The organism is Cupriavidus yeoncheonensis, assembly GCF_905397275.1.
Lineage (GTDB): Bacteria > Pseudomonadota > Gammaproteobacteria > Burkholderiales > Burkholderiaceae > Cupriavidus > Cupriavidus yeoncheonensis.
Map to the genome: position 1 here is coordinate 172,319 of NZ_CAJPUY010000011.1, position 56,123 is coordinate 228,441.

50 protein-coding genes (1 of these 50 cut by a window edge) are annotated in these 56,123 nt (G+C 66.8%); 26 read left to right on the forward strand and 24 right to left on the reverse strand.

The window, feature by feature from the left end; translation table 11 throughout:
* Positions 1–543 precede the first annotated feature (543 nt).
* The 7 genes from KHO22_RS16840 (at position 544) to KHO22_RS16870 (ending at position 7,995) form a co-directional block, all read left to right on the forward strand.
* Positions 544–2,070 carry a hypothetical protein gene (locus tag KHO22_RS16840; RefSeq protein WP_211948353.1) on the forward strand — a complete coding sequence of 509 codons (1,527 nt, stop codon included), beginning with the start codon at positions 544–546 and terminating at the stop codon, positions 2,068–2,070.
* Positions 2,071–2,269: 199 nt separating this feature from the next.
* Positions 2,270–2,713, forward strand: coding sequence for a hypothetical protein (locus tag KHO22_RS16845; protein WP_211948292.1), 444 nt, complete (start codon positions 2,270–2,272; stop codon positions 2,711–2,713).
* A 5-nt stretch (positions 2,714–2,718) separates the two neighbouring features.
* A complete protein-coding gene (locus tag KHO22_RS16850) occupies positions 2,719–3,414 on the forward strand; it encodes a C39 family peptidase (RefSeq protein ID WP_420839612.1) in 696 nt (231 codons plus the stop codon).
* A gap of 10 nt (positions 3,415–3,424) precedes the next feature.
* Positions 3,425–4,321, forward strand: coding sequence for a flagellin (locus KHO22_RS16855; protein ID WP_211948294.1), 897 nt, complete (start codon positions 3,425–3,427; stop codon positions 4,319–4,321).
* Positions 4,322–4,399: 78 nt separating this feature from the next.
* The gene (locus KHO22_RS16860; protein ID WP_211948295.1) at positions 4,400–5,881 is read left to right on the forward strand and encodes an acetate kinase; all 1,482 of its coding nucleotides are present in this window, start codon (positions 4,400–4,402) and stop codon (positions 5,879–5,881) included.
* Positions 5,882–6,055: 174 nt separating this feature from the next.
* Complete coding sequence (locus KHO22_RS16865) at positions 6,056–6,568, forward strand: DUF1269 domain-containing protein (protein WP_211948296.1); 513 nt, start codon at positions 6,056–6,058, stop codon at positions 6,566–6,568.
* A 290-nt stretch (positions 6,569–6,858) separates the two neighbouring features.
* On the forward strand, positions 6,859–7,995 hold the full coding sequence (locus KHO22_RS16870) for an ABC transporter substrate-binding protein (RefSeq protein WP_211948297.1): 1,137 nt from the start codon (positions 6,859–6,861) through the stop codon (positions 7,993–7,995).
* Positions 7,996–8,114: 119 nt separating this feature from the next.
* On the opposite strand, the gene KHO22_RS16875 is transcribed toward KHO22_RS16870, so the two are convergent.
* Positions 8,115–9,005: a LysR family transcriptional regulator gene (locus tag KHO22_RS16875; protein ID WP_211948298.1), complete on the reverse strand. Its 891-nt coding sequence runs from the start codon at positions 9,003–9,005 to the stop codon at positions 8,115–8,117.
* A 115-nt stretch (positions 9,006–9,120) separates the two neighbouring features.
* On the opposite strand from KHO22_RS16875, the gene KHO22_RS16880 reads away from it, so the two are divergent.
* The 4 genes from KHO22_RS16880 to KHO22_RS16895 all read left to right on the forward strand — a co-directional run bounded on the left by KHO22_RS16880 (position 9,121) and on the right by KHO22_RS16895 (position 13,097).
* Entirely contained in the window at positions 9,121–10,482 is a 1,362-nt protein-coding gene (locus KHO22_RS16880) for an acyclic terpene utilization AtuA family protein (RefSeq protein ID WP_211948299.1), read from the forward strand.
* Positions 10,483–10,495: 13 nt separating this feature from the next.
* A complete protein-coding gene (locus KHO22_RS16885; RefSeq protein ID WP_211948300.1) occupies positions 10,496–10,840 on the forward strand; it encodes an AtuA-related protein in 345 nt (114 codons plus the stop codon).
* Between the two features lie 54 nt (positions 10,841–10,894).
* The gene (locus KHO22_RS16890) at positions 10,895–11,863 is read left to right on the forward strand and encodes a Bug family tripartite tricarboxylate transporter substrate binding protein (RefSeq protein ID WP_211948301.1); all 969 of its coding nucleotides are present in this window, start codon (positions 10,895–10,897) and stop codon (positions 11,861–11,863) included.
* A gap of 205 nt (positions 11,864–12,068) precedes the next feature.
* Positions 12,069–13,097, forward strand: a complete 1,029-nt coding sequence (locus KHO22_RS16895) for an MBL fold metallo-hydrolase (RefSeq protein WP_211948302.1) — start codon at positions 12,069–12,071, stop codon at positions 13,095–13,097.
* Here KHO22_RS16895 and KHO22_RS16900 read toward each other — a convergent pair.
* Positions 13,094–13,627, reverse strand: a complete 534-nt coding sequence (locus KHO22_RS16900; protein ID WP_230426910.1) for a c-type cytochrome — start codon at positions 13,625–13,627, stop codon at positions 13,094–13,096. The genes KHO22_RS16895 and KHO22_RS16900 overlap by 4 nt on opposite strands.
* Before the next feature lie 103 nt (positions 13,628–13,730).
* Positions 13,731–15,461 carry a pyrroloquinoline quinone-dependent dehydrogenase gene (locus KHO22_RS16905; protein WP_211948304.1) on the reverse strand — a complete coding sequence of 577 codons (1,731 nt, stop codon included), beginning with the start codon at positions 15,459–15,461 and terminating at the stop codon, positions 13,731–13,733.
* A 312-nt stretch (positions 15,462–15,773) separates the two neighbouring features.
* On the opposite strand from KHO22_RS16905, the gene KHO22_RS16910 reads away from it, so the two are divergent.
* The gene (locus tag KHO22_RS16910) at positions 15,774–16,439 is read left to right on the forward strand and encodes an ankyrin repeat domain-containing protein (protein ID WP_211948305.1); all 666 of its coding nucleotides are present in this window, start codon (positions 15,774–15,776) and stop codon (positions 16,437–16,439) included.
* Between the two features lie 27 nt (positions 16,440–16,466).
* Here KHO22_RS16910 and KHO22_RS16915 read toward each other — a convergent pair whose 3' ends face one another.
* Positions 16,467–17,585 carry a YVTN family beta-propeller repeat protein gene (locus KHO22_RS16915; protein WP_230426903.1) on the reverse strand — a complete coding sequence of 373 codons (1,119 nt, stop codon included), beginning with the start codon at positions 17,583–17,585 and terminating at the stop codon, positions 16,467–16,469.
* Positions 17,586–17,635: 50 nt separating this feature from the next.
* On the reverse strand, positions 17,636–19,876 hold the full coding sequence (locus tag KHO22_RS16920) for a TonB-dependent receptor (RefSeq protein ID WP_230426904.1): 2,241 nt from the start codon (positions 19,874–19,876) through the stop codon (positions 17,636–17,638).
* A gap of 294 nt (positions 19,877–20,170) precedes the next feature.
* Here KHO22_RS16920 and KHO22_RS16925 point away from each other — a divergent pair, with 294 nt between their 5' ends.
* Positions 20,171–20,935, forward strand: coding sequence for an NADPH-dependent F420 reductase (locus KHO22_RS16925; RefSeq protein ID WP_211948307.1), 765 nt, complete (start codon positions 20,171–20,173; stop codon positions 20,933–20,935).
* Positions 20,936–20,986: 51 nt separating this feature from the next.
* Here KHO22_RS16925 and KHO22_RS16930 read toward each other — a convergent pair whose 3' ends face one another.
* Entirely contained in the window at positions 20,987–21,376 is a 390-nt protein-coding gene (locus KHO22_RS16930) for a GNAT family N-acetyltransferase (RefSeq protein ID WP_211948308.1), read from the reverse strand.
* A 180-nt stretch (positions 21,377–21,556) separates the two neighbouring features.
* Between KHO22_RS16930 and KHO22_RS16935 the strand changes: the two genes are divergently transcribed.
* Complete coding sequence (locus KHO22_RS16935; protein WP_211948309.1) at positions 21,557–23,047, forward strand: AMP nucleosidase; 1,491 nt, start codon at positions 21,557–21,559, stop codon at positions 23,045–23,047.
* A gap of 94 nt (positions 23,048–23,141) precedes the next feature.
* Here the strand turns inward: KHO22_RS16935 and KHO22_RS16940 are convergent, their stop codons facing one another.
* Complete coding sequence (locus KHO22_RS16940) at positions 23,142–23,792, reverse strand: OmpW/AlkL family protein (protein ID WP_211948310.1); 651 nt, start codon at positions 23,790–23,792, stop codon at positions 23,142–23,144.
* A 706-nt stretch (positions 23,793–24,498) separates the two neighbouring features.
* Between KHO22_RS16940 and KHO22_RS16945 the strand changes: the two genes are divergently transcribed.
* Positions 24,499–25,839 carry a hypothetical protein gene (locus tag KHO22_RS16945; protein WP_211948311.1) on the forward strand — a complete coding sequence of 447 codons (1,341 nt, stop codon included), beginning with the start codon at positions 24,499–24,501 and terminating at the stop codon, positions 25,837–25,839.
* A 399-nt stretch (positions 25,840–26,238) separates the two neighbouring features.
* Here KHO22_RS16945 and KHO22_RS16950 read toward each other — a convergent pair whose 3' ends face one another.
* From KHO22_RS16950 to KHO22_RS16965, 4 genes are all read right to left on the reverse strand, one after another.
* Entirely contained in the window at positions 26,239–26,553 is a 315-nt protein-coding gene (locus tag KHO22_RS16950; protein ID WP_211948312.1) for a DUF6587 family protein, read from the reverse strand.
* Positions 26,554–26,557: 4 nt separating this feature from the next.
* Positions 26,558–28,411, reverse strand: a complete 1,854-nt coding sequence (gene feoB, locus KHO22_RS16955) for a ferrous iron transport protein B (RefSeq protein ID WP_211948313.1) — start codon at positions 28,409–28,411, stop codon at positions 26,558–26,560.
* Between the two features lie 13 nt (positions 28,412–28,424).
* On the reverse strand, positions 28,425–28,739 hold the full coding sequence (locus KHO22_RS16960; RefSeq protein WP_211948355.1) for a FeoA family protein: 315 nt from the start codon (positions 28,737–28,739) through the stop codon (positions 28,425–28,427).
* 437 nt (positions 28,740–29,176) lie between these two features.
* Positions 29,177–30,070: a LysR family transcriptional regulator gene (locus KHO22_RS16965; RefSeq protein ID WP_211948314.1), complete on the reverse strand. Its 894-nt coding sequence runs from the start codon at positions 30,068–30,070 to the stop codon at positions 29,177–29,179.
* Between the two features lie 141 nt (positions 30,071–30,211).
* On the opposite strand from KHO22_RS16965, the gene KHO22_RS16970 reads away from it, so the two are divergent.
* From KHO22_RS16970 to KHO22_RS16980, 3 genes are all read left to right on the forward strand, one after another.
* Positions 30,212–32,008 (forward strand): acyl-CoA dehydrogenase family protein, encoded by a 1,797-nt coding sequence (locus KHO22_RS16970; RefSeq protein WP_211948315.1) that lies wholly within the window; start codon positions 30,212–30,214, stop codon positions 32,006–32,008.
* A 119-nt stretch (positions 32,009–32,127) separates the two neighbouring features.
* Positions 32,128–33,108 (forward strand): Bug family tripartite tricarboxylate transporter substrate binding protein, encoded by a 981-nt coding sequence (locus tag KHO22_RS16975; RefSeq protein ID WP_211948316.1) that lies wholly within the window; start codon positions 32,128–32,130, stop codon positions 33,106–33,108.
* 14 nt (positions 33,109–33,122) lie between these two features.
* On the forward strand, positions 33,123–34,253 hold the full coding sequence (locus KHO22_RS16980) for a CaiB/BaiF CoA transferase family protein (RefSeq protein WP_211948317.1): 1,131 nt from the start codon (positions 33,123–33,125) through the stop codon (positions 34,251–34,253).
* A gap of 73 nt (positions 34,254–34,326) precedes the next feature.
* Here KHO22_RS16980 and KHO22_RS16985 read toward each other — a convergent pair whose 3' ends face one another.
* The 3 genes from KHO22_RS16985 to KHO22_RS16995 are packed head-to-tail and all read right to left on the reverse strand — an operon-like array spanning position 34,327 to position 37,063.
* Positions 34,327–35,307, reverse strand: a complete 981-nt coding sequence (locus tag KHO22_RS16985; RefSeq protein WP_211948318.1) for a Bug family tripartite tricarboxylate transporter substrate binding protein — start codon at positions 35,305–35,307, stop codon at positions 34,327–34,329.
* Positions 35,308–35,357: 50 nt separating this feature from the next.
* A complete protein-coding gene (locus KHO22_RS16990) occupies positions 35,358–36,362 on the reverse strand; it encodes a uroporphyrinogen decarboxylase family protein (RefSeq protein WP_211948319.1) in 1,005 nt (334 codons plus the stop codon).
* Positions 36,363–36,373: 11 nt separating this feature from the next.
* Positions 36,374–37,063, reverse strand: a complete 690-nt coding sequence (locus KHO22_RS16995) for a cysteine dioxygenase family protein (RefSeq protein ID WP_211948320.1) — start codon at positions 37,061–37,063, stop codon at positions 36,374–36,376.
* Between KHO22_RS16995 and KHO22_RS17000 the strand changes: the two genes are divergently transcribed.
* Complete coding sequence (locus tag KHO22_RS17000) at positions 37,046–37,978, forward strand: LysR family transcriptional regulator (protein WP_211948321.1); 933 nt, start codon at positions 37,046–37,048, stop codon at positions 37,976–37,978. The genes KHO22_RS16995 and KHO22_RS17000 overlap by 18 nt on opposite strands.
* Before the next feature lie 140 nt (positions 37,979–38,118).
* Here KHO22_RS17000 and KHO22_RS17005 read toward each other — a convergent pair whose 3' ends face one another.
* The 5 genes from KHO22_RS17005 to KHO22_RS17025 all read right to left on the reverse strand — a co-directional run bounded on the left by KHO22_RS17005 (position 38,119) and on the right by KHO22_RS17025 (position 43,784).
* Positions 38,119–38,856, reverse strand: a complete 738-nt coding sequence (locus KHO22_RS17005; RefSeq protein WP_230426905.1) for an SDR family NAD(P)-dependent oxidoreductase — start codon at positions 38,854–38,856, stop codon at positions 38,119–38,121.
* A 158-nt stretch (positions 38,857–39,014) separates the two neighbouring features.
* Positions 39,015–40,736 carry a lactate permease LctP family transporter gene (locus KHO22_RS17010; protein WP_211948323.1) on the reverse strand — a complete coding sequence of 574 codons (1,722 nt, stop codon included), beginning with the start codon at positions 40,734–40,736 and terminating at the stop codon, positions 39,015–39,017.
* 125 nt (positions 40,737–40,861) lie between these two features.
* Positions 40,862–42,307: a LutB/LldF family L-lactate oxidation iron-sulfur protein gene (locus KHO22_RS17015; RefSeq protein ID WP_211948324.1), complete on the reverse strand. Its 1,446-nt coding sequence runs from the start codon at positions 42,305–42,307 to the stop codon at positions 40,862–40,864.
* On the reverse strand, positions 42,304–43,011 hold the full coding sequence (locus tag KHO22_RS17020) for a LutC/YkgG family protein (RefSeq protein ID WP_211948325.1): 708 nt from the start codon (positions 43,009–43,011) through the stop codon (positions 42,304–42,306). The genes KHO22_RS17015 and KHO22_RS17020 overlap by 4 nt, the downstream gene beginning before the upstream one ends.
* On the reverse strand, positions 43,008–43,784 hold the full coding sequence (locus KHO22_RS17025) for a (Fe-S)-binding protein (RefSeq protein WP_211948326.1): 777 nt from the start codon (positions 43,782–43,784) through the stop codon (positions 43,008–43,010). Before KHO22_RS17025 ends, KHO22_RS17020 begins: the two co-directional genes overlap by 4 nt.
* 199 nt (positions 43,785–43,983) lie before the next feature.
* Here KHO22_RS17025 and KHO22_RS17030 point away from each other — a divergent pair, with 199 nt between their 5' ends.
* On the forward strand, positions 43,984–44,673 hold the full coding sequence (locus KHO22_RS17030) for a FadR/GntR family transcriptional regulator (protein ID WP_211948327.1): 690 nt from the start codon (positions 43,984–43,986) through the stop codon (positions 44,671–44,673).
* A gap of 40 nt (positions 44,674–44,713) precedes the next feature.
* On the opposite strand, the gene KHO22_RS17035 is transcribed toward KHO22_RS17030, so the two are convergent.
* On the reverse strand, positions 44,714–45,748 hold the full coding sequence (locus tag KHO22_RS17035) for an AI-2E family transporter (RefSeq protein WP_211948328.1): 1,035 nt from the start codon (positions 45,746–45,748) through the stop codon (positions 44,714–44,716).
* A gap of 392 nt (positions 45,749–46,140) precedes the next feature.
* On the opposite strand from KHO22_RS17035, the gene KHO22_RS17040 reads away from it, so the two are divergent.
* Complete coding sequence (locus KHO22_RS17040; protein ID WP_211948329.1) at positions 46,141–46,425, forward strand: septal ring lytic transglycosylase RlpA family protein; 285 nt, start codon at positions 46,141–46,143, stop codon at positions 46,423–46,425.
* Between the two features lie 253 nt (positions 46,426–46,678).
* Here the strand turns inward: KHO22_RS17040 and KHO22_RS17045 are convergent, their stop codons facing one another.
* Complete coding sequence (locus tag KHO22_RS17045; RefSeq protein ID WP_211948330.1) at positions 46,679–47,593, reverse strand: LysR substrate-binding domain-containing protein; 915 nt, start codon at positions 47,591–47,593, stop codon at positions 46,679–46,681.
* A 172-nt stretch (positions 47,594–47,765) separates the two neighbouring features.
* Here KHO22_RS17045 and KHO22_RS17050 point away from each other — a divergent pair, with 172 nt between their 5' ends.
* On the forward strand, positions 47,766–48,815 hold the full coding sequence (locus KHO22_RS17050) for a Bug family tripartite tricarboxylate transporter substrate binding protein (RefSeq protein ID WP_230426906.1): 1,050 nt from the start codon (positions 47,766–47,768) through the stop codon (positions 48,813–48,815).
* Between the two features lie 74 nt (positions 48,816–48,889).
* The gene (locus tag KHO22_RS17055; RefSeq protein WP_211948331.1) at positions 48,890–50,335 is read left to right on the forward strand and encodes an amidase family protein; all 1,446 of its coding nucleotides are present in this window, start codon (positions 48,890–48,892) and stop codon (positions 50,333–50,335) included.
* Here the strand turns inward: KHO22_RS17055 and KHO22_RS17060 are convergent.
* On the reverse strand, positions 50,316–51,158 hold the full coding sequence (locus KHO22_RS17060) for a GntR family transcriptional regulator (RefSeq protein ID WP_211948332.1): 843 nt from the start codon (positions 51,156–51,158) through the stop codon (positions 50,316–50,318). The genes KHO22_RS17055 and KHO22_RS17060 overlap by 20 nt on opposite strands.
* Before the next feature lie 327 nt (positions 51,159–51,485).
* Here KHO22_RS17060 and KHO22_RS17065 point away from each other — a divergent pair, with 327 nt between their 5' ends.
* On the forward strand, positions 51,486–51,788 hold the full coding sequence (locus KHO22_RS17065; protein WP_211948333.1) for a hypothetical protein: 303 nt from the start codon (positions 51,486–51,488) through the stop codon (positions 51,786–51,788).
* Between the two features lie 84 nt (positions 51,789–51,872).
* On the opposite strand, the gene KHO22_RS17070 is transcribed toward KHO22_RS17065, so the two are convergent.
* Positions 51,873–52,739 carry a LysR family transcriptional regulator gene (locus tag KHO22_RS17070; protein ID WP_211948334.1) on the reverse strand — a complete coding sequence of 289 codons (867 nt, stop codon included), beginning with the start codon at positions 52,737–52,739 and terminating at the stop codon, positions 51,873–51,875.
* Between the two features lie 187 nt (positions 52,740–52,926).
* Between KHO22_RS17070 and KHO22_RS17075 the strand changes: the two genes are divergently transcribed.
* The gene (locus KHO22_RS17075; RefSeq protein WP_211948335.1) at positions 52,927–53,928 is read left to right on the forward strand and encodes an NAD(P)H-quinone oxidoreductase; all 1,002 of its coding nucleotides are present in this window, start codon (positions 52,927–52,929) and stop codon (positions 53,926–53,928) included.
* A 168-nt stretch (positions 53,929–54,096) separates the two neighbouring features.
* Complete coding sequence (locus KHO22_RS17080) at positions 54,097–54,996, forward strand: GNAT family N-acetyltransferase (protein WP_211948336.1); 900 nt, start codon at positions 54,097–54,099, stop codon at positions 54,994–54,996.
* Positions 54,997–55,004: 8 nt separating this feature from the next.
* Here KHO22_RS17080 and KHO22_RS17085 read toward each other — a convergent pair whose 3' ends face one another.
* Positions 55,005–56,123, reverse strand: partial view of an MFS transporter gene (locus tag KHO22_RS17085; RefSeq protein WP_211948357.1) — the 3' portion only. It continues 180 nt past the right edge of the window; the window shows 1,119 of its 1,299 coding nt (coding positions 181–1,299); its start codon lies beyond the right edge, outside the window — the gene reads right to left on this strand; its stop codon occupies positions 55,005–55,007.

Consider the following 56,123-nt stretch of genomic DNA (forward strand, 5'->3'; position numbering starts at 1 on the left):
CACCTGAGCTCGGCAGGCCCGATTCCGGCTGGGCGCGGGACCCTGCAATGTCTTGCCTGAGCCGCTGCCATCGGGCTTTGCGGCATGCGACCCCAAGGCAATATCCGGGGTGCGCCAGGCCACAGAAAGGACTGCCGGCCTGTGCATCGCCGGGCACCCTGTTTCAGCGCCGATACGCACTCAGGCGCATCGGGCATTCCCGAGGACGGCCGCTAACCCACTGAAAATAATAGGTTTCTGCTCTGGGGCGAAAAACCGCCCAGCAGGCAGGCGGGACTCCGTGTCACATCGGTGTGACATGTCGGTTGCGATGCACTGCGGCGAAGGCGGGGTGAGATCGCCCAGTGCCCCGGAAAGTTCCCCGCAATGTCTGGCAAGCCCTTGTCGCGCAAGGGATTGCAAATTCGAGTGCAGAAGCTGGCACCGATTATGCGCAAGGGGAGTCTGGTTTGGCGCGGTGCCGGACCGAACCTCCAGCCATCGTTCGGGATGAGCGTTGGACGGGGGCTGAGCCGCTGTGTGAAATTCTCCTGGGAGCTTCATATGAACAAGACTTTACTAGCGTCGGCGATTGCCCTGGCCTTCGGCTTTGGCAGCCAAGCAATGGCGAACCCGACAACCAACGCAGGCGATAGTGGCACGAGCAACACGCAGACTGCGACGGCTACGTCGACTCAGGGCGGCGGCGGTGCCCAGGCGAATGAGAATTCACACTCGGTCAATGTCAGTGGCAACACCAGCACCGACACCGATACAAGGACCTCGACCAGGACCTCGACCAAAACCATCACCAAGACGTCGACCAAGACCATCAATCGCGCTGATCAGGACATGAGCGGCTATGGCAATGCGGCCGCCGCGAACGGCAGCGTGGCCACAGCCAATTTCTCCAATTCATTCAACCACAGCAAGGCGCTGGCGATCAGCAAGCTGAACGGGACAGTCTCCAATAACTCCTTCGCTCCGGTAGGTAACTATGCCAGCAACGCTGGCAATACGACTGCCGGTTCCGGTGGTGCCGGCGGCAAGGGCTATGGCGGTACCGGCGAAGGCGGACATGGCGGTAACGGCGGTAACGGCGGCAACGGCGGCAGCGGCGGTTCGGGCGGTAGCGCTACCAATGGCAGCGCCACCAACGGCAGCGCCACCAACTTTGGCGCGCACGCTGGTGATGGTGGCAATGGCGGCAAGGCGTCTGGTTGGGCGGGCGGCGGTGGCGACGCCAAGTCCTATGGCGGCGACGCGCTCAGCGCTGCCGGCAGCAAGGGCGGCGGCGGTGGCGATGCATACGTCAAGGGCGGCGGTGCTCTGAGCGCTTCGCTTGGCGCTGGCGGCCGCGGCGGCAGGGCTGGCTCCGGCGGCGGTGACGCCCTCGGTGCGAGCGGTGCCCTGGGCGGTCTGGCTGGTTCGGCTGGCGGCGCGGGTGGCAACAGCGGTAGAGCCAACGGTGCGGGCAACGACTCCAGTGGCGCAGGCGGCGCAGGCGGCGCAGGTGGCGCAGCGACCGGTACCAACACGGCTGGTGCAGGCACTGGCACGGGCGGCGCGAGCAGCGCGACCGGCGGTGCGGGCGGCGCAGGAACCTCGAGCGCAGGCGCAGCCGGCGGTGCTGGCACTGGTACCGGTGGTGCTGGTGGTGCTGGCGGTGCGGCGACATCGACGGCGTCGGGTGGCGCATCCGGCAGCACTGGCGGCGCAGGCGGGACGCAGGTTAGCGCTGGCGGTGCCGGCGGTGCCGGCGGTGCTGCCACGAACGGCAGCGCATCGAGCTCTGCCAGCAACGGTAGCGCCACGGCCGGCAACGGTGCGGTGGGTGCTACGGGTGGTGCCGGCGGCGCGGGTGGCACCGGCGCTGGTGGTACCGGCGGTACCGGCAACGGTGCGGTCGGCGGAGCCGGCGGTGCTGGTGGCTACATCGCCGTCAGTGCTGGCTCGTTCACCATGTCCAACGTCATGACCAGCGTTGGTCAGACGGCTGCTGGCATCATGATCGCCACGCAGAACAATGGTGCCGGTTCGCTGGTGCAACACAGCGTCAACATGCAGGCTAACCTGAATGTCGGCAAGTGAAGTCTGAGCGGCGCCGTCCGGCCAGTCGCAATCATGGCAGGCCGGATGGCGCCGATGGAAGCTTCACGCGGCCAGGAGCGGCATCCCCGGGGTGTGGTTCGCGCCGGATGATGCCTGTCTCCTGGCATGTCAGCCTGTGAGGATCGCCGCGACCGGGTCGGATGGGGCCTGGTCGCGGCGAGCAACAAGGAGACGCACCATGCGACCGATTCGCACCGCAGTCACCATTCTGGGGACGGCATTCCTGGCTTGGCCCTTCGCGCAAGCCATGGCGGATCCCATGGCGGACCCTGCCTCCGCAGCAGCGCAAGCCAGCGGGGCCAGCGTCATTGGCATTGGAACAGAGGCCGTCGCCAAGACGGACCTGAGCACAGGGGCCCAGCGCAACCCGTTCGGCCCGAAGGTAGTGGCAGTTGCGAGCGACAAGCTCGATGGCGTGCGCGGTGGGGCCGAACTGGTCGTCAACGACATGCGCCTGCACGGCACGGTGGCGGATAACAGCACCGTCAACCCGATATCCGGCAACAATATCGTGTCGGACGGCGCGTTTGCCAATGCAGCGGGCATACCGACTGCAATCCAGAACAGCGGCAACAGCGTGCTGATCCAGAACGCGACCATCATCAACGTCCAGTTCAAGTGATGACGATGTTTCGACGGGTGGTGCAGGGGGTTCTGTCGTTCGCGCTGGCTCTGGGAAGCACGTCGCCCGCGCTCGCGGACCGGGTGGCGATATACGGGCCGGTCGGCGAATACTACAGCGTGCCGGTGACCAGCCTGCGCGAAGCCCGCTTCAAGACCACGGTCCGGCAGCAGTACGATTTCAGTTGCGGCTCAGCCGCCGTGGCGACGCTGCTGACCTTCCAGTACGGCGAATCCGTGAGCGAGGAACTGGCATTTGCCAACATGTTCGTCAATGGCGACCAGGACAAGATCCGGCGAGAGGGCTTTTCCCTGCTGGACATGAAGCGCTTCCTGGAGTCGCGGGGCTATCTGGCCGATGGTTATGAATTGCCCCTGTCCAAGCTGGAGGAAACGCAGATCCCCGCGATCGTGCTGATCTCCGAAGGCGGCTACCACCACTTCGTGGTGGTCAAAGGGGTCAAGGGCAACCGCGTACTGATCGGCGATCCTGCGCGCGGCACGCGCTCCATTTCCCGCGAACATTTCGAGAGCATCTGGGAGAGCCAGTTGCTCTTCGTGATCCATAACCGTACCGAACTGGCACGGTTCAATCTTGCAGCCGACTGGCGCGTCGCGCCAATGGGCCCTTACTGGATGGGAGTCAACCGGGACAGCCTGTTCTTCACCGTCATGCCAAAGCATGGCGCCAGCGATTTCTGAGGAACACATCATGCTCGAGACATCCGCTTCATTTCCTTGCCTGCCCGGCGGCCGATGCGGCCCGGCGGGGCAGGCAACCGTCATGTTGCTGCTCGGGGCCGGCATGGCCTATGCCGGTACCGTGCATGCCAACGAACAAACCCTGCCGGACCCGCTCGATGCAGGCGCGGTTCCGGCGCAGGCGGCGCTCGCCAGCGGCGACGATGCGCAGCCGGCCCCCCCTGTTGCAGCCGCGCGCGGCGACATGACGGGCTGGAAGCCCGTCGCTCAGGAACGGCTCGACGAAATGCGGGGCGGGTTTGATGCAGGCGGACTGCAGGTTTCGTTCGGCATCGAACGCGCCGTGTACATCAACGGTGCCCTGACAGTGGCGACCAGCCTTAATATTCCGGATGTGGGCAGAATCACGACGGAGCAGGCTTCACGCCTGGCCTCGACCCTTGGGCCGTCGATCGTCAGTGCGACCCAGGCGGCTGTCAACAGTTCGGTGGCAGGCGCCGGGGCGGGTGCCGGGGCAGGCGCCGGGGCAGGCGCCGGCAGCTCAGCCAGTGCAACGGGCAGTGCGGGGGCAGCAGGCTCCAGCAGTGCCTCGGCCGCAGGGGCAAGCTCCGTAGCGACCGGCGCAGCCGGAGCTGCCGGCTCGCCGATGACGACGATCGCCACGGCCACGGGCCAGGTCATCACCAACGGGGCCCTGACCATTATCCAGAATGGTCCGGGCAATACTGCGAACGTGGGAGCGCTGGCGGGCTCGGCGGGAACCATAGTCCAGAACTCGTTGAACAACCAGAGCATCCGGAGTGTGATGACAATCGACGCAGGCGTGAATACACTGCAGGCATTCCGGTCACAGCTGGCCAATACGGCGCTGAACAGCGCGCTGATGCGGGCCGCGAGCATGAGGTAGTCGTAGCGAAGGCATAGCGCAGTGCAGGTAGCGGACTCCTGCCTAATCAGTCCGCCGTCCCGGGGGAGGATAGACGTCATGAACAAGCGGTCGATGCAGAGCATCCGGAACGCTGGATGCTCGACGTTGCTATTGGTCGGAGGGCTGGCACAGGCCCAGACCTCGCCGGATGTGGGGCCATCGTCTGCTCCAGGCATCGAAGCCCTGCAACACCAGTTGACCGAGCAACAGGGCCAGCTGGAAGCCATGAAGCGGGCGCTGGCCGAGCAGGACGCTGTGATCAAGGAACTGCGCAGCGTGATCGGCGACGATGTCCTGGCGCGAAAGCGTGGTGGTGCGGGGCCGGGCATCACGGGCGGGGACAATGCGACCAATGCCGCGACCGCCGCGGCAGCTGCCAGCGCCGCGCAGAGTACCCCCAATCCCGTCAATGCGCCGCAGCAGGTTGTGGGCCAGCCGCAGCAGGCTCCCGTGCAGGCCCAGCAGGGGCAGCAACCCCAGCAGGGCCAACCTCAGCAGGGCCAACCTCAGCAGGGTGAGTCGGCGGACTCGCAGGTGGCCGGTGTGGACGAGCCCGTGGGTCGTCCGCCCGAGCGTGATACGCGGCCGCCAGAAATCGCGCCGATCACCGACCAGCCCGGCGTGCTGACCGGCGAAGGGAAGCTGGTAGTGGAGCCAGGTTTCCAGTACGGCTACTCCTCCAACAACCGTGTTGCCCTGGTCGGCTACACGGTAATTCCCGCAATCCTGATCGGCCTTGTCGACGTGCGCGAGGTCAAGACCACCACATACCTTGCTTCCGTCGCGTTGCGCTACGGCATCACCAAGCGACTGGAAATTGAAGCGAAGGTGCCATACGTCCACAGTTCCGGGTCCACGGTCAGTCGTGAGATTTTCACCGGCACGGCGGTCGACAACGTATTCAATTCCAGTGGCAGCGGCCTTGGCGACGTGGAAGCGACGCTGCGCTACCAGCTCAACTACGGCACTGAAAAGATGCCGTACTTCATCGGCTGGCTGCGCTACAAGTCCAACACCGGCAAGGACCCGTTCGAGGTCGTCACCGATTGCGTGACGCGCTGCGTTGGCAACGCGACCGGCACTGGCCTGCCCCTCGGCCTGCCTACCGGTACGGGCTTCCAGGCGATTCAGCCAGGCATCACCTGGCTGTTGCCGACCGACCCGGCCGTGTTCTTCGGCACCTTCAGCTACCTGCACAACTTCGCGCGCGACAATGTCAGCCGCACCGTGCTCAATGGCGACAAGGAGTTCCTGGGCAAGATCGCCCCGGGGGACATCTTCGAGTTCAGCTTCGGCATGGGCCTGGCGCTCAACGAGCATGCCTCGTTCTCGATCGGCTACGACCAGGCCATCATCTGGCCGACCAAGCAGAACGGGCAGACGGTGCCAGGGTCGGTGCGCGTGACGCAGGGCACGCTGCTGGTGGGCTACTCCTATCGCTTCAACAACCGCTACACGCTGAACCTCTCGGTGGGCGCGGGCCTCACGCGCGATACGCCTGACCTGCAGGTCAATGTGCGTCTGCCGATCACATTCTGAAGCGCTGTTCCGGCGTTTGTGGCGCGCGTGACCGACGCGCGCGTCACATCGCCAGGCCACCGGATACGCCGCCTTGCACTCGCTGCATGAACGGCGTACAAAGAAATAACCCCGTCCCGCAGACGGTACTTGCAGCACACGCACAGCCGGGGCGGCCTGAAAAAGGAGAGAGACATGCGCAAACGCATCTTCTGGTTGTTGCCCGATCTGGCCAGTGCCCGACGTACGATGGACGACCTCCTGCTGGCCCGCGTGGAGAACAGCCACATCCACTTCGTGGCGCGCGACGGCGCCGACATGACGGGCCTGCATGAAGCCAATCTGTTCCAGACTTCCGACATCATCCACGCCGCAGAAATGGGGCTGATGGTGGGGGGCGGCGTGGGCCTGTTGGCCGGTGCGGTCGTAGCCATGTTCCCGATCGTCAGCGACACTCCACAGTGGGGGCTGGTCGGCGTGCTGGCCGTGCTCGGCGCGGTGTTCGGTGCCTGGTCCGCGAGCATGATCGGCAGCTCGGCGCCCAACAGCCGCCTGCGCGCGTTCGAGAAGGACATCGAAGCGGGCAAGATCCTGCTGATGGTCGATGTACCGCGCGGCCGTGTCGAGGAAGTCGAAATGCTGCTGCAGCAGGCCCATCCGGAAGCCGCGTTCGCCGGCCTGGATCCGGCCGTGCCGGCATTCCCCTGAGGCACGCCTTTCTGTCCTGAACGCAGGGCGGCACTCCTCTCCCCGCGCGCCCGCGTGGCGCGCCATGATGCGCGTCTGCACGCGCGTCCCCGCATCGCACCCGCGCCGGCAGCCGGCGCCGGTGTGATGCCGCAGCAACACCCTCCCTATCCGCCGTTTGCCCCGACACCCTGCTTCGGGTAATTTGCGAAGCGTGGCATTCGCGCCGTCAGTGTGATTCGCATGGCGGAGCCGTCGGCGACAGCCACGCTACAACAACAGCACGCCACCAAGGCGGAGGGGTCAAGACGATGAAGGCAATATGGTTTGCGTGCGGCATGCTGGCCGCCACGCTGGGTTTCGCCGCGCCTGCGGCATTGGCGGAGCCGGGTGTCAGCAAGGCGGCGATCCGCATCGGACAATCGGCAGGCGTGACCGGGCCGGTGGCGGGTTCCGTCAAGGAACAGATCGAAGGCGCGCAGGTATACCTGCGCGCGGTCAACGCGAACGGCGGTGTCGCGGGACGTCGCATCGAGCTGGTGACGCTGGACGATGGCTTCGACGCGAAGCGCACACCGGACAATGTGCGCAAGCTGTTGCAGGACGAGAAGGTCTTCGCGCTCTTCATGGTGCGCGGCACGCCGCAGAACGAAAGCATCCTGCCGATCATCGCGACGGAGAAGGTGCCGCTGGTGGCGCCGCTGACCGGCGCGATCACGCTGCATCGCCCGGTCAATCGCTACGTCTTCAACGTGCGCGCCAAGTACCAGGATGAAGTCGCGCGTGCGATCAACCACCTGGCGACCTCGGGCATGACGCGCATCGCCATCGTCTACGCCAGCGACGGGTTCGGCAAGGATGTATTCGAGGGCTTCAACATCGCGCTGCAGGCGCGTGGCGTGCAGCCGGCAGCGTCCGCCAGCTTTGCCCGTCCGATGGGCGACATCACGCAGCAGGTGGCGACGGTGAACAAGGCCGATCCGCAGGCGGTGCTGGTGATCGGCTCGGGTTCGGAGGCGGCGCGCGTGATCCGTGATATGCGCAAGGCCGGCAGCCAGGCGCAGTTCGTCACGCTGTCGAACAACGCGGCCGACTCGTTCATCAAGGAACTTGGCCCGGATGCCCGCGGGCTCATCATCACGCAGGTCGTACCGGGCATGAACTCGAGCCAGATGTCACTGGCCAGCGAGTACCGCAGCCTGGCGCGGCAGCAGAACGTGGACCCGACCAACGCCGGCATGGAGGGCTTCATGTCCGCGAAGGTGCTGGTGGAAGGGCTGCGCCGCGCGGGCCCCGACCTGACCCGCGAGCGCCTGGTCGCGGCGCTGGAGAACCTGCGCGACTACGACCTCGGCGGCATTCTCATCAGCTACAGCCCGGCCCGCCACACGGGGTCGTCCTTTGTCGAGATGTCGATCGTCTCGTCGACGGGCAAGCTGATCCGCTGAGTCATCGAAGGCAGGGCGTACCCATTTCTGCGTGGTGCTTTGCCCTGCCTCGCATGCCCCGCTGCATGGGCGCAGCAGCGGGGCAAAAACCCGCAAAGCGTACCCAATTCTGCGTGCGCTCAGGCCCGGCGGCGGTAGTGTTCACGCAGGCAATCGATCATTGCCGCCGCCGCGGCCGAGTCGCCACGCTCGCGCAGCCGCACCAGGCAGATATCCCTGACCAGCGACGGCATCTGCAGCGGCCGGATAGCCAGCCCCTCGCGCAGGAACTGGAACAGCGCCAGCGACGGCACCACGCTGACGCCAAGCCCGGCCTGCACGAGCGCGGCGACCGTGGCCAGGTGTTCCACTTCCATCACGGCGCTGAGCTTCAGCGGATGCAGCGCGGCATCCAGGTGCTGGCGCACGCTGCTGGTCCGCGACAGGTGGATGAATGGCTGGCCCGCCAGCATCTGCGGCGTGATGCGGCGCTTGCGCGCCAGCGCGTGCGTCGCCGGGCAGACCAGGTGGAAAGTGTCGTGCACCAGCGGCTCGACGCTCAGGTCGTCGTCCTGGGCAGGCGCCGGGGCCAGCGCAAAGTCGGCACGCCCGCGCCGGACCATATCGATGCAGCCGTCGGCCAGCTGGTCGAACAGCTCCAGTGCAATGCCCGGGTAGCGCTGCCGGAAAGCCGCCAGCAACGGCGGCAGGTCGCCGCCGGCAATCGACGGCAGCGCCGCGATGCTGACGCGGCCCTTGCGGCGCTCGGCGTGGGCGCGCAGGTCCTCGAACGCGGCTTCGAAATCGGCCAGCAGGCGCCGCGCGGTTTCCTCGAAGCGCAGGCCGTCGGCGCTCAGCTCGACATGCCGCGTGGTGCGTTCGAACAGGCGGCTGCCGGCCTGCTCCTCGAGGGTCTGGACCAGCGCGCTGAACGCCGACTGCGACAGGTGGCACGCACGCGCGGCGCGCGTGAAGTTGCGATGGGTGGCAAGCGCCACGAAGGCGCGCAGGTGCTTGACGGAGAGGTTCATGGCGGTCCCGCCAGATTCATCTGGTAAGTCGCTAGATTAATCCAAATAATCCATTTTTTGGTTGATTGAACCGGCCCTAGAATGACCTGGAACCGAATCAACCGCCCCAGACACCATGACCGCTCCCCTGCTGATCGGCTCCGGCGCCGGCTTCTCCGGCGACCGCACCGATGCCGCCCTGCCCGTCGTGCGCACCCTGATCGCGGCAGGCGGACCCGCCGCGCTGATCTTCGAGACGCTGGCCGAGCGCACGCTGGCGCTGGCGCAGCTGGCCCGGCGCAACGACCCGGCGGCCGGCTACGAGCCCTTGCTCGATGCCTTGCTGACGCCCGTGCTCGCCCTCTGCCTGGCCAATGGCATTCCCATCATCGGCAACTTCGGCGCGGCCAATCCGCGCGGCGCGGCGGCGCGTGTGCGCCAGCTTGCGCGGGAGCTTGGGCTGCCGGCGCCCCGCGTGGCGGTGGTGGAGGGGGATGACCTGTCGCACGATGCAGGCCGCGCGCTGCTGCGCGCCATCGTCGGGCCGGATTTCCCCGAGGCGCGCTTCGTCTGCGCCAATGCGTATATCGGCGCACGCGGCATTGCCGATGCGCTGCAGGCCGGCGCGCAGGTGGTGGTCTGCGGCCGCGTGGCGGATCCCGCGCTGGCGGTGGGACCGGCCATGGCGCACTTCGGCTGGTCCTGGCAGGACTGGGACCGGCTCGCGGCGGCAACCATGGCAGGGCACCTGCTCGAGTGCGGCGCGCAGGTCACCGGCGGCTACTTTGCCGATCCCGGCAGGAAAGACGTGCCGGACGTGCATGCCGTGGGCTTCCCGATCGCGCAGCTTGACCAAGCCGGCGGCATCGAGATCTTCAAGGCCGCGGGTACCGGCGGCTGCGTGGACCTGCGCACGGTCAAGGAGCAGTTGCTGTACGAGGTCCACGACCCGGCGGCGTACCTGACGCCGGACGTGGTGGCGGATATCAGCGCGGTCACGGTCGCGCAACTCGGCCCCGATCGCGTCGCGGTGCGCCATGTGCGCGGCCATGCGCGGCCGGAACAGCTCAAGGCCAACCTGTTCTTTCACGGCGGCTGGATGGCGGAAGGCGAGATTTCCTACGCCGGCCCGAATGCCGCCGCGCGCGCGCGGCTGGCCGCCGATATCGTGCGCCGGCGCATGGCGCTGCTCGGGCATGACGTGCCCATCCGCTTCGACCTGATCGGCGTGCTCAGCGTACTCGCCGACGATGCGGGCCGGATGCTTGCGCAAGCGGGCCCGCACGAAGCGGCCGCCGAGGACGTGCGCCTGCGCGCCGCGCTGGCGCATGAGGACGTCGCGGTCGCGCAGGCCCTGCTGCGCGAGGTCAATGCGCTGTATACGTGCGGCCCGGCGGGCGGCGGCGGCGTGCGCACGGCGCAGCGCGCGCGGCTCAATGCCATGTCCTGCCTGGTCCCGCGCGACGCGGTGGCGCCCGGCCATACCTTCATCGACTGAGCGGAGCCCCGACATGACCGCCACTGCAATGCTCTACCAGTTCGCCCACGGCCGCACCGGCGACAAGGGCAACCGTTCCAACATCAGCGTGATTGCCTACGACGCCCGCGATTTCGGCCACCTGGTCGAACACGTGACCGAGGACGCCGTGCGTACGCTGTTCCGCGACCGCCAGCCGACCGCTGTCACGCGCTATCTCGTGCCGTCGCTGCAGGCCATGAACTTCGTCATCGACGGCGTGCTCGACGGCGGCGTCAATGACGCCCTGAATCTCGACGCGCACGGCAAGGCGCTGTCGTTCCGCGTGCTGCAGTTGCAGATCCCGTTGCCGCCGCGGCTGGCCGCGCCGGGCACCTGAGCAGACGCTTGCCGGCTTCCCTATCCAATAAAGACCCCTTAACAGGAGACATCCATGCCAGGTATCCACAGGATCCTTTCCGCCGCCGTATTCGCCCTGTCCGCGCTGCCCGCGGCACAGGCGCTCGCCGAGTATCCGGACAAGCCGATCCGCTTCGTCGTGCCGTTTGCGGCCGGCAGCGCCACCGACCAGCTGGCGCGCGCGATCGGGCAGGCCGTGACGGTGGACAGCAAGGTCACCGTGGTGGTGGACAACAAGCCCGGCGCCAACGGCTTCATTGCCGCCAGCGATGTCGCCAAGGCCAGTGCCGACGGGTATACGGTCCTCATCACGACCAACACCACGCACGCCGCCAACGAGCACCTGTTCCGCAAGCTGCCCTATGACCCGGTCAAGGACTACACGCCCGTCACGGCGCTGGGCCGCGGTGGCCAGATCATGGTCGTGAACCCGCAACTGCCGGTCAGGACCGTGGGCGAGTTCATCGCGCTGGCGAAGAAGCAGCCAGGCAAGCTCAGCTTCGGCAGCGGCAGTTCGTCGTCGCGCATCGCCGGCGAACTGTTCCAGCAGATGGCGCATGTCGAACTGCTGCATGTGCCTTACAAGAGCAACCCGCTGGCCGTGACCGACCTGCTCGGCAACCAGATCCAGATGATGATCACCGATACCGCCACCGGCCTGCCGCAGGTCAAGAGCGGCAAGCTGCGCGCGCTCGGCGTATCGGGCAAGACCCGCTCGCCGCTGGCGCCGGATGTCCCGACCATCGACGAGGCGGGCGTCAAGGGCTATGAGATGAGCTACTGGTTCGCGGCGTACGCGCCGGCCGGCACGCCGCCCGCGGTGGTCAACAAGCTCAATGCCATGCTGGTGAAGGCCGCGCGCAGCGACACCGCCGCGAGCTTCTACCAGGGCACCGGCACGGAAGTGTTCACGAGCACGCCGGCGGAACTCGCCCGCTTCCAGCAGCAGGAATCGGCCAAATGGGGCCGCATCATCAAGGCCGCGAATATACAGCCTGAATAAGGGGAGCGCGAATTTCACCTGCAACGGGGCCATCGGCCCCGTTTGACTTACGCAGAAGTAGGTACGCTTTTGCATGGGGGCTAACCGCTAGCCCTTGTCGCGCCTTAAGATACGCATTCGGCTGGCTGCATCGGCAAAATCTCCGCGACGGCCCGGCCATGCCAGCCGCCTGCGTCCGGAACGCGAATCAAAACAGGAACGTGACATGAAGCTGCCGAATGCCTTGAGGACCCGTCGATTTGCCGGTTCCCTCGTTGCCGGCGTGGCCCTCGCTGGCTCGGCTTTGCCGCCGGCCATGCCCGCCGCGCATGCCGCGCCGCCCGCGCAGGTCAGGACGCAGGCGCCGGGCTACTACCGCATGATGGTGGGACAGTTCGAGGTGACGGCACTCTACGACGGCTACATCGACCTGGACCCGAAGCTCTTCAAGTACACCAGTGCGCGCGAAGTGCAGCGCCTGCTGGCACGCAGTTTCGTGAGCTCGACGCCCGGCATGCAGACCGCAGTCAATGCGTATGTGGTGAATACCGGCAGCCATCTCGTGCTGGTCGATGCCGGCGCTGCGGGCTGCTTCGGGCCGACGCTGGGCCAGATCGCCACCAACCTGCGCGCGGCCGGCTACGAGCCGGCGCAGGTCGACACCGTGCTCCTTACGCACCTGCACGGGGACCATGCCTGCGGTCTCGTTTCCGGCGGGCAGGCGGTGTTTCCCAATGCCACGGTATACGTCGACAATGCCGACGCCAACTACTGGCTGAGCGATGCCAATGCCGCCGCGGCCGGCAAGGACAGCCAGGCATTGTTCGGCATGGCGCGCGATGCCGTGGCGCCATACCAGGCCGCCAAGCGCTTCCGTACCTTTGACGCGGTCACGGGGACGGAGCCGGTGCCGGGCGTGCGCACGGTCGCTGCCCACGGCCACACGCCGGGGCATACCGGCTACCTGTTCACCTCGGGCAAGGAAAGCCTGCTGCTGTGGGGCGACATCGTCCACAACCATGCGGTGCAGTTCCGCCGGCCATCGGTGTCGATCGAGTTCGATGTCGACAGCCATGCCGCGGCGATCACGCGCGGCCGGATCCTGGCCGATGCGGCAAAGGGCAGGTTGTGGGTCGGCGGCGCGCACCTGCCGTTCCCGGGCATTGGCCACGTGCGCCGGGACACGGTCGGCTATGAGTGGGTGCCGGTGGAGTTTGGCCCGATCCGCGAGGACAAGCTCGCACCGCAACGCTAATTCAGGTTCGTGATGTAACTGGCAAGGTTGCGGATATCGTCATCGCTCAGGTTGCGCGAGACGCTGGTCATGTTGCCCGCGTCATTGGTGCGCCGCCTGGCGCGGAAGTCTTCGAGCTGCTTCACGATATAGGCGTAGTGCTGTCCCGCCACGCGCGGGATCTCGTTCTGGCCCGAGAACCCGCCAAGGTGGCACATGGTGCATAGCACCTCCGCGGCCTTCTTGCGCCCCGCTTCGACGCGCGCGGCGTCGACCTTGTAAGTGGAAGGCAGCGGTTTCTGCGCGGCGAAATAGTCGGCCAGGTCGAGCATGTCCTCGCGCGAGAGTGGCGCGGCCATTGGCGACATGTCGGAGTTGCTGCGGCGGCCTTCCTTGAAGTCGCGCAACTGCAGGTAGAGGTAGCGGGAGTTCTGGCCGGCCAACTGCGGGTGGGCCGGGTTGGTCGAGTTGCCTTGCGGGCCGTGGCAGGCCACGCATACCTGGGCCTTGGCTTGTCCGGCAGTGGGGTCCGCGCGGGCCATGCCGCCCATGCCGCCGGCGCACAGCAGCAGTCCCAGCGCCAGCAGTCGCCTTGACGGGAGGCTGCGGCGCTGTGGAATCAGGTCTGCCATGACGCGTTGCCCGCGTCGGGCTTTACTGCACGGCAAAGACGAAGATGCTGTTGCCACGCTTGAAGTCGAGCTGCGTATTGCCGCCCGCGGCCACGGCGATGTACTGCTTGCCACCAACCATGTAGGACACCGCTGGCGCATTGACACCCGCGCCGCACTGGAACTCCCACAGCTTCTTGCCGGTCGCCGCGTCAAAGGCGCGGAACAGGCCATTGCCCTCGCCGTTGAACACCAGGCCGCCCGCGGTTGCCAGCACGCCACCGATCAGCGGCTGGTCGGTCTTGAAGTCCCACTTCACCTTGCCCGTATCGATATTGACCGCCGACAGCTTGCCCCACTGCTGCTCGCTCGGGATCGTCTTGAAGGCGCCGCCGAGCCAGAGCTTGCCGCCCGGGTACGGCGCGTCTTCCACCTGGTACGTCATCGGCTGGTGCAGGTTGGCCGCATAGGCCAGGCGCAGCTTCGGGTTGAACGCCATGGGCGACCATTCTACGCCGCCGTTGGCACCGGGCAGCATGCGCGCGCCGGCCGCCGTCGGCAGCGTCCACATGTTTTCCTGCGGCACCATGGCATCCGAGAAGCGGATCAGGCGTCCGTCGCGGCGGTCATGCACATAGACGTGGCCAGTCTTGCCGCCATGGATCACGCCGGGAATCATGGCGCCCTTCTCGTCGCGCACATCGACCAGGATCGGCGGGCTGACCGCGTCCAGGTCCCAGACGTCATGGGCGATATATTGCGAGTGCCACTTGTAGGCGCCGGTGTTGAGATCGATGGCGACGATCGAGTCGGTGTACAGGTTGTCGCCCGGGCGGATGGCGCCGTACAGGTCAGGCGACGGGTTGCCCACGACGAAGATCACGAGCTTGTTGGCGCGGTCCACTGCGGGTGCCATCCACACGCCGCCGCCCAATTTCTTGTAGAAGTCGCTGCCCTTGTCGGCCAGCATCTTCTTCTCGGCGGCAATGTCGCGCTTCATGTCGCGGCCGGTCGCGTCCTTGGTGGCCCAGACGCCTTCATGACCTTTCTCGGGAATCGTGTAGAAGGTCCACAGGAGCTTGCCGTCGTTGGCGCCGAACGCCTTGACGAAGCCGCGGATGCCATACTCGCCGCCGTTCGTGCCGATCAGCACCTTGTCGTCGATGACGACCGGTGCCATGGTTTCCGAATAGCCCAGTTCAGGATCGGCGATCTGCGTTTCCCAAAGCAGCTTGCCGGTCTTCGCGTCCAGCGCCACCAGCTTGGAATCGAGCGTGCCCATGTAGAGACGCTCGCCGCTGATCGCCACGCCGCGGTTATTCGGGCCGCAGCAGAAGGTCGTGACCGGCCCCATCTTGTGCTTGTAGTGCCAGAATTCCTTGCCGGTCACCGCGTCGACGGCGTAGACGTGGTTGTACGAAGTCGTGAGGAACATCACGCCGTTGACCACGATGGGCGCGGTTTCCATCGACTCCATCACGGCGGTCTGGAAGATGAACGCGGGCCGCAGCCTGGCGACGTTCTTGGTGTTGATCTGGCTGCCGGCGTAGTAGCGCGTCTGGCCATACGAGCCGTTCGAATGCAGCCAGTCGTTGCTGTTGGTCAGCGCGCCGTCGAGTTGTGCCTGGGTGACGGGACGCAGCGCGCCGGACATTGGCGCCCCCGAGGTGGTCGCACTGCCCTGGACCTCGTCGGCGCCGTGCGCGGCGGAGGCAACCAGGGTCAGGAGCAGCAGGGGAAGGGCATGCCGGGAGAGACGACGGACAGAGAGCATGGGACGCTCCTTTTTTCGATTCTTGTAGCCCCGGCGCGCCTGTCTCGTGCGCCGGCAGTGCATGCGCTGGCGCTCGGTCGGACATCAGCGCGGCGCACGAACTGGCCCGGCCGCGCAACGAAGTGGTCCGAGGTGAGGGCAGTATAGGCAAGAATGTGCACAAGACAACCAGTAGGCGCGGGCTTATGCGCTGCAGCGCAAAAACCGCGCAATGATCCCTGCATTGCAGCATTCCACGCTGCGCTTGAATTTGTGCTTTGCGCACACCAAACTTAGCGGCAGCCGCTCCGTGAGAGCCGAAAGGAGTCGCAGATGAACCGCGCAGTGCAGAGAGTTTCCATGTTGGGGCTGTGCCTGCTGGGGGCACTGTGGCTGCAGGTGCCAGTGCGTGCCGAGGATGACGTCAGCCTGAATGCCCGGCTGCTGGCGTCGGCCCGCGCTGGTGACGAGGCCGGCGTGCGCGGCGCGCTGCAACAAGGCGCCGCGGTCGATTCGCGCAACCGGATCGGCGATACCGCGCTGATCACTGCGGCCAAGCGCGGGCTGGCCGGCATGGCGCGCACGCTGGTCGATCACGGTGCCAATGTCAGCCAGCCGAACCTCCAGGGTGTCACGCCGCTGATGGCGGCAGCGTATGGCGGCTACCAGGACATTACCGCGATGCTGCTGGAGCGCCATGCCGACCTCAACGCGACGGACCGCATCAGCAAGACCGCCATGGTCTACGCCGCCGGACAGGGGCAGGCGGGCGTGGTCAGGCAGTTGCTCGATGCCGGCGTGGATGTCAACGCGCGCTACCAGCATGGGCTGACGGCGCTGATGTGGGCGGCCGGCTACGACAAGGGCGAGGTCGTGCAGCTGCTGCTGTCGCGCGGGGCCGATGCGGCCCTGCAAGACGACCGCGGGCTGACCGCGCGCGCGATTGCCGAGCAGGCCGGCGCGAAGGCCGCGGCGGGCGCCATGGCCGCGCGCCAGTAGCCGTGTAGCCGCCCGGCGGCTGGCGCCTCAGGGGGCGTCGATCGAGCCGACGCTCTTCGGATAAGTCACGACGCCCCACGCGAGCGGCAGGCCGTCGATCTGCTGCACCGGCTGGTAGGTGCGCGCGTCGAACACCTGCACCGCGTTCGAACGCCCGCACGCCACCAGCAGGCGGGCGTCGTCGGGCGTGAAGCTGAAATGCCAGCAACGCTTGCCCACGGCAATATCGGCCAGCGGCGCGTAGCTCTGTCCATCGAACACCTGCAGCGTATCCGCGCGCGACGCCGCCACGAACACGCGGGCCCCGCTGCGATCGAACGTGATGCCATAGGGTCCGGTGCGCGTCGGTACGGTGCGCAGCACGCGGTAGTCGTCGGCGGCCAGCACCAGGAATGCGTTGGCGGATTCCAGCGTCACCACATAGCGGCTGCCGTCGGGGCTCGCCCGGATGCCGCGCGGACGCGAGCCGGCGGGCATGGGCAGGCGTTGCAGCTGCCGGCCGCTCGCCTTTTCGTAGACGGTGACCGTATCGTCGCCTTCATTGGTGACCAGCATCAGGCGTCCATCGCGCGAGAACTCGATGCCCTCGGTTTCCAGACCGCTGCGGATCGTGCGCGCCACGCGCCAGGTCCGCAGGTCGACCACGGCGATTTCTGCCGGCAGTGGCTTGTCGTCGCTCTTGCCCGTCTCCCTGGGCGGCGTTGGCGCGCCCGGCTTTCCCGGTGGCCCGGCCCGCTCGCCCGGCTCAAAGGTGACAAAGGCTTCGCCGCCGGCGACGCGCACGAATTCGGGGTTCTGGCCGATCGGCACGCGCCTCACCTCCTTGCCCGCCGCCACGTCGATCACGGACATGTCGCCGGTCTCCTTGTTTGCCGTCAGCAGGTACTTGCCGTCGGCGGTGAGTGCCAGCCCACGCGGACCCTTGCCCGCGGTGGCCGGGCCTGGCAGCCGCTCCATGCGTTCGAGGTCGATCACGGCGATGCCGGCGCCTTCGGTCGAAACAAAGGCCTGCGCGGCGCGGGCCTGGCCCGTCCCGGCCAGCACCGCGGCAAGCCCCAGCAGCGCGGCGGCACAGCGGGATGTCGATGGGGATGTCGATGGGGATGTCGATGGGGATGTCGATGGGGAGGTCGATGGGGAGGTCACAGGGGCTCCTTTGCGGGAAATCGGCGACATCGGGGTGCGACGCCGGTGGTTCATCGTCCGTCCCACTCGTAGCGCACGCCGACCAGGAAGAGCCGCGGCGCACCGGGCGCGACAAAGCGCTCCACCGGCACCGCGGCACCCGGCTGCAGCAGCGCTCCGCCCGGGAACAGGTTGTAGCCGGCCTGGCCATAGGTGGCGTAGCGCCGGTCGAACACATTGTCGATGCGGCCGTAGACCTGCCAGCGCGGCAGGAACTGCCAGCTCGCGCGCAGGTTCAGCAGCAGGTAGCCGCCGGTATCGGACAGGCCCGGGGTCTGCGCGTTCGGCGCACTCAACGCGCCATCCTCGTTGCCGGCCACCGGCCGCGACGACGATACCAGCAGGTCGCCGCCCACGCTCAGCGCCGCGGTGGCGCGCCAGTCGGCGCCGAGCTTGAAGCTGTGCAGCGGGATGCCTGCCAGGCGTGTGCCGGGCTGCACCATCACGGGCGCGGCAAACGGTGTCTGCAGCGTTCCCTGCGCCTGGTAGCTGGCCTGTGTATAGCTGTATCCGGCGCGCAGCGTCAGGCGGCCAAGGCGCTGGCGCAGGCCGAACTCCACGCCCTGGTTGCGCGTCTTCGGAAAGTTGGAGAAGTACCCCAGCGGGCTGACCGGGGAACGCTGGAACACGATGTCGTCGCGATTGTCGCTGCGGTACAGCGCCAGCGTGACCTCGGTGGCATCGGCCGGCTGCCAGCGCCCGCCGAACTCCAGCGTGCGGGTCACCACCTGCCGCAGAAACGGGTCTGCCTGCAGCCCCGTGGGCAACTGGCAGGCGTTGGCGGGATCGGCGCAGCCGAGTTCGATGGCCGTGGGCATGCGCGTGCCCTGCGAGGCCGAGCCGAACACCACCAGCCGCTCCAGCAGCCGATGCGTCAGGCCAAGGGAAGGGTTGAGCCGCGAATAGGTGAAGCTTTCGTCGGACTGGGTGGGGAGACTAAGCAGCGTATGTCGGCGCCCCTGGTTCCAGCGCGCCGCCAGCGTCAGGAAGGTCCCGTCCAGCAAGCGCATGGTGTCCGTGGCGAACAGGCCAATGGTGCTGTCGCGCCCGTCCAGCGCGGCCTGGGTCAGCACCGGCGCGCCGGCATCGGCCACGGTATTGCGGGCATCGTCGAAGCTGGCCTGCTGCGTGGTCTGCGTGTAGCGCGAACGGTTCATGTCGAGCGCCGCGCCCAGCGCAAAGCGGTGCGTGTCGCCGTCATGCGACCATTGCATCGACGCGCCGTAGCTGGTCTCGCGCACCGTGGCGCTATTGAGCACGGCATTGGCCGGCGCATCGTCGGCCTCGCATTCCGCGCTGCCGGCGTGGCCCTGGCAGCCGAGCGCGGTGTCGAGGTAATCGTTGCTGATATCGCCGCTGTTGGCGTGCGTGCGGGTCTGCCGCAGGTAGAGGGTCAGCTGCAGCTGGTCCTGCGCGTTGAACTGGTGCGCGCCGTTGAGGGCCACCTGCAGCGAACGGGACCGCGTCTCGTCAGGCGCGGTGTAGATGGCGCGGCGGTCGGCGGCATAGAGACTGTCGGGCGTCAGGCCATTGCCGGTCAGCCGGCTGTTGCTGCCCAGCACGCTCACATGCCATTGTGTGCCGCTGGTGGAGCGGCCCAGCTTGAAGAACAGGTTGCCCAGGTCGCTGTCGGAACGGTCGCGCCAGCCGTCCTCGCGCCAGCCCGTGCCTGCGACGTAGGCGTGCCAGCCATCGCCAAGCCGTTGGCCGGCGCTGACATCCAGGCGCGCACGGCCGTAGCTGCCCACGCTCAGGTCAGCCTCCACGCCCGGGTGGGTCTCGCCGGACTTGGTCTGCAGCGCCAGCGCGCCGCCCAGCGTATTGAGCCCATAGAGCGGATTGCTGCCCGGCACCAGCGTAATGGTGCTGAGCGCGGCCTCGGGGATCGCGGCCCAGTGGATGACGTCGCCCAGCGCCGCGTTCTGGCGCACGCCGTCCAGGTACAGCGACAGCCCTTGCGCCGACCCGAGCGTGGGGGAAAGCCGGTAGCCGCGATAGAGGATGTCCTGGGCGAACGGATTGCCTTGCGCGTCGTTGACCACCACGCCGGTCATGGTTTCGGCCAGGAAGGCCGACAGGTTCGGTGCCTTGACACGTTCCAGATCGCCGTCGGTGGCGGTCTGCGCATTGCCGGCAAAGGCCTGCCGCTCGATCGTGAAGCCCGGCAGCGGGGTGGGCGCGACGACCGTGACTTCGCGCAGGTTGTGGACCTGGTCGGCCGCCGCTTCGTTGGTGTCTTGTTGCGCTGCCACAGGCCATGACACAGGCAGCGCCAGCGCGCCCAGGCAAGGCACGACCCGGAGCGGACGAGTGCGGCAACGGCTTCGGGCCATGGGTTCCCTGTCGCGCTGCGTCGCGCGGGCAACGGTTGCGGGCTGGACGTGGATGAACGCGTGTGGCGCAAATGCTACCTAATCTAGTCCAGCAGGCAGGTACTGCCAAGTTGCAACGGCTGTCGACCCGCCGTTTTTTGCCTAGAGTTTTCAGGTGGCCCCGGGTTGCGCCCGGGGACCGCGTCCCGATTCGCGAACCAGGAGGAACTGCCCATGCCGACCACCGGAACTGATGTCGATCCCGGCCGTCGCCGCCTGCTTGGCGCCGCCGGTGCCATCGCCATGCTCGCCCTGACCGTGCCCAATCTGGGCGCCTGCGCGCAAGGCGGCGGCGCCAGTGCTGGCGGGCAGCCGGTGAAGATCGGCGTGATCGGTTCGGGGCGGATTGGCGGGACCGTTGGCGGCTTGTGGGTGAAATCGGGCCATCCGGTGTTGTTCTCCTCGCGCCATCCCGAGTCGCTGAAGGCGCTGGTCGACGAGCTGGGCCCGCTGGCGCGCGCGGGCACGGTGGCCGATGCCCTGGCATTCTCGGACGTGCTGTTCCTGGCCACGCCTTACAAGGCGCTGCCGGAACTGAGCCAGGAGAACCCCGGCGCCTGGCAGGGCAAGATCGTGCTGGATGCGACCAATGCCATCGCCCAGCGGGACGGCGCCATTGCCGACGAGGCGCAGCGCAACGGCATCGGCATCACCACGGGCAAGTACCTCGCGGGTGCGCGCGTGGTGCGCGCGTTCAACTTCATGGGCGCGGCCAACTTCGCCAAGGAACACCATCGCGAAGGCGAACGCATCGCCGTGCCGATTGCCGGCGATGACCCGGCCGCGCTGCGCGTGGCGGAGCAGCTCGTGCGCGATGCGGGGTTTGAACCGGTGGTGGTGGGGCCGCTGGCCAGCGCGGACAAGTTCGCGCCCGGCGGGCCGCTGTTCCGCCAGATCGGCAGCGTGGAGGAGATGCGCAGGAAGATGGGCGCGCAGTAGGTGAGCGAAAGGAGCCGCCCGGCGCGTTGGCAGGCCGCGGCCTCGATGGGCTCAGGGCCGGCGGCGCTCCATGGCCACCATCGATGGCGTGAAGCCGAGCTGGCCGAAGAATGCCGCTTCGGACGAGCGCGCCGCGCGCAGCACCCAGGTGATGTCGGGATCGTTGCCCATGACCTGGCGCACCAGCGCCCGACCGATGCCCTGCCGGCGATGACTGGGCGCGACCACGACCATCGACAGGAAGCCATCGGACACATCATCGCAAAGCGCGCGCGCGAAGCCGACGATTTCACCCTTGTCGACGGCCACGACCACGTGCTGCGAATTGGCGACCAGTCGGGCGAAGCGCTCGGCGCTGCCTACGCGGTTGTTCCAGCCGTTGTCGATCAGTAGCTGCCTGGCGGCCTCGACCTCTCCAGGCAACAGATTACGGATTTCCATCGGCGGCTCCCCCAGCAACGCATGTACGGCCCATCGCCGCCCCCTGCCAGGGGGCGGCGAGTCGAGTACGGCACGGGAAGCCCGGCCGCGCAATTGGCGGAGTGTAGCGAGCGGGCGCGGACACGTCAATTTGCTGCCGCCCCCGCGCCTTGGCCGCGCCGCTGGCGTGTGCAGCGCGGTATGATGGCTGCCATGAACGCCCCCATCTTCTCTTCTGCCCACCCGGCCGATCAGTTGGCTGAGTTCTCCGACGCCGACGCGGCGCTGGCCCGGATCCGCGAGATCTACAACGCTTCGGTCAGCGCCGTACGCGCGCGCTTCGACGCGTTCGCCAACGGCAAGCCGCTGCCCTCGGCGGCCCACGCGTGCTACCCGTACCTGGGCATCTCCGTGAATATCGAAACCATGGTGACCGACAGCCGGCCGTCATGGGGCACGGTGGCCTATCCGGGTGTCTATGGCACCACGGTGACGCGCCCGGACCTGCTCGCCGATTACTATCGCGACCAGATCGAACGGCTGATGCGCTATCACCGCGTGCCCGTGGTGGTCGGCCTGAGCCGCCGGCCGATCCCGCTGCCATTCGTGATCGAGGCCTCCACGACCGACATCAGCTACACCCAGGCGCGCGAACTGGAAGTGTCCTTCGTGCTGCCGGAGCTGAGCCGCATCGACGATTCCATCGCCAACGGCACGTACGAGCCGGTGGCGGGCGAAGCGTGGCCGCTGTCGCTGTTCCCGGCCGAGCGCGTGGACCTGGCCTTGCAGCGCCTGTACCACTACACCGGCACCGCGCCACAGTATTTCCAGCGCTTCGTGCTGTTCACCAACTACCAGCGCTACGTCGACGAATTCATCGGGCTCGGCCGCTCGCTGATGGCCAGCAGCGACGGCGGCGGCTACGCGCGCTTTGTCGAGCCTGGCGACGTGGTGCAGGAGCTTGGCGCTGCCGAGCCCGACGACGCCGCCCGCCCGCGCGCGCTGCCGCAGATGCCGGCCTACCATCTGGTGCGAGACGACAAGCTGGGCGTGACGCTGGTCAACATCGGCGTGGGCCCGTCCAATGCCAAGACCATGACCGACCACCTGGCCGTGCTGCGTCCGCACTGCTGGATGATGGTGGGCCATTGCGGCGGCCTGCGGCGCTCGCAGCAGCTTGGCGACTATGTGCTCGCCCACGCCTACGTGCGTGACGACCACGTGCTGGACCACGACCTGCCGCCGTGGGTGCCGGTGCCGCCGATCGCGGAGATCCAGGTGGCGCTGCAGGAAGCGGTGGTGCGCGTGACCGGCCTGTCCGGCGGCGAGATGAAAACGCGCATGCGCACGGGCACGGTGGTGTCCACCGACGACCGCAACTGGGAGCTGAAGTCCAAGGCGCTCTATGCGCGCTTCAACCAGTCGCGCGCGATCGCCATCGACATGGAAAGCGCGACCGTGGCGGCCAATGGCTTCCGCCTGCGCGTGCCCTATGGCACCTTGCTGTGCGTCTCGGACAAGCCTTTGCACGGCGAGCTCAAGCTGCGCGGCATGGCCAATGCGTTTTATCGCCAGCGGGTCAGCCAGCACATGACCATCGGCCTGGAGGCTGTCCGCATCCTGCGCGAGAACGGCGTCGAGCAGCTGCATTCGCGCAAGCTGCGGAGCTTTGACGAGCCGGCGTTCCGCTGAACGACAGGGCCGGCCCGTCGCGCGAATATCCTGGCAAGGAACGAAAAAGGCCAGCGCCCGAAGCGCTGGCCTTTTTCGTTGGAGCCTGGCCCGGTCAGAACCGGTAGCCCACGCCCATGCTGAACAGCCACGGGTCCAGGTTGACCTTGGAGACATTGACGCCGCCGGCCTTCACGTTGCTGGCCAGCCAGACCTTCTTGACGTCGGCATTCAGGAACCAGTTCTTGGTCAGCTTGTAGTCCATGCCGACCTGCAGGGCGGGTGCCACGCTCCAGTTGTCCAGCTGCAGCGTATTGCCGGCGATATCGGCGCCCCAGATGCGCGTGAAGTTCAGGCCCGCGCCCACGTACGGACGGAAGGTGCCGTCCGGCAGGAAGTGGTACTGCACCAGCAGAGTGGGCGGCAGGTGCTTGAAGGTGCCGATCTTGGTGCCATTCAGGGAGACGTCCTGCTTCTGCGGCACGGTGAGCACCAGTTCGGCAGCGATGTGGCGCGTGAAGAAGTAGGTGACGTCGAGTTCGGGGATCCACTTGTTGTTGACCGTGATCGCGTCCGACGGTACGCCCAGCGCGGGAATGGCATCGGACTTGTCGGCCATGTCCAGGTAGGTGGCGCGCAGGCGAACCATCCAGTTGCCCTGCGTTTCGCCATCGGCGGCGAAGGCGGGCGTGGAAACGGCGCCAAACATGGCAAGTGCTGCGATGGCGGTGCTGGCGACCCGGGTCCGGAGAGAGATCTTGTTCATGGCTTTCTGCTTTGGTCTGGTAAGAAATCGGGAGCCAGTTTGGCCGAGCGGCCCGGACAGGACATTGACCGAGAACAAGGGAAACCCTATCCGGAGTAGGGTCGTCGCGATGGCGCCACAGCGCGGCATGCGCAGCGCAGGCGCGCTCCCCGCGGCAGGCAGCGGCGGCTTCTAAATACATGCGGATTTATTCGTGGCGTGGCCGCGGAGCTGGTCTTAACCTTTGCGTCATGGCCGCGCTCGCGGCCGGTTCCAGGCATGTCGTGGGCGTCCGCAGGGACGTCTTTCCGGGTGTGCCCCGTGGGGGCGGGGCACACCGGTTTTCTTTGCCTGCCTCGCGCTGCCACTGCGGCATCAGCCTGCTGCGGCCCATCGGTCCCGGTGGCGACCCGCTGTCCTTCCGATTTATTTCAAGCCCATTGTCTTGACCGGCACCGCTGCCCCACGCATGCGCCGGCAGCCGTTCGCGCATGTTGCCGGCCGTTGCCTCCGGGATTGTCCTCTGAGCCAAAGGGATGGGACGTTGCTCACACCCGGCGACCGTCAATCGCGCAAAGCGCGTCCGCGGCCGGCGTGGCCTCGGCGAAAGGATGAAGGTTTGCCGATTATGTACGCCGGCGCTCAATCGTCTGGACGGTACAGCGACGCAGCCATTACGCATAGGCTGGTAGCGCGGGAAAAAGCAAATGACACCGGGGGGGAAATCATGACGGCAAGGACCTGGCTGGGCGGGCTCGTGTGCGCTGCGGCGACATTCCTCGTAGCGGCGTGCGGGGGCGGAGGAGGGGGATCGGGCAGCGCGACGCCCGCGGCGACCCCCGCCGTAAGCTACGCGGCAAAACTGAACGTTACCTCCGCCGAAGTCGGTGTCGGCCGCACGGTGACTATCAGCGCGGTTGCCGTCGACAACAGCGGCAACGACGTGACGTCGTCCACCAGCTTTGCCTGGACTTCGGTCGACACCGCCGTGGCCTCGGTCGCGGGCAGCACGGCGACAATCGGCAGTGCGGTGATCACCGGCGTCAATCCCGGTACGACCACGGTGCAGGTGGTGGCCACGGTCAAGGCCGCGGACAACTCCACCGTGCAACTGCCGGCACAGTCCGCGACCATCACCGTGGTCCCGGCTTCGGCCACGACCTATAGCCTGTCGGTCCCGAATACCTCGTTGTCGATGACCGACGGCCAGTCGCTGCCGGTCAAGGTATCGCTGGTCGACAACAACGGCAACGACGTGTCGGCGAACGGCAGCGGCTGGGCCTGGTCCAGCAGCGGCACCGCGGTACAGGTCACGCCGAACCAGAACAGCGCGACGCTCAAGGCCAGCAACAGCTCCACCACCGCTGCCGCCACGGCCAACGTGTCGGTGTCGGTGACGGCGCCGGATGGCCGCCTGCTCGGCGGCGTGATCTTTGTCACCGTGCAGAAGAATGGCACCGCGACATACCGCGTGGTCACCACGCAGAATGGCGACCCGGTCAATGCGCTGCAGGTGCTCAGCACCTATCCGGCCCGGTTCAGCGCCCGCGTGCTGCGCAACGACGATCAGGACGTGACCGCGGACTTCGACGGGACCTGGACGTACGTACCGACGTCGTCGACGCTGTCGGCCTCGGAAGCCGCGGGCACGCATGACGTGACGGTCAGTACGAGCCTTGCCAAGGGCGCCGGTCCGGTGCAGGGCACGCTCACGGTCACGGCAATCAGCACCAAGCTGGCGGCGAAGCCGACGGCCAGCCTCAACGTCGTGGAGAACCCCGAGTGGGCACTGATGCCTGACGTGCAGCAGCCGCTCACGCTGACGATGCTGGGCATCCCGATCCCTGTCACCGTGGGCCTGAAGCACTTCGGCGACGACCAGGCATCGACTGCGTGCACGGGCTGGACCTGGGTTCCCGCCGGGCCGATCACCTTGTCGCCGGGCGTCGGCGACAATCAGAAGATCGTGTCACCGATGGCCGCCGGCGACTTCACGATCACGGTCAGCTGCACCAACGTTGCGGATGGCAAGCCGGTGACGGTGAAGCTAGTCGGTACCGTCAAGTAGCCAGCGCGGGCCAGTTGTCCCGTGGCCCCGAACGCCCTCCGCAGGAGGGCGTTCTGCGTTTACGGCGTAGCGGATGAATGGTCAGGGATGCTGAGCGTACCCATTTCTGCGTGCCTGCCAGTTAGTCGTTGCGGCACCTTTTCATTGGCATCGCGCGCGCGCTTTTACGTGCTTTGGAACGGAAGATCGAGCGGCGTTGCCCGGCGCAGCGTGGCGAGCGTACCCGTTTCTGCGTGCACGGGCGCAAGGGATGCATCGCCTCGACAGGCGTGCGATATCGGGCCCATGGGCCTTGTCGCGAGGAGCCGAGGAGCGGTCGCGGGCGCGACCAAAGGGCACGAGCGTACCCGTTTCTGCGTGGAAATCCGAAGGGGGGAAACGAGCGCCAGAGCGCCCGAATCAGCGCTTGCGTACCAGCCGGATGACCTGTTCGGCCGGTTTGTCCGGCGTGCCCTGAGGGCTCGCGCTATTGGAGGCGCAGGTATTGCAGCCGCCGTCATCGCAGCCGCTGGCGCAGCCGGCCGCGGCCTGCGGGGCCAGCCAGCGCACCAGGCGCGCGCGCCAGCCGGTGGCGGAAGGACCGCCGAGGCGCGCGGCCAGCCCGGCCTTGAAGCGTTCGCGCGTACGCGGCGCGTAGCGGGCCGCCACCGACACCGCGCATGCCAGCACGATCGACGGGACCAGCAGGGATTCGACAGCGTGGTAGAGGCTCATGGCGTCAGCTGAACAGCAGGGCGACGCGGTAAGTGATGAACGCGGCCAGGTAGCCCAGGCCGGCCAGGTAGGCGGCCGAGGCCGCCATCACCTTCCACGAGTTGGTCTCGCGGCGGATCACCGCCAGCGTGGAAATGCACTGTGGCGCGAACACGTACCACGCCAGCAGCGCCAGCGCCGTGGCCAGCGACCATTGCTGCGCGATCATCGGGGCCAGCTGCGCCGTCACCGCGTCTTCGCTGCCGGACAGCGCATAGACCGTTGCCAGCGCGCCCACGGCCACCTCGCGCGCGGCCAGGCCCGGCACCAGTGCAATGCAGATCTGCCAGTTGAAGCCCACCGGCGCGAAGACATGCTCCAGGGCCTTGCCGATCATGCCGGCGAAGCTGTAATCGATGGCCGGGCCCGTCGCGCCTGCCGGCGGGGCCGGGAACGTGGCCAGGAACCACAGCAGCACGGTCAGCGCCAGGATCACCTTGCCGACGCGCGCCAGGAAGATACGGGCACGCTCCCACAGCCCCAGCGCCACGTCGCGCGGGTTGGGAATGCGGTACGACGGCAGTTCCATCAGCAGCGGATGGTCGGTGCGGTCGCGGCGGAAATACTTGAGCGCGTAGGCCACCGCCAGCGCGCTGACAATGCCCGCCACGTACAGCGCGAACAGCACCAGCCCCTGCAGGTTGAACAGCCCCATCACCGTGCGTTGCGGGATGAATGCGCCGATCAGCAGCGCATAGACGGGCAACCGCGCCGAGCAGGTCATCAGCGGCGCCACGAGGATCGTGGTGAGCCGGTCGCGCGGATCCTGGATGGTACGCGTGGCCATGATGCCGGGGATCGCGCAGGCGAAGCTCGACAGCAGCGGAATGAAGGAGCGGCCCGACAGCCCGGCACCCATCATCAGCCGGTCCAGCAGGAAGGCCGCGCGCGGCAGGTAGCCGGACTCCTCCAGTGTCAGGATGAACAGGAACAGGATCAGGATCTGTGGCAGGAACACAATCACGCTGCCCAGGCCGGCGATCAGGCCGTCGACCAGCAGGCTCTTCAGCATGCCGTCGGGCAGTTGCGTGCCGACAATCTCGCCGAACCAGTGCACGCCGCCTTCGAGGCCATCCATCAACGGCGCGGCCCACGAGAACACCGCCTGGAACATCAGGAACAGCAGCACGGCCAGCAGCGCAAGGCCCAGCACCGGGTGCAGCACGATGCGGTCAAGGCGGTCGTCCAGCGCGGCGGTGCGCGCGGGCATCGACACCGCGGCCTGCAGCAGCCGGTTGACCTCGGCATGAACGTCGAGGTCATCGGCAGGCGGCAGTGCCGGCGGTGCGGGCGGCAACGTGCCATCGAGCACGCCGAGCAGGGCAGCCGCGCCTTCGCGCTTGATTGCCACGGTCTGCACGACGGGTACGCCGAGGGCCGCGGCGAGCTTCTCGCGGTCGATATGGATGCCGCGCCGCGCCGCCGCATCGCTCATATTGAGCACCACCACCATGGGCAGCCCCAGGCGGCGCAGCTCCAGCACGAAACGCAGGTGCAGGCGCAGGTTGGTGGCGTCGACCACCGAGACCAGCAGGTCGGGCTTCGGCTCGCCGGGGCGCTTGCCCATGCAGATGTCGCGCGTGATGGCCTCGTCGAGGCTGGCCGCGTGCAGGCTGTACGCGCCCGGCAAGTCCAGGATGCGGATCTGCCTGCCTGCCGGCGAGACGAAGAAGCCTTCCTTGCGTTCCACCGTCACGCCGGCATAGTTCGCCACCTTCTGGCGGCTGCCGGTCAGGCGGTTGAACAGCGCGGTCTTGCCGCAGTTGGGATTGCCCACCAGCGCAATACGCAAGGCGGAAGAAGTGGGAGCTGCAGACATGGTCGGGAAGAACTCAGGCGGTGCGTTGGGCCGCCGGTGTATCAGGCTGGCCGGCGGCTTCGCTGGCCGGCGCAATGCTGGTAACGGTGGCGCTGACGATTTCGACGCCGATGCGCGCCGCCTCGGAACGGCGCAGCGCGAAGCGCGTGAAGCCGACCTGCGCGACGAGCGGGTCCATGCCGAAAGGGCCGAAGGCGATTACTTGCACCACTTCGCCGGGGACAAAGCCAAGTTCGCGCAGGCGGCGCGCAACCGGATCACCGGGCGTGGCGTCGTCCACCGTTTGCACTACGGCGGGCGTGCGCCGTGGAAGTTCAGACAACTGCATCATGCTTCCAGTCCGAAGGCGCGGACTGCCGCCGCGCGGACGGCGCGATCCCGCCAGGGTACGTAAATGAAAATCGTTTTCATTGTATCTCAACTGGGCCGCGATGTCGGCGCCGGGCGCGCAACGGGCAAAGCCGCAGGGTTTGGGGCGTAACGATACTCGATCCCATGCAAAGGCGCGCGCCTGTTTGCCAGCATGTGCACGACGCGATGCCTGGCGCTACGACAAGGTGGCCGCCCTGAACCCGGGCAACACCTTCGGCCTGGGCCGGCGGCACAGGTGCTGAGCGGCGCGGCGGTTCCAATTACTGCATTTGTGTTATTGGTGTGACAAGGCCCGGGAGTTAAGCTGCACTCACGCTGAACACCCCGTTCCACGCGTACTTCACGGCCACCCGTCCTTGGACTGGTGGCTTTTTTCTTTGGGGTGCGGAAGCCTCAGGCCTGCGCTGCCGTGGCCGACCGCACCATTGCCACGAAATGATCTCGTGCCGGATGGTCCGGCGCTGCCTTCCAGGCACAGTAGACCTCGGACGGCACCTCCGCCGCATCCGCCAGCGGCCGGAACGCCGCTCCGGCCATGCCGGACCTTGCCAGCGCGGCCGGCACCACCGCCACGCCCATGCCCTGCGACACCAGCGACACCACCGACAGCCAGTGGCGTACCTCGTGCCGGATCTGCGGATAGAAGCCGCGCGCCGCGCACATCTCGAAAATCCGGCTGTAGTAGTCGGGCGAAGCCTTGCGCGAGAACAGCACGAACGGCTCGGCGCGCAGGTCGGCCAGCGCCACTTCGGCCTGCGCCGCCAGCGCATGGTCCTGCGGCAGGCAGCAGACGAAGGGCTCGCGGTGGGCCAGTACGGCGCTCAGTTCGTCCGGCAGTCGCCCGGTATGGACAAAGCCGGCGTCGAGTTCGTTGTGCAGCAGCGCGTCGATCTGTTCCTGCGAGTTGAGCTCGGTCAGCGCCACCTGGATGCCCGGAAAGTTCGCCTGGAAGTCGCGCAGGTACTGCGGCAGGCCCCGGTACAGCATCGACCCGACAAAGCCCACGCGCAGCCGCCCGACCGCGCCGGCCTCGATGTCGCGCGCCAGCACGCGCGCCGCCTCGGCCTGCGCCAGCAGCGCCGTGGCCGATTCGCGGAAGGCCCGCCCGGCCGCCGTCAGCCGCACGCCGCGGCTGTCGCGCTCGAACAGCCTGGCGCCGACCGAGGCCTCGAGCTGCTGGATATTGAGCGACAGCGGCGGCTGCGAGATGGACAGCCGCTTGGCCGCACGGCCGAAGTGCAGTTCCTCGGCCAGGACCAGGAAGTAGCGCAGGTGTCGGAATTCCATGGCGATATAAAAAACATATTGATCGAGCCAATTTTAGAATTAGACGCGAATCCATGGGAATCCAATAATGGGTGCAAACAGGTCCGCGCGCCGGCAAGCCAGCCGGGCGGGTGGCGGGCCAGGCCAATCCAGGAGACCTTCATGACCAGTGCCGTGCGTCATGCCGCACCCCAAGCCCAAGCCGTTGCGCCGCAGGCCGAACACCCCGTACCCGACCGCCAGGGCGGCAGCCTCTACACCGCCGACCCGGAACTGCGCGCGCTGCTGCCGCTGTACCTGCCGGCGGACCTGCTGAACGTGCTGCAGCCGCACCTGGAGCGCATGGGCGAACTGGCCGGCGGCGTGCTGGACGAGCTGGCAATGATCGCCGACCAGAACCCGCCCACGCTGACCCACCGCACCCGCAGCGGCGTCGACCAGCAACGCGTGCACAAGCATCCCGCCTACGTGGAACTGGAGCGCGTGGCGTTTTCCGAGTTCGGCCTGGCCGCGGTCTCGCACCGGGCTGGCGTGTTCGGCTGGGACAAGCCGATGCCGCCGGCGGCTAAGTACGCGCTCACGTATATGCTGGTGCAGGCCGAGTTTGGCCTGTGCTGTCCGCTGTCGATGACCGATTCGCTCACGCGCACGCTGCGCAAGTTCGGCGATCCGGCGCTGGTCGAGCGCTTCCTGCCCAGCCTGACCACGCAGGTCTTCGAAGACCTGTTCCAGGGCGCGATGTTCATGACCGAGCAGGGCGCGGGCTCCGACGTGGCCGCCACCGCCACGCGCGCCGTGCGCGACCCGCAGGCCGAAGGCGGCTGGCGCCTGATCGGCGACAAGTGGTTCTGCTCCAACCCCGACGCCGGCCTGGCCATGGTGCTGGCCCGCGTGGAGGATGAGGCCGGCAACGCCGTGCCCGGCCACAAGGGCGTGTCGCTGTTCCTGCTGCCGCGCAAGCTGGCCGATGGCAGCGATAACCGCTTCCGTATCATCCGCCTCAAGGACAAGCTCGGCACGCGCTCGATGGCCAGCGGCGAGATCCGCCTGGAAGGCGCGAGCGCGTACCTGGTCGGCGAACCGGGCCGCGGCTTCGTGCAGATGGCCGACATGATCAACAACTCGCGCCTGTCCAACGGCGTGCGCGCCGCCGGCCTGATGCGCCGTGCGCTGACCGAGGGCCTGTTCATCGCCCGCGAGCGCAAGGCCTTCGACAAGCGCCTGGAAGACATGCCGCTGATGCGCCGCCAGCTCCTGAAGCTGACGCTGCCGACCGAGCAGGCGCGCACCATGGTGTTCCAGACCGCCGAAGCGCTGCGCCGCGCCGATGCCGGCGAAGCGGACGCTTACCCCCTCATGCGCATCCTCACGCCGCTGATCAAGTTCCGCGCGTGCCGTGACGCCCGCAAGGTCACTGGCGACGCCATGGAGATCCGCGGCGGCTGCGGCTACATCGAGGAATGGAGCGATCCGCGCCTGGTGCGCGACGCCCACCTCGGCTCGATCTGGGAAGGCACCAGCAATATCGTCGCGCTGGACGTGCTGCGCGCCATCCGCCGCGAAGGCTCGCTGCCGGCGTTGCGTGCGCACCTGGCCGGCCTGCTGGCCGACACGCCGCTGCAGGCCACGGCCCGCGCCACCTTCGAGTCCGCCATCGAGCGCGCCTCTGCCTTTGCCGCGAGCGCGGCGGAAGCCGGCGCCGACGGCGACCTGCTGGCCCGACAGGCCGCCTCGGGCCTGTACCACGTCACCACCGCCGTGGCGATGGCCTGGGAAGCCGGGCGCATCGGTTCGGTACGCCGCATGCGGCTCGCGCAACTGGTGCTGCGGCACCGCGTGCTGCCGCAGGACCCGCTGTCCGCGCAGGCCGAGCCGGAATGGCTGGCCGATACCGTCGCGCCGCCGGCCGATGGCGTCGTGCGTGCCGCCGGCGCGGTGGACCAGGTCAACGTGTTCTGACCTTCCCCTGAATTACCAAAAACACCTAGCCCCCGACGGCACCGAACCCCGGTGCCGTCCATCGCATCGCCCGACATCCCCGAGGGCAATGCGAGACGACTCATACCAGGAGACAAGCCATGCAACTCTGGCACCGCATCGCGGCCATCGCCGCCTCCACGCTGTGCGTCAGCGCCACCCCCGCCTTCGCGCAGAAGGACTACCCCTCCAAGCCGATCATGATGGTGGTGACCTACCCGCCGGGCGGCCCCACCGATGCCATGGCGCGTACCCTGGCCGCGGCCCTCAAGACCAGCCTGGGCCAGCCCGTGGTGGTCGAGAACCGCGCCGGCGCCGGCGGCAATATCGGCGCCGAAGCCGTGGCGCGTGCCGAACCGGACGGCTACACGCTGATGTTCGGCACCTCGGCGCCGCTCGCCATCAACGTGAGCCTCTACCGCAAGATCAACTACGACCCGGTCAAGAGCTTCGCGCCCGTGATCCAGATCGGCCAGCTTCCGAACGTGCTGGTGGTCAACCCGGGCGTGCCGGCCAGGAACGTCGGCGAGCTGATTGCCTATGGCAAGGCGCATCCGGGCAAGCTGAGCTATGCCTCGTCGGGCAATGGCGCGTCGTCGCACCTGGCCGGCGTGCTGTTCAACAACCTGGCCGGCACCGACTTCCAGCACGTGCCGTACAAGGGCACCGGCCCCGCGCTCAATGACCTGCTGGGCGGGCAGGTCAGCATGACCTTCACCGACGTGCTGACCGCGCTGCCGTTCATCAAAAGCGGCAAGGTGCGCGCGCTGGGCGTGACCACCAAGGCGCGCTCGCAGGCGCTGCCCGACGTGCCGACGGTCGCCGAGCAGGGCGTGGCCGGCTTCGACGTATCGGTGTTCTTCGGCGTCGTCGTCCCGGCCGGCACGCCCGCGCCGGTCATCGCCAGGCTGAACCATGCCTTCGCCGAAGCCCTGCAGAAGCCTGACGTGCGCAAGACGCTGCAGGCGCAGGGCCTGGAGTTCGCACCGTCCACCACGCCCGAGCAGCTCGGTGGCTTCGTGAAGTCCGAGGTCGGCAAGTGGCGCACCGTCGTGCAGAAGTCCGGCGCGCAACTCGACTGACAAGGAGCGATGTCATGACGCAATCCAAGACGGGCGCGCTGGCCGGCATCCGCGTGGTCGACCTGTCGCGCATCCTGGGCGGCCCGTACTGCGGCCAGATCCTCGGGGATCACGGCGCCGACGTGCTGAAGATCGAACCGCCGCAGGGCGACGACACGCGCACCTGGGGCCCCCCCTTCAAGGACGGCGTGGCGTCGTACTACTTCGGGCTGAACCGCAACAAGCGCGTGATGAAGCTGGACCTCACGACCGAGGCTGACCGCAGCGTGCTGCTCGCGCTGCTCGAAGACGCGGACGTGCTCGTCGAGAACTTCAAGACCGGCACCATGGAGAAGTGGGGGCTCGGCTTCGACACGCTGTCGGCGCGCTTCCCGCGGCTGGTGCATTGCCGAGTCTCGGGCTTTGGTGCGGACGGTCCGCTCGGTGGCCTGCCTGGCTATGACGCCGCCGTGCAGGCCATGGCCGGGCTCATGAGCATCAACGGCGAGGCGGATGGCGATGCCTTGCGCGTCGGGCTGCCGGTCGTCGACATGGTGACGGGCATGAATGCAGCGCTGGGCGTGCTGCTGGCGCTGCAGGAGCGCGAACGCAGCGGGCGCGGGCAGTTCGTCGAAGCGGCACTGTATGATTCCGGCCTGTCGCTGCTGCATCCGCATGCGGCGAACTGGTTCATGAATGGCAAGACGCCGGTGCGGACCGGGAATGCCCATCCGAATATCTATCCGTACGACACGGTTGCCACGGGCACGGATCCGATCTTCCTTGCCGTAGGCAATGACCGGCAATTCCGCATTCTCTGCGAATACTTGCAGGTGCCTGCATTGGCCGATGACGAGCGCTATGCCACCGCCGGGGCGCGGTCGGTCAATCGCGTCGCCCTGAAGGCCGAGCTCGAAGCGCGGATGCGCGAGATGGATGGCAAGGTCCTGGCCGATACGCTCGTCGCCGCGGGCGTGCCGTGCGCGCCGGTGCTGTCGGTGCCGGATGCCTTGCAGCATCCGCATACCGTGCATCGCGAGATGGTGGTGGAGATGGACGGCGGCTATCGCGGATTGGGCGCGCCGGTCAAGCTGAGCCGGACGCCCGCGACATATCGGTTTACGCCGCTGACGGAAGGGGACCAGTTCCTGCCGAAGGAAGATTGAAACGGTTCCGGGGGCCGTCCACGACTGCATGGATCGCGTGGATGGCACCCCCCAATTCAATCCAAGCACCAGTTCACTGCATCTGGATATTGCCGCGCTTCACGACCGCGCGCCACTTGACCAGATCCGCGGACAGTACGGACGCCACCCGCTCCGGGCTGCCTCCCAGCGGGCTGGCACCCATCTCCGTAAAGACCTTCACGATTTCCGGATCGGCCACTACGTTGTTGATCGCGACATTCATCCTGCGGACGATGTCGTTCGGCGTTCCTTTCGGCGCCAGGACCGCGAACCAGGTGGACGACTGCAACGAAGGAAAGCCAAGCTCGGCCGTGGTCGGTACGTCTGGCAGCGCTGGCGATCGCCTGGTGGACATGATGGCCAGTGCCCTGACCTTGTTGGCCTTCACCTGGCCGACGATGCCGGGAACCAGCTGGAACATGGCCTGGATGTCATTGGCCAGCAGGTTGGTGGTGGCGGTACCCGGCGCACTGTACGGGACATGCGTCATCTCCGCCCCGGTCTCGCGATCGAACAGCTCGCCCGCAAGATGCATGGAACTCCCGTTGCCGGAGCTGCCATAGTTCAGTTCCCCCTTGTGTGATCTGGCATAGGCAATGAAGTCCTGCAGCGACTTCACCGGCAGGCTGCTGTTCACCACCAGAATATTCGGTACGTCCGCAATCAGGGCCACGGGTTCGAAGCTTGTCTGCGGGTTGAACGGAAGATTCCGGTACAGGCTTGGATTGACCGCCAGCGTGCCGGCCCATGACAGCAGGAAGGTGTATCCGTTCGGGGCCGCCGAAGCCGCCGCGCCGGCACCGATATTGCCGTTGGCGCCGCCGCGGTTGTCCACGATCACCGACGTATTCAGCTCCTTCTTGAGGCGCTGCGCGAGGACTCGCGCAATCGTGTCGCCGGTCCCGCTCCCGCCCGGAGCGGGGACGATCAGCATGATCGGCCTGGACGGCTCCGGCCATGTTTCGGCGATGCTGGTGTGACTGGCAGAGAGTACGGCTGCTACAGCGCCAATCCTGATGAGATGCTTCAGCATTTCATTCTCCGTAGATAACCTGGCGATACCGGCGGCGATGCGTCGAACGCTTATGCCGCCTGGGCTTCAGCAAGCTGCGCGGCATCCAGTACCGCTTGAATGGAGGCATCGGACGTCGCTACCGGCAGCACGCAGCCCGGTCCGATAATGAGTTTCCGGCCACCTGTCTGGGCACAGGCATCCTGGACTTCATGGGTGATGGCGCCTCGTCCCCCGTGCAGCAGCGTATGGTGTTCATTCAGTCCGCCGACAAGCACGCCGGGGAAATGCCGCCTGGCACGCCTCAGGTCGGGGTCCGTCAGCCGGTCATGCCAGTTGAACAACTCGACGGGGTAGTCCGACAGCAGATTGAACATGATGTCGTCGCCATGGGCATGCAGCATGTTCGCGCGGCACTGGCCGCGAATGGCATCAAGGATCTCCAGATCGTATTTCTTCCCGAACCGTTCATACTCGGCGGTCGTCAGCAGGCGGTGCGATGCCAGCTGCGTAGCGAAGAAAATCCCGTGCGCGCCCGCGCGTATCGCTTCAAGGCAGAAGCCGATGGTGACATCGGTGATGACGCGCAGCGCTGCATCGACGGCTTCCGGATGGCACCTGATGTCGGCAAACAATCGCTCGGTTGCGAGCTTGCGCGCCGTGGTGAGCGGACTGAAAACAGTCTGCAGGATGGGTACCGCGCCCCCGAGATTCCGCGCTGTCTGCGCGAGCGCGAAGTTCTGTTGCCCGTAAGCCCCGAGTCGCGGATCTATCGGGCGAATCCTTTCCCAGTCCTCGGTCCTCCTGACGACAGGCTCGGTCACGATCCGTGCGCCATTGGCGGCGCCCGCATAGGCGGTCTTCGCGCCCCAGTCCTCCACGCCATACGTACCGGGCGGCATGAACTTGAGCAGGTCGAACTGCCACTTCTGTTGCCACTCCAGGGTCAGGCGCGTCAGCTTGCCCGCATCCATGTCGTCCACGGGAAAATGGCGCCAGAGTGCGACCGGCACTCTGTCGGCAAACTCTCCGCGCAAGGTTGCCTCAAGGCGCCGCCAATGGTTCATGGTGTTCATGTCGCGCCTCCTTATGCGGCCGCCGTCTCGACGACGGGCAGCACGTGATTGATGCCGCTGGACATCTCTGAAGTCGCGACGCCATAGATGTGCACGGAAATGGCGGTGCCGGGCCGTGCGTTTCCGACGCGATGAATCAGATGGAGGCCAGCCGTACCGCTGCTGCCCTCGCCGACCTGCCGGCAAGCGCTGCCGGCAGGGACTGCTGCCGCGCCATCGGGGTCGTACGCGAAGAATTCCTCCAGCAGTTCCCCTTCGACGACGCAGAGCGCGCACCACGTGTGATGCGCATGGACAGGGCTGTGCTGTCCCTGCGTCCAGACCAGCGCGACGATGGTGTAGCGGTCCGCCGCATCGCTGTGCAGGACATGGCGCGCATAGCCTTCGTCGCCGGGCTGGCACATCGGCCGGGGCAGCCAGTTGCCGTCCGGGAACGCGTCGCGAATCATCCGCTGGATGACGCGAGGATCAAAACACGCTTCGGAAGCCAGCAGTGAGTCGATAGCGCTGGCGAGGCTGGCGATTCGCGATGTGGGCTCTTCGATGATTCTCGTCATACATCTCTTCCCGTATTTGCGTTTCTCAAAGGCTCGAACAGAATGGTGGCTGTCCGAACTTTGGCGAACTTTCGCGTAATCGTGCGGTACTGACAAACGAGTTGTTCCAACACCAGGGTTTGAGAAATGCAAAAGCTGATGCATTGCAGCATCATGGATCTGAGGCTTCTCGTCGCCGTGGCGGACGCGGGCAACATGTCGAAGGGCGGCTCGGCTTGCTTCCTTGCGCCGTCGAGCGCGAGCCTGCGCATCAAGCATCTGGAGCAGATCGTCGGAACACGGCTGTTCCGGCGCGAAGCGCGCGGCGTTTCCCTGACCCGGGCGGGCCAGATCATGGTCGACCACTGCCGACGCTGCCTGACGGAAATCGAGCAGATGCAGGCCAGCCTGACGCCGTTCTCGGAAGACGTGCATGCCCAGCTTGTCCTCTACGCCAACAGCAGCGCCATAGCATCGTTCCTGCCGGGCGACCTGCAGGGCTTCCTGCAGTCCCATCCCAAGGCGAGAATCACGCTGGAGGAGCACCTCAGCCGGGACGTACTGGTCGCCGTGGTTGAAGGGCGCGCGGATATCGGAATCCTGACAAGGGACGAGCCACATCCAGACCTGGTCTACTACCCGTACCACGAAGACGAGATCGTCCTGCTCCTGGCCGAATCCCAGTCGTGGAAAAAGAAAGCGCCGGTCGCGTTCCTCGACTGCCTGGCCTTCCCCTTTGTCAGCCAGCAGAACGGCTCCGCCATTCATTCCTTCCTGCTCAGCAAGGCGAGCGAGCAAGGCAGGCGCGTCGACGTAAGGATCCAGGTAGCCGGCTTCGCCGCGGTGGCATCGATGGTGCGGTCGGGAGTGGGCGTGGCGATCGTCCCGCGCTCAGCCCTGGCGGCGATCAATGTGGAAGGCCTGCGTGTCGTGGCACTGAGCGACGCCTGGGCCAGGCGGACGCTCAGCCTTTGTGTGCGACGGGATGTCCTTGGATCAAGGAACTATGTGACCGCTCTTGTGGACGTGCTTCGGCAAAGCGGCGATGTGAGCATCGAAGTTGTGAATTCACAGCGCTAGGCATTGTCGCCACGCGGTCGTTCGGGCTACGGCCGGAACACCCGGATGACTGAGCCGCGCGCAGCGCAGCAGTAGGCGATGATGCGAGAGGTCGCCGGCTGCGCCGGCGAAACAGCCGCACCCGCCAGGCACGAAAGCCATCAAAACAACGTATACCCTCCGTCAATCACAAACGTATCCCCCGTGTGATACCCCGAAGCCGAACTCATCAGATACACCGCGATACCCGCGAAGTCGGAACCCTCGCCCCAGCGCCGCATCGGCACGCGCTTTCCGACCATTTCCTGAAAGGTCGTATTCGCCTGCGCATTGGCGGTCATTTCCGTCTTGATCCACCCCGGCAGCACCGAGTGCGCGCGAATGCCGTGCCGCGCATATTCCACCGAAAGCCCGCGCATCATCGAAATCAGCCCGCCCTTGGTGGCCGCGTAATGCTCGTTGCGCGCCGCGCCCTCGATGGCGGCCACAGAGGCGGTGCCAACCAGCACACCGCCATTTCCCTGCGCCAGCAACTGCCGGGCCGCCGCGCGCAGCGTAAAAAACGCCCCATCCAGGTTGACCCGCAGCACGCGATGCCAGTCCTCCGTACCCATTTCTTCGAACCGCGTATCGCGCGCCGAGACCCCGGCATTGGCGAAACAGCCGTCGAGGCGGCCCAGCGCGGCGAGCGTGCCATCCATGGCCGCGGCGACGGAAGATTCATTGCCGACATCGCAGATGGCGGTATGGACCTTGCGCCCATACGGGGCCAGCCGCTCGGCGGCGGCGGCATTCTTCTGCGCGTTGGTACCCCAGATCGCGACATCGGCACCGGCCTGGGCCAGGCCCTCGGCCATGCCGAGGCCGATGCCGCCGTTACCGCCGGTTATCAGCGCCACCTTGCCGGTGAGGTCGAATGGGGTGAAAGGCATGATCTGTCTCCTTTGAGGATGGATGAGCCCGGCCCTTGTCTGCGGGCGGATCAGATCATGCTAAGAGGCCGCCTTGCCGGCGGGCATCGTCGGATACGACGAAACCCGCCTGCGGCCGGAGCGGCTTAGCCCGGGATCATCCCGGGCAGCACATAGGCCTGCACCACGGTGATGATGCCGATGATCACCGCGAACAGCAGGCTGTGCTTGACGGTGAAGCGGAACAGCTCTGACTCCTTGCCCACCAGCCCGGTCGCCGCGCAGGCCACCGCGATCGATTGCGGCGAGATCATCTTGGCCGTCACGCCACCCGTGGTGTTGGCCGCGACCAGCAGCGTGTCCGACACACCGATCTGGTGCGCCGTGGTGTTCTGCAGCGAGCAGAACAGCGCGTTCGACGACGTGTCCGAGCCCGTCAGGAACACGCCCAGCCAGCCCAGGAACGGCGAGAAGAACGGGAAGGCCGCGCCTGTACCCGCAAGCAGCAGTGCCAGCGTGGACGACATGCCCGAGTAGTTGGCTACGAACGCAAACGCCAGCACCAGGCCGATCGACAGGATCGGGCGGCGCAGTTCCACCAGCGTTTCACCGAAGGTCGACACCAGGTCGCGCGGCTTCATGCGCAGCAGCACGGCCGAGATCAGCGCGGTCAGCAGAATGGCGGTGCCGACGGCAGACAGCAGGTCGAGCTTGAGCACGGCTTCATACGGCTTGGGCGAGGCCACGATCGGCGCGGCCTTGACGACCAGCTGGTCCAGCCCCGGCACCTTGAACTTCAGCACCGTGCCGGCCAGCGTACCGTTGCCCGCGAACAGCGCCTTGAACGGCTGCAGGCTCCACACCGTGACGATGGCCGTCAGGATGCCGAACGGCGCCCACGCGCGGATCGTCTGCGCAGCGGTGTACGGGGACTTGCGCTTGCCGCCGTTTTGCCCGCCGTTCTGCACGCCGTTGCTGAAGCCGCCGCCGCCGAACGCCGACATCGCCATGGTGCCGCCGCCCACATTGCCGCCCGCGCGCTGCGAGGCGCTGCGTGGCTTCCACACCTTCAGGAACGCAGCCAGCGACACCAGGCTGACCAGCGCCGAGGTAATGTCCGGCAGCTCGGGCCCGATATGGTTCGACGTGAAGTACTGCGTCACGGCAAAGCTGGCACCCGTCACCAGCGCGGCCGGCCACGTTTCGCGCACGCCCTTGGCGCCGTCCATCATGAACACCAGCCAGAACGGCACCATCAGCGACAGCAGCGGAAGCTGGCGGCCCGCCATCGCGCCGATGTGCATCGCGTCGATGCCCGTTACCTGCCCGGCCACGATGATGGGAATACCCATCGCACCGAAGGCCACCGGCGCGGTGTTGGCGATCAGGCAGAGGCCTGCGGCATAGAGCGGATTGAAGCCCAGCCCCACCAGCAGCGCGGCGGTAATGGCCACCGGTGCGCCGAAGCCGGCCGCGCCTTCCAGGAATGCGCCGAAGGCAAAGCCGATCAGCAGCATCTGCAGCCGCTGGTCATCGGTGATCGACAGCACCGACGCGCGGATCACGTCGAACTGTCCGGTCTTGACCACGATCTTGTACAGGAACACCGCGGTCACGATGATCCACGCAATCGGCCACAGGCCATAGGCAAAGCCGAAGCCCGCCGCCGCCAGCGCCTGCTGCGCCGGCATGCCATACGCGAAGATCGCCACGCCCAGCGAGAGCAGCAGCGTCACCGCCGCGGCCACATGGCCCTTCAGGCGGAACAACGCCAGGGCCACGAAGAAGAAAAGGATGGGAATGGCTGCCGCCAGGGCGGACAGCCAGAGGCTGCCCAGCGGCGTATAGATTTGGGTCCAGGGTTGCATGCTCGGTCTCCTGCTTGATTGGAGTTTCAGTAGATATTTATTGTTCGGCGCCTGGCCGATCCGCCTGTCGCGACGGTGTTTTTCCTCTCCCGCTTGCGGGAGAGGGGAGATGGTCAGCCGGTCTCCTACTCCGGCTGCCCCTTTTCTTTCAACAGATCCGACAAACTCCGCGCCGCGGGCGTCAGAGGCTTCCGATGCTGCGTCCATCCCATCTGCCTCGCCGGCGTCAGCGCACGCAAGCGCGTAGCCGCCCACCGGAACATGCGATAAGCCTTCGGATGCGAGAACGCCCCGCTCCAGAAGCGCCAGATCAGATGCTCGCCGCGGCTGAACTTGGCGCCCTGGCCACGCAGCGGATGCGCGACCTGCTCCTCCGGGTCGCGGTTGGCTTCCGTACGCAGGCGCACCAGCAGTTGCGGAATCGGGATGCGCACCGGGCAGACCTCACCGCATGCGCCGCACAGGCTCGATGCGGTGGGCAGGTCGGCAGTCGCCTCCAGCCCCAGCAGATGGGGCGAGATGATCTTCCCGATCGGTCCCGGATACGTCGTGCCATACGCATGGCCGCCAATGCGCGTATAGACCGGGCAATGGTTCATGCACGCCCCGCAGCGGATGCACTGCAGCGTCGCGCGCAATTGCGCGTCGGCATAGGCCTGCGTGCGGCCGTTGTCGAGCAGCACCAGGTGCACTTCGCGCGGGCCATCGCGCTCGCTTTCGCGGCGCGGGCCGGAGATCAGGTTGAAGTAGGTCGTGATGGCCTGGCCCGTGGCCGAGCGCGTCAGCAGGCTCGACAGCGGCACGATATGTTCCAGCCGCGCCACCACCTTCTCCATGCCCATGATGGCGATATGCACGTCCGGCACCGTGGTCGACAGGCGCCCGTTGCCCTCGTTCTCCACCAGCCACAGCGTGCCCGTATCCGCCGCCGCGAAGTTCACGCCGGACAGGCCGATATCCGCCTCGACGAAGGCCTGGCGCAAGGCGCGGCGGCCGGTCTGGATCAGCGCGTCCACGTCCTCGGTATAGGGCGTGTCGGGGATGTGCCGCTCGAACAGCGCGGCGATATCGCCCTTGGTCTTGTGGATCGCCGGCATGACGATGTGCGACGGCTTCTCGCCGGCGAGCTGGACGATGTACTCGCCCATGTCCGACTCGATGCAGTCCACGCCGCGCTCGGCCAGGTAATGGTTCAGCTCGATTTCCTCGCTGGCCATCGACTTGCCCTTGATCACGCGCTTCGCCTGCTTCGATTCGGCAATGCGATGGATGATCGCGTTGGCCTCGTCGGCGGTCTCGGCCCAGTGCACCTGCACGCCGGCCGCGGTCAGCTTGCTTTCGAGCTGCACCAGCAGGTCGGGCAGGTGGGCCAGCGCGTGCTGGCGGATCGCCTCGCCCAGGTCGCGCAGCTGTTCCAGCTCATCGGCATCCGGGAACTGCGCCAGGCGCTTGCCCTGCAGGAAATCCATCGCGCCGCGAAAGCTCTTGCGCAGCTTGGGGTCGTCCAGCGCCTCGCGGGCGCGCGCCTTGAAGTCCTGCGACGGGACGAAGTGCAGCGTGCTTTCGCTCATGCCTGGCTCCCTGCGTTGCTGTCATCGACGATCAGCACCCAGAGCTGGCGCGGACCATGCGCGCCGTAGGCCAGGGTTTGCTGGATATCGGAAGTCTTGGACGGGCCCGACACCATCACCAGGTTGGTGGGCATGCCATCGCGCCAGCGTTCGGCGCGCGCGGCCGTGTGCAGGTCCGCATGCAGCGTGGAGGCATGCACCAGCGCCACATGCAGCGGCGGCACCAGCGATACCGTGCGCGGCGAGCCCGCGTCGGGCGCCAGGATCAGCGTGCCGGTGGCGGCAATGCCGGAGCGCGCGACCGTGAAGCCGGCATCGACCGTGTCGAACAGTTCGGCCTTCCATTGCTCGATCGGGCGGTCATAGCCGAAGGCTTCGACCTGCGCCGGCAAGGCCTGCTTCAACGCCGCGCCGGCCGCTTGCGACGGGTCCAGCAGCAGGCGCCGCACACCGGCCAGCGCGAGCTGGTCCGCGAGCAGCGCGGGCCATGCTGAAGCGGTGGTGCGCCAGACCTGGGCGTGCGAGGCCTCCAGCGCGGCCTGCATCGATGCGACGCGCTCCTCGAACCCGTTGGCAACGGGTGCGCGTCCGGCGTAGTGCGCGTCGATACGGCCATCGATCTCCGCCGTGGTCGTGGCACGGGTTGCCGGTGCCGCGGCACGCAGCCGGCCCAGCATGCGTTCGCGTGCCGTGAGTGCGGTCATGCTGCACCTCCGGTACGGCGCCACAGGAAACTGGCGAGGTGTTCGACCTCCAGCGGCGCGCCGTCATGCGCGGCCGTGTGGCCGATATTGAGCAGGCAGCCGCAATCGGCCGATACCAGCCGGTTGCAGCCCGTGGCGCAGGCCGATGCGACCTTGTCGCGCACCATCGCGCCGGAGATATCCGGATGCTTGAGCGAGAACGTGCCGCCAAAGCCGCAGCACTCGGATTCGCGCTCGTGCTCCACGCGCGTTACGCCGGGCAAGGCATCGACCATCGCCACGCCATGGGCGCGCGTACCCATTTCTCGACGCGCGCCGCACGAGGTATGCAGCACGATTCGCTCCGCCTGGCCGCCCGGCAGCGCCTGGCTGAAGTCGGCCTTGAGCACGTGCAGAAGGAATTCGGTGAGTTCGTAGATGCGTTCGGCCAGCGCGCGCGCCTTGGGACCGGCCACGGGATCATCGGCAAACAACTGCGGCCAGTGGTGCCGCATCATGCCGGCGCAGGAGCCGGACGGGACAATGACCGGCCACGGCTCGCTGAACAGGTCGAGCTGCGCGCGTGCCACGTCACGGGCCTGGTCCGGATTGCCGCTGCTGTAGGCGGGTTGCCCGCAGCAGCTCTGTGCGCGCGGGAAGTGAACGGTCAGCCCTTCCCGCTCCAGCAGCCGCACGGCATCAAGGCCGGCCTGGGGCACGAACAGGTCGACCAGGCAGGTCGCAAACAGATAGACCTGCGTGGGGGCAGCGGTGGGGTATTGCCTGTCCTTCATGTCTCGCTCCATACGCGCTGAAATCGCACGTTCGGGCGCATAATTCCCGCTTCCGCGCTACAGTACAAATTGGTTGGACCAATTCACGCGGACATCACATGGCCCATGGCCAGCGGTCTGGGAACGTCAGCAAGGAAAAAAAGGGATGGCAACGGGGACGCAATCGCACGGGCGCGGTCGTGGGCGCGTCGAAGCAGTGATGCGGCGCATCGAAACTGCATTGCTCGATGGCACCTGGCCCGCCGGCGCGCGGCTGCCGGCCGAGCGCGTACTGGCCGAGCAATACGACGTCGCGCGCAACACCGTGCGCGAGGCGATCCAGCGCCTGGCGGCACGCGGGCTGCTGCAAAGCCGGCGCGGCGCGGGCGTCTACGTGACCGACCAGCTGCGCTCAGGCATCGCCTCGCCCTGGGGCCAGTTGGTGGCCGACCATCCGGCGCTGCGCGACGACATCCTGGAATTCCGCCGCGTGCTGGAAGGCGCCACCGCCTACTTCGCCGCGCTGCGCGGCGACGATGAAGACCGCGCGCGCATCCGCGGCCTGATGGCTGAACTTGAACGTGCCCGCCTGGTTGACGACAAGCAGGCCGAAGCCGAGGCCGACGCCCGCCTGCACGATGCCATCGCGCAGGCCTCGCACAACACCATGTTCCTGCACCTGCATACCAGCGTCATCAGCATGCTGCGCGAACACATCACCATCAGCGGCACCGGCCTGCGCGAACAGGGCGAGGCCACGTCCGCGCTCCTGCTGCTGCAGCATCGCACGGTGTGCGACGCCATCTGCGCACGCCGCCCGGAAGAGGCGCGCACGGCCATGCAGACGCATATCGATTTTGTGCGCTCGTGGGTGGAGAGCGGGGGCGGGGCGGACAAGGGCGTGGATTAGTCCTGCCAGCGTGTGCGGGGCCACGCGGCCCCGCCGCGCATCACACCAGCCCGCCGATGGTCAGCTCGCGCTTCAGGTATGCGTAGAAGATCGGGCCCGCAATCACGCCCGGAATGCCGTACAGCGTTTCCATCAGCAGCATCACGATCAGCAGTTCCCACGCGGCCGCCTGGATGCGCGCGCCGATGATGCGGGCGTTCAGGAAATACTCGAACTTGTGGATCACCACCAGGTAGAACAGCGACGCCACCGCAATCGGCAGCGACACCGACAGTGACGCCACCACGATGGCCGTGTTCGAAATCAGGTTGCCCAGCACCGGCAGCAGCCCGACCACGAAGGTAATGACCACCAGCGTCTTCGACAGCGGCAGGTGGACACCGAACAACGGCAGCACCACCAGCAGGTAGATCGCCGTCAGCATCGTATTGATGGTCGAGATCTGGATCTGGGCGAAGATGAACTGCGCAAACGCCACCTGCAGCGCCCGGGCCCGCGACACCAGCGCCGTCGCCAGCGGCCGGCGGTTGGGGCGCGACACCGCGCGGTAGAGTGCCACCATCGCGCCGATGATCATGCCGATGATGATATGCAGCAGCGTGCGCAGGACCTCGGCCCCCAGCTTCTGCGCCATCTGCGCGTGTTCGCGCAGCCAGTGGATCATGGTGTTGGCCAGTTCCTCGACGGTACTTGGCAGCGCGCCGCTGACCCAGTCGGGCAACTGGCCGCGGGACTGGTCGATGATGTCGGCGACACGGTCCAGCAGGGCGTCCAGCGTGCCCTCGCCACTGACGAAGCGCACCAGTGCCCAGATCCCGAGCGACAGCGCCACCAGGATCACGATGGACAGGATGGCTACCGCCAGGGCGTCGTGCCGCTGGTTCAGGCGCTTCAGGCGCGGGGCCAGGACGTCGACCAGCGAGTACAGCAGCAGGCCGGAGAGCAGGGCGGCGACAAGGTTGGCCTGCAGCACCGTCCACAGCGCCAGGGCCGTGAGGAGGTAAGAGGCGCCGACCACGGTGAACCAGGCTGCGGGGAGCAGGCGGGGGGTGGGAGGCGGGGGTTGGTGATCCATCTAACTCTCCGGCGTAGGGGTTGCCGCGGCAGCCTGGTTACACGAGGGTGCTGGCGGCAGCGCTGAAGGTTGATTCTCGGGGCTGGAGTGAGACTAGGCAAGCACCCCGATCCTTGGTCGATGAAAACATGGGCGGCTGCTTCTGGCCTTCCGGGGCGTCGCTTGTCACCTAAAATATTGTCAAAGTGTCACGTAACCCGGCCACGCCGCCAACGCGAACTCTTGGGGAGCGTTAGAACCACGTCTCGATAACTGACGGGTGGTCTATGGTGCTATCACTTCGCTATTCGGGAATCCTGGGAATTTGCGCTTTGTTCACGGCTTGCGGACAGATTCCGTCCAGGCATGCTGCGTGCGGTGCTGATTCCTGTCGCCCTCGGCACGAGCACGAGATGTTGCAGTCGGGCGAGGCGTCATGGTATTCGGCAACGTTCCAGGGGCATCTGACCGCAAACGGAGAACGCTACGATAGCGGCGCCTTGACTGCCGCCCATCGAACCTTGCCGCTCGGCAGCCATGTGCGCGTCAGATCGTTGGCAACCGGAAAGTCGGTTGTCGTTCGCATCAACGATCGCGGACCATACGTCAAAGGCCGGATTATCGATCTCTCTTATGCTGCGGCGGAAGCCCTGGGTTTGCCAGACGCGCGGTCGATGCGCGTGCAGATTGAACGTTGATCGCACGCCACGGCATCCAGGCTGGCTTCCGGAATTATCGCTTCCGGCTATGCGCTTGAGGCTGAAACGGCAACGAATCAACTGTTTCCCGCATTGCCAAACGCTGTCATTGCCGATTTGCAGCAACAGTTCGGGTTCTACATCTGGAGACCGGTGGATGACGATCAGTCAGTGATCCGAAGGCCGCGGTCAGCTACATGGCAGCTTTGCATACTCTGAACGTCGCCTGGAGCGCGACGGTTCGCTCGACGACTCATCCCGCCGCCAACTTTTTTCCATTCACCGCAATCTCCCTCCTGAACAACTCCGCCATCGTCTCCGCCGCCAGCGACAGCGGCGTATCGCGCAGCGTCAGAATCCCCAGCGTGATCGCCGGCAACGGCATCCGCAATGGCACACGACTAACCTGCTGCGCATACGGTTCCACCCCAAGCAGCCCAGCCGGGCACGATAACAGCGTGTCGCTGCGTGTCATCAGGTTCCAGCTCACACCAAAGGTATTGGCCTTGATGATCCGTGCCGGCACGGGAATACCAGCCTCCCGCAACTGGTCGAGCATATAGGTGTGGTGACTGCCCGGCGACAGGTGCATCAGCCATTCGCAATCGAGCAGTTGTTCCCATTCGGTCGCGTGTTCGAGCGGGTGGCCGCGGCGGCAGGCGACCATGATCTCCAGCGTCTGCAGCGGTTCGAAGACGAACTCGCTGCCGATGGCCTGCGGTCCCGGCCCGGCGACGGCGAAGTCGACGGTGCCGTCGCGCAGCGCGGGCAGCACCAGCGGCATCATGCCTTCTTCCAGCGTGAGCTCGGCCAGCGGCATGCGCTGGCGGAAGGCGCGGATCACGTCGGGCAGCAGGCTCAGGAAGACCATCGGCGTGACCGCTACCGATACGTGCGCCTGCTTGCCGCCCTGCAGCTGGCGGATGTCCTGCCGTGCCAGCGCAAGCTGCGCCTGCGCCAGCCGCGCCCGCAGGGTGAGCTGCCGGCCGCATTCTGTCAGCGTCACGCCGCGCGAACTGCGCACGACCAGCGGCGCATCCAGGTCCTGTTCCAGTTCGCGGATGGCCTTGGTAATGGCGGCCTGGCTCAGGTGCAGGCTTCGCGCCGCGCCGCGGATGCTTCCGGTGTCCACCAGGCTCAGCCACGCCTTCAGGTGATGGTCCTTCACGTTGTCTCCCTCGCTTCCCGGTCTGTGAGCCGGCGTGTCTTGCGCTTGCTGGCGATCTGACGACAACTCGTAGTTGTCACCCTCAAGAATTCGGCGTCTTTTGGCTTTCATTCTATCTGCGTAGCCTTGTCGTGAACCCCATGCCAATGCACAGAGAACAGCGAGGAGACACATGGAGAGAGAGCGCACCCCGACAGAACGACTGGCCGCACCGGCGGGTACCGGAGGGCCGCCAGCAGCGGTCGCCGGCCGCGTCGCCGTGCGGGCGATGGTTGCCCTGGCGATGTCGGCACTTTGCATCGCGCCGCTGCTGGCCCGGGCCGAGTGGCCGGAGCGGCCGCTCAGGATGGTGGTGCCCTATGCGGCCGGCGCGGGCGTGGATGTGGCGCTGCGCCCGATCGCCGAGGCGATGGGCCGCGAACTGGGCAAGCCGGTGGTGATCGACAACCGGCCCAGCGCCGGCGGCATCGTCGGGACCCAGCTGGTGGCCACGTCCGCTGCCGACGGCTACACCATCGGCTACGGCAATATGGTCACGCTGGCGGTCAACCGCTCCTTCTACACCCGGCTGCCCTACGATCCGGAAAAGGATCTCGCGCCGATCGGCCTGGCCATTGGCAACGCCTACGTGCTGGTGGCGCGCAAGGACCTGCCGGCCAACAACCTGGCCGAGCTGGTCGCCTACGCGAAGCAGCACCCCGGCAAGGTGGTGATGGGGTCGCTGGGCATCGGCTCGGGCGCTCACCTGGCGGGTGAACTGGTGCAGGGCAGCACCGGCATCAGGATGCTGCACGTGCCCTACAAGAGCGGCGCGCAGGCGCTGGGCGACATGGTCAACGGCCAGGTCGATGTGATGTTCGACAACGTCTCGGGCATCCAGCAGTTCATTGCCGGCAAGCAGATCAAGGCGCTGGCCGTGACCAGCCCGCAGCGCGTGCCGGTGCTGCCGGATGTGCCCACCATGGAGGAAAGCGGCATCAGGGGTATCGACGTGGTGGCCTGGGGCGGGCTGGTGGCGCCCGCGGGCACGCCCGTGCCCGTCATCCGCAAGCTCAACGCCGCGCTCAACAAGGCCCTGGCGGATCCCGCCGTGGTCAAGGCGAATGCCGCGCTGTCGATCGAGGCCATGCCCTCCACGCCCGAGGCCTTCACCAGCCTGATCCGCAGCGAGGTGCCGCGCTGGGGCGCCACCGTCAGGCGCGCCGGCATCAAGGCCGATTGAGCGCGCTTGCCGCGACGCGGTGCAGGCGTGCACGTCATCGATTCCTTCGTATCTACAACCAAAACGGACCATCCATGAGCAACGAACTGTGGCGCCTGAGCGCCGTCGATCTCGCGCGGCATATCGCCGCCCGCGAAATCTCGTGCCGCGAGGCGGCGGCAAGCTGCCTGGCCCGGCTGGACGACGTCAACCCGCGTCTCAACGCGGTGGCCGAGGTGCTGGCCGACGAGGCCCTGCACGCCGCGGCCGAGGCCGATGCCATGCTGGCACGCGGCGAGCCGGTGGGTCCGCTGCACGGCGTGCCCATGACGATCAAGGTGAACGTGGACCAGGCGGGGCACGCCACGACCAATGGCGTGACGGCATACCGCGACACCGTGGCCACCGTCGACAGCCCGGTGGTCGCCAACCTGCGCAAGGCGGGCGCCATCATCATCGGCCGCAACAATACGCCGGCGTTCTCGATGCGCTGGTTCACCGACAACGCCCCGCACGGCCGTACGCTCAATCCCTACGACGCCACGCGTACCCCCGGCGGCTCCAGCGGTGGCGCGGCGGCAGCGGTCGCAGCCGGCATCGGCCCGCTGGCGCATGGCAACGACCAGGGCGGATCGATCCGCTATCCCGCCTATGCCTGCGGCGTGGCAGGCCTGCGGCCGAGCTTCGGTCGGGTGCCGGCGTTCAACCCGTCCCAGTCGCGGGAACGCACCATCGGCATGCACATGACCTCGGTGCAGGGGCCGCTCGCCCGCAGCGTGGCGGACCTGCACCTCGCGCTGGCGGCGATGTCCACGGCCGATGCCAGGGATCCATGGTGGACGCCCGTGCCGCTGGATGCTGCGCAGCCGGCCAATGCCTCCAAGGCTGGTACCAGAGTGGCCGTATGCACCTCGCTGCCGGGCTATCGCGCAGACCCCGGGGTCGTCGCGGCGGTCGCGCAGGCGGCACGATGGCTGGAACAGGCCGGCTATACGGTCGAGGAAGTCGCTCCGCCGCGCTTCACCGAGGCGGCGGAGCTGTGGCTGGCACTCACCATGAACGAGACCAGGGCCAGCGTTCGGCAAGCCGTAGAGACCGACGGCGATGACGCGATCCGCCGCGCCTTCGGCAGCATGTACCGGCTGGCCCCGGATCTCGACCTCGTGGGCTATATGGACGCGCTGGCCCTGCGCTCCAATCTGCTGCGCGACTGGCAGCTCTTCCTTGCGCAGTATCCGCTGCTGCTGATGCCGGTCTCATGGCAGCGCCCGTTCGCGGTCGACGCGGACCAGCAGGGCGATGCCGCCATGCGCGAAATCCTGGACGCGCAAAGCCCGCTGCTGGCGCCGGCCATGCTCGGCCTGCCGGGTTTGTCGGTGCCCACCGGCATGGCAGGCAGTACGCCGATGGGTGTGCAACTGGTGGCGGGGCGCTTTCAGGAGGCGCTTTGCCTGGCAGCCGGCGAGGCCATCGAACGGCGCGCAGGCTGGTCCGGGCTGGCTGAGATGCGGGCCAGCGCGCTTACTTCAATCCAAGCGTGAACGGCAGCAGCAGCGCATTCACAAGGAGCAGGCCATAGGCGATCGTCATGGCCGGCGGGATGGCAGAAGGCGGCCCATCCTTTGCGCGAGCGGCACGGCGCGTCCAGAGGAATCCCGCGCCCATGCCCAGGACGGCAAGCCCGGACAACAGGCTCTCCACAGCAAGCGCGGCCGAATGGCGCTTGCCCGGGCTGCTGTCGATGTGCTTCGCAACGGCGGGGGCAGCCGGTGCTTGAGAGGGGGTTGCGGTCGGCCGGGCGGATTCGTTGGGTAGTGGTCTGACCTGCGCGGCATGCGGCTCAGCCGACGTCGGCGCTTCTTGCGCGTGCTTTGTCGGCGCAGCAGCCGAAGCCGGCCCGGGACTGGCCGAATCCGACATCGCCGCAGCGGCGGGGGGCCGGGGGACTGGCCGGCCCGGCGCATTCCGCATCGCATCCCGGTCCCGCCAGAACCTGGAGAACATGCTTTCCAGGCAGCGTGCCGAGTCGCAGGCATCACGCCGGACACGCCAGGCCGCAACGTCCGCGTCCTGGATGGTGCCCTTGCGCAACATCCTCTGCTGCTCGGCGTAGATGCGCTCGTAGCGCGCCGACAGCGTGGCGGACTCGCAGATCAGGTGCCGCTGGTGTGTGCGCGCGCGTGAGCCGTCGGTGTCGAGTGAGCATCGCATTCCGGCGCCCTGCGAGTCATCGCAGTGAACCGGGGATCCCCCGGCGGGCGATTTACAGACGATGTCGGAGGCCCGCGCATTCGTGACTGCGGCAAGGCTCACGGCGAAGCCAACGATCACCATCGCGGCCAGGCGCTCTATGACCCTCTTCATTCTGAATCCCCATCGAAGCGGCCCGAGATTTTCAAGCTAGTCGATAGTCGGCGAGGTATCCAAGTACGCGTTGTGGCGCGCGTGAGGTAGGACACTTAACGCTGTGTCGTCGGAGCAAAATGCTTGCTGTCCGTCTCATGCCGGCGTCACATGCCGGCGATCGCCAGGTCGCCTGACCGTGAGCCCCTGTGCCGTGTATATCCCCTTGGGGCAGGGAAGCCGATCTTCTAGCATAGAGACGCTGGCCATTCGACCGACAAGGCAGGTGCGCCTGACATGACGGTTACGAATCAAGTGACGGCTGCGGAGCCTCAGGAGGTAACGACTATGTCATCCACAAGAATCGAGATGTGCGACCACGATGGCGACGGCGTATTGACCATTCGAGACGATGGCGCCGAATTCTCGGGGGTCGCGCTCGAGCTTTCAAATCTCTTCGGTGAAGACGTCGTCGCGGATCTCGACAAGCACCAGTTGCTCGAATGGTGCGAGACGGTCGCAGCGCACCTCCGCAGTCAAGGCGTAACGCCAAGTGCCGGTGTTCCGGAGAGCTGCGCCAGCAAAACCGGTCACAGCCGGACGAAGGAGCAGCCCGGCGTCGAGGACCTTGTGCAGTCGGCGGCCTCCTGAGTCTGATGATCGCGACGCTCTGCCGGGAAACAGAGCGTCTTTTCATGGTGGCAATGGCTGTCGTCACGAGCCGCGCCTTCGTTGCTATCGACCGAACGCAAGGACGATCTCGTCGATCGTCACGCGGATGCGCGCGGTGTGCCGCAGATCCCGATGCGTGACGAGCCAGATCTCATATGACACGTCGTTGGAGCGCTCTGGCCAGATCCGCACGAGGCCATCGCGTTCGCCCATCGGCACCGGCAGCTCGCTGACGCCGAGCCCGGCCTTGAGCGCCGCGCGCAGCGTCAGGTTCGTGTTGAACCTTGCGACGATGCGGCCGTCCGTCAGTGGTTCTCCGACGAACGACGGCGCGCGTGCCTTGGCGAAATGCGGCTGATAGACGACAAGATCGTGCCCCGAAAAGCGCTCCCCTGCTACCGGCTCGCCATGGCGCCGCACATAGGCTGACGAGGCAAACAGCCCCACTTCCCAGCTCGCAAGGCGACGGGCAAGCAGGTCCGGATTGCGCGGCTTGACCGTTCGCACAGCGATGTCGGCTTCACGCTTCGCGAGATTGAGGACATGTGTCGTCGTATCGAGCACCACCGATACGTCCGGGTGCTTGGCATGCAGGCGCTCGATCGCCGGCACCACGTATTCCTGCGCAAGTGCGTCCGTCGTCGAGAGCTTCACTTCGCCGGCGAGGCGCTTGTCCATGCCTTGCGTGTGGCGCACCAGATCGTGCGCCGACTGCTCCATCGCCTCGGCGGCGCGGATCGCGAGCTTGCCGACCTGCGTGAGCGCATAGCCATTCGAGGTGCGCAGGAACAGCGTCGACCCGAGCGCGTGCTCGAGCACGGCAAGCCTGCGGCCTACCGTCGCCTGGTCGATGTCGAGCGCGCGTGCAGCGGCCCGCAAGGTCCCTTCCCGATAGAGCGCAACGAAGATGCGCGCGTCGTCCCAGTTCATATGGCCTCCTGCGTGATGCAGATTTGCATCATACGATCGGGAATTCGCTGCGTGTCAAGGATCGGCGGCTTCCCTACACTTTGTTCAACCGATGCACCGGTCAGGCAAGTTGTTCGAATCCGCAGTGCATCCGGCTTTTTGAAAGGATGAAGTCGTGACACACGCAACGCATACCATTCCCGTGGCGATGGCCGCAATCGAGATCACGCAGCCAGGCGGCCCTGATGTCCTGGCGCCGGTGCAGCGGCCCGTTCCCACGCCGGCGGCCGGCGAAGTACTGATCCGCATTCACGCTGCCGGCGTGAACGGCCCCGATGTCATGCAGCGCAGAGGGTTGTATGATCCGCCGCCGGGTGCGTCGGACATCCCCGGACTCGAAGTCGCGGGCGAGATCGTGTCCGTCGGGCGCGACGTGACCCGGTTCGCGGTCGGCGATCCGGTCTGCGCACTGGTCCCGGGCGGCGGCTACGCGGAATACGCGGTCGCGCACGAGAGCAACACGCTGGCGATCCCGGAAGGTCTCTCGATGGTCGAGGCGGCCGCGCTGCCGGAGACGTTTCTGACGGTATGGCTGAACCTGTTCCAGCGCGGCAAGTTCTCGGCAGGCGATAGCGTGCTGATCCACGGCGGCGCATCCGGAATCGGCACCACCGCGACGATGCTCGCCAAGGCGTTTGGCGCATCAAAGATCATCACGACAGTCGGCTCCGATGCGCAGCGCGACGCGAGCATTGCGCTTGGCGCCGACGTCGCGGTGGATTACCGCAACGAAGATTTCGTCGAGGCGGTAACGCGCGCGACGGGCGGGCGCGGCGTCGATGTGGTGGTCGATATCATTGCCGGCGATTACGTCGCGCGGAATTACGCAGCGGCCGCGATGGACGGCCGCATTGTCCAGATCGGTGTGATCAAGGGACCGGCGCAGTCACTCGACTTGTTCCCGATGCTGGCGAAGCGCCTCACGCACATCGGCTCGACGCTGCGCTCGCGCACGCACGAGGAAAAGGCGGCGTTGATCGAGGATCTCGAACGAGCGGTGTTCCCGCACATCCGGCGCGGTGCGGTCAAGCCCGTCATGTATCGGACGTTCGATCTCGACGATGCGCGCGGCGCGCATGCGCTAATGGATTCGGGCACGCACATCGGCAAGATTGTGCTGACGACCCGGGCGGCGCGCACCGCGTCATAGCCGTTTTCCAGTCCTGCCCCGGGAGCACGGTGCGGCGTCGCTCGTGACTGCGCAAAGGCGGTGCGCCGCCTTCGGCGAGAAACCGACGCGGCGCGGCCCTTGCCAGCGCGCTTGGCCCTGCCGTGCCCTTCTGCTATACCTCCAGTGGTTGTCATGCTGGAGGTGCCCATGCCGCTCGTTTTCCGACCTGCAAGCGCTGACGAACTGGCACGCGCTGAAGAACTGGTAGCCCGCAGCATCAACGACCTGACCGTGCGCCACGGCTTCGGGCCGATCGCCACGTCGCGGTCTGCGGATTTCCAGGCGTTCTGCCTCCGGGACGATCCGCGCGGCGTGTGGCTGGCCGATGACGATGGCGAGATTGTCGGCTTTGCCCTGAGCTGGGTCTGTGGCCGGCTCTGGTTCCTGGCGGAACTGTTCGTTGCACCCGGCCGGCAGGGGCAGGGCATCGGCAATGCATTGCTGGACCGTACCATGCAGCATGCCAGCCAGGCCGGCGCGAGAGAAAAGAGCCTGATCACATTCGCCTTCAACGTCGTGTCCCAGGCACTGTATGTGCGGCACGGCTTGCTCCCGCGCGTGCCTATCCATTTGTGCAGCGCCGAGCGTGATGCCCTGGTGCGTCGCGCGCACGGGTCAGCGCTTCGCACGACGCCCATCCGAACCACGGCCCTGGATCTCGACATGCTGCGGCAGATCGACATTGCGGTCCTGGGCGTCTCGCGAGAGAAGCATCACCGCTACCTGCTCGGCGTTCCCGGCATGGAAGGCGTCTTTCTCGAGGATGGAGGCGAGCGCGTCGGCTACGCCTACGTTGCCGCAACGGGCCACATAGGTCCCCTGGCGGTCATGCACGCGCATGCGATGCCGGGCGCATTCCGCACGGCGCTGGCGATGGCCGTCGCGGGGGATGCCGGGCAGATCTCCGTGTTCGTTCCCGGCACGAGCGATGCACTGGCGATCGCGGCCGGCCAGGGCATGCGATTCGCGCTTCCGATGGTGCTGATGGCTACGCACGACTGCGGCGACTGGACGCGCTATCTCCCGCGCAACCCGGGCTTCATGTAAGGCCGGCCTCAGAACGAATCTGGTTGAGCCACTCCGCCCTCGATCTCCGGGCTGGATTCGCCATCCCTGGTCGCAATCAATTCCTTGGGCGCCAGCGGAATCAGGGGCAGGATCAGTGCATACACCACGGTCGTCGCGATCACGCAATAGGTGAAGCCGTGCGTGGCGTCGCTGTTGTAGATCCATGAGCCCAACAGGTCGCCGGCGCGCGCCGAGAGCGCGAGAACGCCATCCACCAGCATCATCAGGGTGCCCTGCAAGCCCGGCGGGCAGGACCGGATCGCGAGATCGAAGTATGCCGCCGTGGCGATGCCGCCCATCAGTCCTATCGGCGCCGCCAACACAAGGGCGAGATCGGCCGAGTGAATGAATGCCAGCGGAATCATCTGTGGCACCGCGATGATCGTTCCCCACCACAGCAGCTTGTTCAGCGACACCCTCTTGCACAGGAATCCATAGAGCAGAAAGGTCGGAACGAATGCGGCGGCAAAGATGCCGTTGTAGTACGAGTAAATCGAATCCGAGGCATGCAGCGCATTGGTCAGGTAGAACTGCAGTGGCGTGGCGGATCCCGGCGCAAAATTCCACAGGAAGCAGATGAGCACCGCCGGATAGACCGCCTTGTGTTGGACCAGCCGCCTGACATTTCCGACAAAGTCCGTGCCTCTGGCCTGCGGCTTCTCGTAGAGATGCCCGAAGACGGAAGCCGGTTTCCACAGCGCCAGCGCGGCAATCAGCAGGTTGAACACCGCGACCAGAAAGAAGGCGTCCGTGGGGGCAAGATGATCGGATACATACCCGGAAGCGAAGGCTCCCGCCACAACGGGCACGGACCCGATCACGTTCCACAGCGCGCTCAGGCGCCCCGACATGAGCTTTTCCTGGCCCACCAGGGCGATCAGGCCCTGATAGGCCGCGGCGACAAACCGGGACGACGTCATGGCCAGCAGCATCCCGATAAGCAGCCTCGCATATGAGAAGCCTGAAAACGCCATCCAGATGCATGTCGCCGCGGTGACCGGCGCGAACATCAGGAAGAAGCCGCGGTCCCGCAGTCCCATCGGGTTCCATTGGTCGCGCGCCAGGCCAAAAGCGAACGCAATGTACACGGGTATGCCGGTCAGCAA

What these genes read in the sequence shown, in the direction of transcription:
- KHO22_RS16840 (WP_211948353.1), top strand. Translation starts at nt 544, where the DNA reads ATGAACAAGACTTTACTAGCGTCGGCGATTGCCCTGGCCTTCGGCTTT.
- KHO22_RS16845 (WP_211948292.1), top strand. Translation starts at nt 2,270, where the DNA reads ATGCGACCGATTCGCACCGCAGTCACCATTCTGGGGACGGCATTCCTG.
- KHO22_RS16850 (WP_420839612.1), top strand. Translation starts at nt 2,719, where the DNA reads ATGTTTCGACGGGTGGTGCAGGGGGTTCTGTCGTTCGCGCTGGCTCTG.
- KHO22_RS16855 (WP_211948294.1), top strand. Translation starts at nt 3,425, where the DNA reads ATGCTCGAGACATCCGCTTCATTTCCTTGCCTGCCCGGCGGCCGATGC.
- KHO22_RS16860 (WP_211948295.1), top strand. Translation starts at nt 4,400, where the DNA reads ATGAACAAGCGGTCGATGCAGAGCATCCGGAACGCTGGATGCTCGACG.
- KHO22_RS16865 (WP_211948296.1), top strand. Translation starts at nt 6,056, where the DNA reads ATGCGCAAACGCATCTTCTGGTTGTTGCCCGATCTGGCCAGTGCCCGA.
- KHO22_RS16870 (WP_211948297.1), top strand. Translation starts at nt 6,859, where the DNA reads ATGAAGGCAATATGGTTTGCGTGCGGCATGCTGGCCGCCACGCTGGGT.
- KHO22_RS16875 (WP_211948298.1), bottom strand. Translation starts at nt 9,005, where the DNA reads ATGAACCTCTCCGTCAAGCACCTGCGCGCCTTCGTGGCGCTTGCCACC.
- KHO22_RS16880 (WP_211948299.1), top strand. Translation starts at nt 9,121, where the DNA reads ATGACCGCTCCCCTGCTGATCGGCTCCGGCGCCGGCTTCTCCGGCGAC.
- KHO22_RS16885 (WP_211948300.1), top strand. Translation starts at nt 10,496, where the DNA reads ATGACCGCCACTGCAATGCTCTACCAGTTCGCCCACGGCCGCACCGGC.
- KHO22_RS16890 (WP_211948301.1), top strand. Translation starts at nt 10,895, where the DNA reads ATGCCAGGTATCCACAGGATCCTTTCCGCCGCCGTATTCGCCCTGTCC.
- KHO22_RS16895 (WP_211948302.1), top strand. Translation starts at nt 12,069, where the DNA reads ATGAAGCTGCCGAATGCCTTGAGGACCCGTCGATTTGCCGGTTCCCTC.
- KHO22_RS16900 (WP_230426910.1), bottom strand. Translation starts at nt 13,627, where the DNA reads ATGGGCGGCATGGCCCGCGCGGACCCCACTGCCGGACAAGCCAAGGCC.
- KHO22_RS16905 (WP_211948304.1), bottom strand. Translation starts at nt 15,461, where the DNA reads ATGCTCTCTGTCCGTCGTCTCTCCCGGCATGCCCTTCCCCTGCTGCTC.
- KHO22_RS16910 (WP_211948305.1), top strand. Translation starts at nt 15,774, where the DNA reads ATGAACCGCGCAGTGCAGAGAGTTTCCATGTTGGGGCTGTGCCTGCTG.
- KHO22_RS16925 (WP_211948307.1), top strand. Translation starts at nt 20,171, where the DNA reads ATGCCGACCACCGGAACTGATGTCGATCCCGGCCGTCGCCGCCTGCTT.
- KHO22_RS16930 (WP_211948308.1), bottom strand. Translation starts at nt 21,376, where the DNA reads ATGGAAATCCGTAATCTGTTGCCTGGAGAGGTCGAGGCCGCCAGGCAG.
- KHO22_RS16935 (WP_211948309.1), top strand. Translation starts at nt 21,557, where the DNA reads ATGATGGCTGCCATGAACGCCCCCATCTTCTCTTCTGCCCACCCGGCC.
- KHO22_RS16940 (WP_211948310.1), bottom strand. Translation starts at nt 23,792, where the DNA reads ATGAACAAGATCTCTCTCCGGACCCGGGTCGCCAGCACCGCCATCGCA.
- KHO22_RS16945 (WP_211948311.1), top strand. Translation starts at nt 24,499, where the DNA reads ATGACGGCAAGGACCTGGCTGGGCGGGCTCGTGTGCGCTGCGGCGACA.
- KHO22_RS16950 (WP_211948312.1), bottom strand. Translation starts at nt 26,553, where the DNA reads ATGAGCCTCTACCACGCTGTCGAATCCCTGCTGGTCCCGTCGATCGTG.
- feoB (WP_211948313.1), bottom strand. Translation starts at nt 28,411, where the DNA reads ATGTCTGCAGCTCCCACTTCTTCCGCCTTGCGTATTGCGCTGGTGGGC.
- KHO22_RS16960 (WP_211948355.1), bottom strand. Translation starts at nt 28,739, where the DNA reads ATGCAGTTGTCTGAACTTCCACGGCGCACGCCCGCCGTAGTGCAAACG.
- KHO22_RS16965 (WP_211948314.1), bottom strand. Translation starts at nt 30,070, where the DNA reads ATGGAATTCCGACACCTGCGCTACTTCCTGGTCCTGGCCGAGGAACTG.
- KHO22_RS16970 (WP_211948315.1), top strand. Translation starts at nt 30,212, where the DNA reads ATGACCAGTGCCGTGCGTCATGCCGCACCCCAAGCCCAAGCCGTTGCG.
- KHO22_RS16975 (WP_211948316.1), top strand. Translation starts at nt 32,128, where the DNA reads ATGCAACTCTGGCACCGCATCGCGGCCATCGCCGCCTCCACGCTGTGC.
- KHO22_RS16980 (WP_211948317.1), top strand. Translation starts at nt 33,123, where the DNA reads ATGACGCAATCCAAGACGGGCGCGCTGGCCGGCATCCGCGTGGTCGAC.
- KHO22_RS16985 (WP_211948318.1), bottom strand. Translation starts at nt 35,307, where the DNA reads ATGCTGAAGCATCTCATCAGGATTGGCGCTGTAGCAGCCGTACTCTCT.
- KHO22_RS16990 (WP_211948319.1), bottom strand. Translation starts at nt 36,362, where the DNA reads ATGAACACCATGAACCATTGGCGGCGCCTTGAGGCAACCTTGCGCGGA.
- KHO22_RS17000 (WP_211948321.1), top strand. Translation starts at nt 37,046, where the DNA reads ATGCAAAAGCTGATGCATTGCAGCATCATGGATCTGAGGCTTCTCGTC.
- KHO22_RS16995 (WP_211948320.1), bottom strand. Translation starts at nt 37,063, where the DNA reads ATGCATCAGCTTTTGCATTTCTCAAACCCTGGTGTTGGAACAACTCGT.
- KHO22_RS17010 (WP_211948323.1), bottom strand. Translation starts at nt 40,736, where the DNA reads ATGCAACCCTGGACCCAAATCTATACGCCGCTGGGCAGCCTCTGGCTG.
- KHO22_RS17015 (WP_211948324.1), bottom strand. Translation starts at nt 42,307, where the DNA reads ATGAGCGAAAGCACGCTGCACTTCGTCCCGTCGCAGGACTTCAAGGCG.
- KHO22_RS17020 (WP_211948325.1), bottom strand. Translation starts at nt 43,011, where the DNA reads ATGACCGCACTCACGGCACGCGAACGCATGCTGGGCCGGCTGCGTGCC.
- KHO22_RS17025 (WP_211948326.1), bottom strand. Translation starts at nt 43,784, where the DNA reads ATGAAGGACAGGCAATACCCCACCGCTGCCCCCACGCAGGTCTATCTG.
- KHO22_RS17030 (WP_211948327.1), top strand. Translation starts at nt 43,984, where the DNA reads ATGCGGCGCATCGAAACTGCATTGCTCGATGGCACCTGGCCCGCCGGC.
- KHO22_RS17035 (WP_211948328.1), bottom strand. Translation starts at nt 45,748, where the DNA reads ATGGATCACCAACCCCCGCCTCCCACCCCCCGCCTGCTCCCCGCAGCC.
- KHO22_RS17040 (WP_211948329.1), top strand. Translation starts at nt 46,141, where the DNA reads ATGTTGCAGTCGGGCGAGGCGTCATGGTATTCGGCAACGTTCCAGGGG.
- KHO22_RS17050 (WP_230426906.1), top strand. Translation starts at nt 47,766, where the DNA reads ATGGAGAGAGAGCGCACCCCGACAGAACGACTGGCCGCACCGGCGGGT.
- KHO22_RS17055 (WP_211948331.1), top strand. Translation starts at nt 48,890, where the DNA reads ATGAGCAACGAACTGTGGCGCCTGAGCGCCGTCGATCTCGCGCGGCAT.
- KHO22_RS17060 (WP_211948332.1), bottom strand. Translation starts at nt 51,158, where the DNA reads ATGAAGAGGGTCATAGAGCGCCTGGCCGCGATGGTGATCGTTGGCTTC.
- KHO22_RS17065 (WP_211948333.1), top strand. Translation starts at nt 51,486, where the DNA reads ATGTCATCCACAAGAATCGAGATGTGCGACCACGATGGCGACGGCGTA.
- KHO22_RS17070 (WP_211948334.1), bottom strand. Translation starts at nt 52,739, where the DNA reads ATGAACTGGGACGACGCGCGCATCTTCGTTGCGCTCTATCGGGAAGGG.
- KHO22_RS17075 (WP_211948335.1), top strand. Translation starts at nt 52,927, where the DNA reads ATGGCCGCAATCGAGATCACGCAGCCAGGCGGCCCTGATGTCCTGGCG.
- KHO22_RS17080 (WP_211948336.1), top strand. Translation starts at nt 54,097, where the DNA reads ATGCCGCTCGTTTTCCGACCTGCAAGCGCTGACGAACTGGCACGCGCT.